This window comes from Nonomuraea sp. NPDC050540, from assembly GCF_044457485.1.
Lineage (GTDB): Bacteria > Actinomycetota > Actinomycetes > Streptosporangiales > Streptosporangiaceae > Nonomuraea.
This window is the reverse complement of record NZ_JBITHA010000012.1, coordinates 1-56,543: the sequence shown is the minus strand read 5'-3', so window position 1 is coordinate 56,543 and position 56,543 is coordinate 1. Positions and strand designations below refer to the sequence as shown.

Below are 56,543 nucleotides of genomic sequence, written 5' to 3'. Positions count from 1 at the left end.
CCGGGTTGGCGGCCACTTTCGCCAGCACCCGCGTGCCGTGGCGCGTGAGCATCGCGCGCAACTGCGCCTCGGACAGGCCCGGGTGCGGCGCGATGGATGAGACCACCTTCTCATCCAGATCGTCGGCGAGCGCGTCTCGGATCTCAGGCGGCAGGTCGCGCCGCTGAGCGAGCAGCATGCGGACCGCCGGGTTCGCCGACGCGGCCAGCGCGGCGACTTCGGACCCAGAGGCCGATGCGATGCGCGGCAGCAGCACCGAGCCGATCCCGGCGGAGGCTGCGATGCCGGACAGAACGTCCAGCGGCAGGTCGGGATGATGGGCGAGTCGGCGCTGGACGTCGTGGCCGCGATCGGTGGCCAGGGTGCGGACCAGGTTCTCGCTGATCGAGGGGTTGTCCGCGAGTGTTGCGCGCACCCACGGGATGGGATCCTCGACGAGTTGCTCGTACACCTGTGCGGGCAGATCGGTGCGGGCCGCCAATGCGACGCGCATCAGAGTCGAGGGATGGCCGGCGAAGCCCACTGCGGCCTCGACCGGGGCAGCCGGGTTCTGAAGCGCCATCTGCTGAATGTCCCCAACGGTGGACTCGTGGGAACCGTCGCATGAAGCGCCCGGCGGCAGTGAGCAGTTAGACCGTTCGCAGTGGGGATCGTGAACGAACGGGACCGGTTCCCGATCGCATACCGTGCAGGACCGTGCCGGGGACAGCCCGTCACCGGTCAGCAACGACGCCAGCACCATCGCCGGCGTCGCTTCGTTGGCCGCCACCGAACGACGGACATCGGCATGGGGATGCGCCGCGAGCTCGCCGGCGATATCCGCGGGTGCCCACAGCGCGAGCTCTGCGACGACCCGGACATCGGGATCGGCGCTGAGCGTCTGCAGCACATCGTGGGGCAGGCCGGGGCAGGCCGCCAGCTTCTCCCTGGTCTCCGCCAGGGGATCGGCGGCAAGCTGCCTTCCCCACCCCGGCCTGCCGGAACGTTCGCCGAGGAGAGCGAGGGCGATCTGTGGCTGAGCGACCGGATCGACGTCGTCGGCCGTGAGCCGCCCTTCGTGGGCGAGCCGTATGGCGGCGCCCTCCAAGCGTGCCAGAGCGGCTACCTGCACACGGCTGAGATCCGCCCGGCAGGCCACGGCCTCGGCGACGTCCGCGTCCGTGGCCGCAGCCGTGATGAGCTGGTCGATCAGTTCGGACGTTAGTGCCGGGTTCTCGGCCAGCCCGAGGAGAGCATGGTGCACGGGAGAATCTTGCCCGAGCAGGGATCGAACGGCCATCCAATACGGCGATGGCGGCGGGAATTCCGCACCGCGAGCTCTCGTGTCCGAAGCCTGCGATGGCATCTAACGAACGTTAGATGCACGATTGGCCAGGCCCCACCGGATGCCCGATTCACCCTAGCCCGGCTGTGCATCAACACGTGCATCAAAGGTGATGCATGGGTTTGACGCACACTCAGACTACGGCGAAGCGCCCCGCGAAGTTCAACACCCGCCCGATCGACCATGGCCGCTTCGGGTACGCCCACGTCTCCACCCGGGGCCAGACCCTGGAGGTTCAACTGGCCGCGCTGGACGAGGCCGACGTCGCCGTCGTCAACGTCTTCGCCGAGAAGAAGTCCGGCAAGGCAGGCAGCCCCCGCCCGCAGTGGCAGGACGTGCGTTCCCGGCTGCGCCCCGGCGACACACTGGTGGTGAGCAAGTTGGATCGTATAGGCCGCGACATGCGGGAGATCATGGAGACCGCCTGGTCCCTGCAAGACCTCGGGGCCAAACTGGAGATCCTGTCCGGGCCACTCGCCGGCATCTACGACCCCCGCGGCATGGGACAGATCTTCTTCGCCGTGCTCGCCGGTTTCGCCCAGATCGAACGCGAGATGATGATCGAACGAACCCGCGACGGTCTCACCCTGGCCGCCGCTGAAGGTCGGCACGGTGGCCGCCCGGCGGTGATCTCCAAGGACATGATGCGCGTCGCGCTCGGTCGCCGAGCCGATGGCGAGTCCGTCACCAGCATCGCCAAAGGGCTGACGTATAAGACCGCGAGCGGCAAGGAACGGACGGTCTCCCGCCGCGCGCTCTACAACGCTTTCAAGGCTCACGACGCCGAACGGGCCTCGACCACGTAGGCCATCTGAGCAGCACGTTTATGCTATCAAGATCGCGTCATGGCCCCTTTCTCACGTATTCAGTTCCCAGCCCACCAGGGGGCTTTGAGCGTTGCGGCGCCTGCTATCGCTGGGCGCACAGGGCGGTGTCCAGGGCGGCGTTGACCTGGTCGGCGGCGGGTTTGGTGTAGGGCATCGCGGTGACGGCGATGGTGGCCGCGCGTCCGTCCTCGGTGGCGCCGTTGCGGACCTCGTAGCCGGAGATGTCGCCGCCGTGGGCCCAGGCGTGGCCGCCGCAGCTCAGTTCGATCTTCATCAGCCCGAGCCCGTAGCTCCAGCTTTTCGGGAATCCGGGCGCGGCGATGGTCTGCTTCATCTGCTGCAGCAGGTCGGGCTTGAGGAGCCGGCCGTCGAGCAGCGCGCCCAGGAAGCGGTTGACGTCGCGGGGGGTGCTGATCATCTGTCCGGCCGCCCATGCCCAGGACGGGTCCAGCTGTGTGACCTCGGCTAGTTCGGCGCCCGGCTCGTTGGTCTTGGCCCGGTAGCCCTTGGGGTGGGGGCCGCGGATGTTCTGCTCGCCGACGCCTGGCCAGTAGGTGTCGCGCAGCCGGACTGGGGTGATGATCCGGTTGGTGATCTCCTCGCCGAGGGGCCGGCCGGTGATCTTCTGCACCAGCAGGCCGAGCGCGATGTATCCGGTGTTGCTGTAGGCCCAGCCGGTGCCGGGGGCGAAGGCGGGTCGGCGGGTCAGGCCCACGTCGAGCACGTCGCGGGGTTCGAAGTAGCGGTGGCGGGCCTGGGTCCACGATGGCCAGGAGCCGAGCAGATCGTGTTCGTAGTCGGGCAGGCCGGCGGTGTGCTGGAGCGCTTGGCGGACGGTGAAGCGGCGGCCGTCGTTGCCGTTGGCGCGGATCAGGCCGGGCAGATAGGTCTCGACCCTGGCGTCGAGGTCGATCTTGCCCTCTCCGGCCAGTTGCAGGACGAGCGTGGCGAGGAAGGTCTTGGTGGTGCTGCCGATGCGTACCTTCCCGTTGCGGGGGACCTTCGCCCGGGTGGCCAGGTCCGCCACGCCTGCGGTGTAGTCGCGCACGCGCCCGCCGCGGTCCCGCGTCGAGGCGAGGGTGCCCGGGAAGCCGCCGGTGCCGACCAGGCCTTCCAGAGCCGTCTGTACGGCATCGGCCGGGCGGGCCCGCGCGCCGGCCTCGGCGGCGGCCGGGGCGGCGGCCAGGCCCAGGACGCTGAGGGCGACGGCGGCCGCGGTGGCCGGGGCCAGGGCGCGGCGCCACCGGAGAGCGGCCGGCGGGGGCGCGAGGGCGGCTCTGGTGGGGTGGGACGGCGACATCGGTTCTCCTTGGTGACGGGAGGGGCGAGGAACCTGCGATCGGGATGTGCGGGGCTGGTGGGAAGAGATGGCGGCTGCGCCTGCTCTTAGGGAACGCCTCCCGGGCACGGACTGACGGCCGGAGGCGGGACGTGGCGATGAGCCTGTGTCGCCGAAAGATCCTCCTCGTGCCGACGGCTGCCCGCAGGTTCCTCCGCCCTGGATGCCGTCAGACGCGCGCCCTGCCCCGAGGCCGAACCCTCGGGGCAGGGCCGGTCTCAGGCGCAGAAGGCGGCGTCGATCGCCTTCTCGAAGGGAGCCTGGTCGGTCTGCGGCTGCTTCTCGCTGACCGACAGGGCCAGCGTGGTGCGGCCGTCGGGGGTGGCGTAGGCGGCGGTGAGGTAGCCGGGGATGCCTCCGGTGTGGCCGATGATCTGCTTGCCGCAGCTGGTGGACTGCACCCTCAGGCCCAGGCCGTACGCGCCGATCTGGGGGTTGACGAACAGGCCCTTCTTCATCTCGGCGAGCTGGGCGGGCTTGAGGACCTTGCCGGTGGCCAGGCTGTGGAGGAAGGTCGTCAGGTCCTTGGTGGTGGTGATCATCGCGCCGCCGGAGCTGGCGATGCTCGGGTTGAGCCGGCTGATGTCGACGTATTGGCCGGTGGCCTTCTTGATGTAGCCGTGGGCGTGCGGCCCGGGGATCGAGGTGGAGTAGGTGGGAGCGGAGGTGTCGCGCAGGCCCAGCGGCTTGATGATGCGCTTGGTGACCTCGCTCTGCCAGCTGTTGCCGGTCACCGCCTTGATCAGCATCCCGGCCACCAGATAGCCGGTGTTGGAGTAGGAAAAGCGCGAGCCGGGCTCGAAGTTCAGCGGCTTGGCCAGCGAGGCCGCCACCAGCTGCTCGTCGGTGAACCGGGTGAAGCGCAGCTTCAGGTACGGCTCGCCGACAGTGGGAAACTCCGGCAGGTCGGTGTAGCTGGGGATCCCGGCGGTGTGCTGCAGGATCATCCGCACCGTGATGTCGTTCTCGCGTGGCAGCAGCCCGGGCAGGTAGGTGGCGATGGGCTCGCCCAACTTGATGCGTCCCTCGCCGACCAGGTGCAGCACGGTGGCCGCGGTGAAGACCTTGGTGGCGCTGCCCATGCGGAACAGCCCGTCAGCCGGGACGGGGCGGCCGCCGCCGATCCGGGCGGTCCCGGCGCGCAGCACGCGCTGGTTGCCGGCCTCGGTGAGCCTGGCCTGCACTCCTGCCACGTTGCCGGTATCCACCAGTGCGTCCATCGCCTTCTGCAGCGAGGCGGTTGTGCTCGGCGTCGTGGCCTGGGCGGCGTGCGCCGGGACGGTGGCAAGGACTGTGCCGGCGGTGGCGGCGGCGAGAGCGAGGGCGAGGATCTTGGACGTGATGCGCATGAAGTGACTTCTCCCGAATGGTGATGCAGCGCCGTATCGGCGCTGGTCATCACGTTATGGGCGGCGATCACAGCAAACGATCCCGCCAGCTGCCCGATGCTCAGTGGCGTGGACGGGTACATCCTGGTAGGGCCTGCCCCACCAGCACGCGCCGCGCGCCAGGGCGGGCAGCGCCGGGTGCCCCAGACGCCGGCGATGCCCACGCCCTGATCCCGGCGAGCACCGGATCCCGTCCGAAATCGGGTCGGCACAAGCCCGCCACGCAGGCCCGCGACGGTGCCAGGGCAGGCCGCTGTTCGCCGGCGAGATCAGCGCAGGCGGACTTCACCGTGGAGGCTGCCCTACTGCACGGTTACTCGCCGTCGTGGAAGGCGCGCAGGCCGCCGGAGACCTCGGCGCGGGTGAAGGCGTAGAGGCCCAGGAAGTTGATGTGGTCATAGGCGATCGGCGACAACCGGGCGCACATCTCGTCGGCGACCGGGAAGCCCTGCTCGCGCAGTCGGTCGACGGCGGCGTCGATGTAGAGGCTGTTCCACCAGATGACCGCGTTCAGCGCCAGCCCGAGCGCGCCGAGCTGGTTCTCCGGGCCTTTCCCCTTGAACGTAGACACCTTGGAGACTGGATCTTGAGGTCCGGGGGAAGAGATGTCCCTGATGGTGATGAAGAACGATCCGCCTGAGTTCAAGGCCGACGCGGTGGCGTTGGTGCTGTCGAGGGCGGCCCGGACGATCACGTCGATCGCGCGGGATCTGGGGGTCGGCCGCGAGACGCTGCGGGTGTGGGTACGCGCCGTGCAGGCTCGGGGTGAGAGCGGGCGGCGAGCGGCCGGCGGGGTGGGGACCGGCACGGGCACCTCGTCCGGGCCCGTACCCTCGGACGACGTGCTGGAAGAGGAGAACAAGCAGCTCAAGGCGCGGATCCGGGAGCTGGAGCAAGAGCGGGACATCCTGCGTAAGGCGGCCAAGCTTTTCGCGAACGGGACAAACTGGTGGACCGCTTGTCGTTTGTTGAGGATCACAAGGCGCTCTACGGGGTGAAGCGGGTTGTGCCGGGTGCTGCAGGTGTCGCGCTCGGGCTTCTGCCGGTGGCTGAAGGGGGCCGCGGCCAGGCCGACGAGCAATTGGCCGTTCCGGTGTGGCGCATCCGTGCCGGGTATGACGGCACCTACGGCTCGCCCCGGGTGACGGCCGAGTTGCGTGCGGCGGGAATCGCGGTCGACCACAAGCGGGTGGAGCGGGTGATGCGCGAGTACGGCATCGCGGGGCTGCGGCTGCGCGAGAAGGTCCGCACTACCGTCCTGGAGCCGGACGCGGCGCCGGTGCCGGACCTGATCCAGCGTGACTTCACCGCCGAGCGGCCGAACACCCGCTACGTCGGCGACATCACCTATCTGCCCGTGGGCGGTGGCCGGTTCCTCTACCTGGCCACGGTCGTGGACCTGTGTTCGCGCCGGTTGGCAGGCCGGTCGATCGCCGATCACATGCGCGCTGAGCTCGTCATCGACGCGCTGCATATCCGGGGCGGCCGTCTGGACGGCGCGGTGTTTCACAGCGGCAACGGGGCGCGGGAGTTCGCGCGGGCCTGCCACCGGCTCGGTGTCACCCGCTCACGCGGCGTTGCCGGCACCGGCGCCGACAACGCGGCAGCCGAGTCCTTCAACGCGACTCTCAAGCGGGAGACTCTGCAGGGCGTGCCCGGCTGGTCCGACGCCCACACCGCCCGCCTGCCGGGGTTCTGCTGGATCACCCGCTACAACACGGTCCGACGGCACTCCCGCATCGGCCAGCTCAGCCCGATCGACGACGAGAAGACGGCAGATATCCTGAAGCCCGCCGCCTGACATCGGTGTTCACGTTCATGGGGAAGCCCCAACCCCACGGGCCGGCAGCGAGTTGCTCAAACCACTGCGGCAGACCATCGAGTCGATCAACCAGGCCCTCAAAGGCCAGCTCAACCTGGAACGACACGGCGGACGAACCCCTGCGGGCGTCATCATCCGCGTCATCGCCCGAATCCTGGCGCTGACCGCAGTCATCTGGCACAACGACAAGACCGGCCAGCCCACCACCCGATCCCTCACCGCCTACGACTCTTAATCCGCTTGTCAAGCGGCGGCGAGGGTGAGGGGAGGCGCGGGTTGGTAGGTGCGGTTGTCACGCAGGAGTGCCCAGAGCACGTTGACGCGTCGGCGGGCGAGGGCGAGGACTGCTTGGGTGTGGCGTTTGCCTTCGGCGCGTTTGCGGTCGTAGAAGCGCCGCGAGTCGGGGCAGGACTGGATGCTGAGCAGCGCGGAGGTGTAGAAGACGCGTTGCAGGGGTCGGCTGTAGCGCTGAGTCCGATGCAGGTTGCCGCTGACTCGGCCGGAGTCACGGGGCTGCGGGGTGACGCCGGCGAAGCTGGCGAGCTGGTCGGCGCTGGTGAAGCGGCTCATTTTGCCGGTGGCTGCGATGAACTCGGCGCTGAGCATGACACCGATGCCGGGCATGCTGCAGATCACCTCGGCAGACGGATGGCAGCGAAACCGGTCTTCGATGAGCTCGTCGAGGTCCTTGAGCTGCTCGTTGAGGGTGATCACTCCCTGGACGAGCTGGGTGGTCAGCAGTGCGGCTGTCCGCTCGGCGGGCAGGGTGGTGTGCTGGGACTGCGCTGCGGTGACGACCTTAGCTGCCAGGGTGGCGGCGTTGCGGACCTTGCGATCCTTCAGCCAGGTGGTGAGGCCGTCGAGGCCGATCGCGCGCAGCTCGGCCGGGGTCTGGAAGCCGGTCAGCAGGGTCAGCGGGCCCTTGGTCGTCAGATCCAGGATGCGTTGCAGCGCGGGGCATATGGCCAGCAATTGGTCATGCAGTCGGTTGATCGCCCGGGTGCGGTCGGCGGCCAGATCCTTGCGGCGAGCCACCAGCATCCGCAGCTCGACGACCAGGTCGTCGTCACCGTCCACGACAGTCAGATCGCGGCGCATCCGCGCCTGGTCAGCGATGATCAGGGCGTCTTTGGCGTCGGTCTTCCCGGCGCCGCGGTAGCCCTCAGCCGCCCGGTTGACCACGATGCCGGGCACGTAGACGATCTTCTGGCCGTGGTCGAGCAGCAGCGTCAGCAGCAGCACCGACTCGCTGCTGTGCAGGTCGATGGCCCAGGTCATCTCCTCGGCCAGGCCACGGACTCCAATCGCCTCCAGCAGTGCGGTCTCGTCGTTGGCAATCCGACGGGAGAACACCCGTATGCCGTCACCATCGACCACTGCCACGTGATGATGTTCTCGGCCGATGTCCACCCCGGCCCACGCTCGCGTCAACTTAAGCCTCTCACCAGCAGGTTCTATGTTCAGCCCGCAGACGACCTCGCCGCCAGGTCCCTACTCAGCGATTGGATCGCAGCTCTTAATCAGAGGCCGAGTCCGTCATGAAGAAGCGAGCGGCGAGTCGAAGGGAGCCACATGAACGGCAGACCACTGAAAGCCACACTCGCCCCTTCCGGGGCATCCGAACCCTATGAGCCCAGATATCTCAACGGTAGGGACCACTGATCATAGCCAGCAGCCTTGGAATCAATCATCTAGCCGTCCAGCCCCTGACCATGCCGCTCGATCAGGCGACCACCAAGCGCGATGATTATCCGGTTTCGGCAAGCTGCAGTTGCCAGACATCGAGATATCCGGCCCGGAAGCCGGCCTCGGATTGCGCCAGGTAGAACTCCCAAAGCCGCAGGAAGATCTCGTCGAAGCCGAGATCGGCGACCTCGGCCTCACGGGCGATGAAGCGTTCCCGCCAGCACTGCAGAGTACGCGCGTAGTGTGAGCCCAGCCTGCGCCTTCCGGTGATCGTCAGTCCGGGCTCCACCAGGTCCTCGATGGCTGTGAGCGAAGGGACTTGGCCGCCCGGGAAGACGTACGTCGTGATCCATGTCCGCAGGTCCCTGGTGGCAAGCATGCGGTCATGCGGCATCGTGATCGTCTGGAGCGCGATACGGCCGCCGGGAGCCAGCACCCGCCGGAGCACCGCGAAGTATTCACCCCAGAACTCCGCGCCGACGGCCTCGAGCATCTCCACCGAGACGATGGCGTCATAGGTGCCCTCGGCCTCACGATAGTCGTGCCGCAGCACACGGACCCGGTCGCCCACTCCTGCGGCGGCGACGCGTTCTCCGGCAAGAGCGCACTGACTGGGCGAGATAGTCAGCGTGGTGACGTCGGCCCCGCGCCGGGCGGCGGCGATGGCGAGCTCGCCCCAGCCGGTTCCGATCTCGAGCACCCGGCTGCCGGGGCCGATGAGCGCGTAGTCGAGCATCCCCTCGATCTTGCGCGACTGAGCCCGGTGGAGGTCGTCGCCCGGGCCGAACCAGGCGCACGAGTACGTCATCGAGTCATCGAGGAACAGGGCGAACAGCTCGCTGGGCAGGTCGTAGTGGTAGCGGATGTTCGATTGCGCCCCCTCTACGGTGTTGCGTTCGCTCGCGGGCTTGTGTTCCGCGACCCACCGCCGCATCGTGGCGAACGGCCTGCTCACGGAGCGCGTCAGTCGCGCGGCGGGCGGGGTGAGCAGGCCCGCGAGGTCTGTGCTCGTCCAGTCTCCGGACATGTACGCCTCCCCCAGGCCGATGGGGCCACGAACGGCCAGGCGGGTGAAGAACTCCCTTGGTCTGACGATTCTCATCACCGGCGAGTCCGGGCCGCCGCCGCCCATGCGTGTGCCCCCCGGCAACGCCACCCGCACGGGGAGCGAGGCGACCGCTCGCCGGAATACCCGCGCCATCAGCCAGGCCCGTACGGGTGCCGGATCTGGCGGCGTCAGTGACGGCCACCGGGTCAGGCCGATCCCCGAAACTGTCGAAGTGGTCATGAGGACCTCCCACCGGGATCGAGCGTTCTTGGAAAGCGCGGCAAACCCCGCAGCCACAGAGCTATGCCATGGCTCCTGATCAAGAAGGTGACCCGGTACGGGGCCAGTGGCCGCAAGAGCAGGGCGCGCAGAATCCCTGATGTATCCGACTTGATCCGGTGACCGGTGAGTACCGCGGTGAGGACCGGTGACTCTTCTTGCACCAGGGAGATCCTGATCGAAAGGCGCTCTCCGGGGACTGGCAAGCGCATGCGATAGCGGCCGTTCATGGACAGGAAGGGCGACACGTAGAAGCGCTTGCGGGTGTCGGCGCACTGACCGGGTCCCGGGCGGAGAAGATAGCAGTGGCGCTGGCCGTACGTGTTGGAAACCTCGGCGACGACGCAGCGCAACTCGTCCCGTTCATCGTGGCACCAGTAGAGCGTGAGCGGGTTGAACGCGCGGCCCAGCGTGCGAGGTGTGGTCAGCATCAGGACTCGGCCGCTGCCCAGCCGTACGCCTTGGGCGGAGAGCCAGTCGCCGACGTTGCGGCGGATCGTGAGATGAGGAGCGCCCAAGTGATCAGCGGCCCGAAACTGTGCGAAGGGTCGTAGCCACCACGGGACATCGGGAAGTTCGTCCAGGTCGATCAGCCACACGTGGAGATGGTGGCGGAAGCAGCGAAACACCGGCTTGCGGCGTACATGGACCAGGCGGGCGGCGTACACGTTCACCAGCGCACCCCGAATGCGGCCGCGGCCCGGACTCCTGACATGCAGCCGTCCTCGTGGAAGCCCCACCCGTGGTAGGCCCCCGCGTAGGCGGTCGTGGCGCTGGTCAGCTCAGGCAGCAGGCGCTGGGCGGTGAATGACGACGCGTCGGGGATGGGATGCTCGTAGACGGCCGAGGCCAGGACCGCGTTCTGGTCGATCTCGTCGTTGTTGAGCGTCACCAGATAGTCCAGCGGCTCGCTCAGCATCATCAGCCGGTTCATGTGGTACGTCACCGTGATCGGGCCACTCCCCTGGCAGGAACGCTTGCGCAGGTTCCAGGAGGCCCGTGCCCGGCGGGCACGGGGCAGGACGGAGGTGTCGGTGTGAAGCAGGATCCGGTTGCGTGAGTAGCGGAACGCGCCGAGTACGCGCTTCTCCGCGAGTGTGGCGTCAGCGAGTAGTGCGAGAGCCTGGTCGGCGTGAGTGGCGATGACGACTTTGGACGCCTCGTGCCGGCCGCCGCTCGCATCGGCGATCTCCACCCCGTCGTCGTGCCGCCGCACCGCGCGAATCGGCGTCGAGGACCGTGCGGTCAGGTCGTGGGCCGCGGAGTCGCGCACGGTGATCCGGTCGACGTATTCGCGGGAGCCTCCGACGACCGTTCGCCACGGCACTCTACCGGTGACATTCAGCATCGCGTGATTGTCCAGGAACGACAGCAGGGACCAGGCGTGCTGCGTGAGAGCGTCGTCCTCCGCCATCGACCAGACGGCCGCGACAAGGGGTAATGCGACGTGGTCGACGAAGTAGCGGGAGTACCGGCGGGGGCTGAGGAATTCACCGAAGCTCACGCCGGGATCAGCACCGGCCTTCAGCAGCCGGCGTGCGTCGCGATTGAATCTCAGAACCTCGGCCGGCAGACGCGCGTAGGCAGCCCAGACTCGAGGTGGCCCACCCGGTGGCAGGCCTTTGCCGTTCCGCCCTCCCGCATACTCCAATCCGCACTCCCTACAGCTGACTCCCAGGGACATCTCGGCGGCGGACGTCCGCACGCCCAGTTCGGCGAAGAGTCTGCAGAGCGCGGGGTAGGTTCGCGTGTTGTGCACGATGAAGCCCGTGTCGATCGGCACGACGGCCCCGTCGGGGGTACGGACGTCGTGGGTGTGGGCATGCCCGCCGAACCTGTCGTCCGCCTCGAACAACGTGACGTCGTATCGTCGCCGCAGCAGGTAGGCGGCGGTGAGGCCGGCCACGCCCGACCCGATCACCGCGACGCTTTCCCTGTACGGATGGGCCGCGCTCATGTTGACCCCGCTGGCTGAGATGCGGGCGCTGCGCGGAGCGGGTGGTCGCGCACCAGGGCGCCCACGGCGGTCAGTGCCGTCAGGACCGCGCCCTCCGCCGAGTCCATCGGATAGGAGTTGCGGATATGTGACCCCGCGAAGTAAAGCCGGCGCGATGGCCGCCGCAGGATGTGCTCCGGGCGGGTGTAGTCGCCGGCCAGGATCGCTTCGCCGGGTCGCTGGTTCATCCGGACCGCGACGTCGCGTACGGGAAACCGCAGCCCCAGGTGGTCACGCAATCGGTCAAGAACGTACTGCTCGTCGGTGCGGGGATTGCGGACGCACAACGCGATGGCCCGCCCGGCCTCCGGCTGGATGAGGACGGCGACGCCTCCACACCCGTAGAAGCCCGGTTCCGGGTTGGACAGCACGTCTTCCCGGGGATCGAGATCGATCGTGTACGCCACGTTGTGCATGTGGTCGACTTCACGCACCCCGTGATCGATCTTCGAGGCGTTCAGCAAGGCCACCAGGTCCGGAACGAACGCGGTGACGACGACCGCGTCGAATCGCCGCCATCCCTCGCTCGTGCGCACGTCCACGGGATCGCCGTCGAGATTCAACCCCGTGACCCTGCGCCCGGCCGTCAGGGTGACCCCCTGTGCTCGCAGGTGCCGCACCCAGGGCTCGATGAGAAAGACGTCGGTGGAGCCGGGCAAGGCGAATCCGGTCTTCGACCGGAAGAGGTTGCCGGCCATGCGGAGAACTGAGCGCGGAGAGTAGTTGAGGACCGAGCCGTAGCGGTTGGCGCCACGTTCCCGGGGCGCGTGCTCCCCGATCAGGGGCGTCGGCCGCCAGTTCCAGGAGATCCGCAGCTTCTCCGCGAGTGAGAGCTCCTTCGCCATGATCCGGTAGAGGTGGGAGATCTCGACCCAGGCGCCGTCACCTGTGCGTGCGAACCGGTGCAGCCTCCGTAACTGGTCATACAGCGACCCGCCCCCGTCAGCCGGGATCTGCCGCATGATCTCAAAGAGCCGGACGTAATCCTCCAGGAAGACCCGCGGGCAGTGTTCACCGCCCCCCTCGACATTCGCGCGACCGCCGAAACCTACGCCCTGCTCGTACACCGTGATCTCTGCCTCCGGATATCGCGACAGGTAGAAGGCCGCGGCGAGACCGGCGAGACCGGAGCCGACGACGCAGATCTTCACGACCGAACCCCCGTTCGGCCGCAAGGCCGGACCGCGAGGACCTGGTGCACGCTCATGCGAGCGTCCTCGAAGGCCAGCGCACCGCCCGCCAGGTACAGCCGCCAGATCCGGGCGAGCCTTCCTCCGTACAGGTGCACCAGCTCGTCCCAGTTGGCCGCGAGCCGTCGCGACCAGGCGTCGATGGTGGTGACGTAGTGCTCCCGCAGAGAGGCGACGTCGCGGATCTCGAATCCGGCCTCCTCTAGGTGCCGTAATGTGTGGTGAATCGGCCGCATCGCCATGTCGGGTGCGATGTATCTCTCGATGAAGGGGCCCCCGCCCGGCGCGACGCCGCTACGTGACATCTGCTGGAGCAGCACCCGCCCGCCGGGCTTGAGCGCCCGGTACAGCGTCCCGCAGTAGAGCGGGTAGTTCCGCTCGCCGACGTGCTCTCCCATTTCGATCGAGGCGACGGCGTCGAACGGCTCGCCGACGGGGTCGCGGTAGTCCTGCAACACAACCTCGACCGGGGCGCCGAGTTCCTTGACGTACTCGTACTGACGCCTGGAGTTGGTCACGCCGGTGGCCCGCGCACCGAACCGTTCCGCCGCGTGAACGATCAGCGCTCCCCAGCCGCACCCGACGTCGAGCAACGAGTCGCCGGCGCGCAGCCCGAGCTTGCGGCAGATGAGATCGACCTTGTCGCACTGCGCGGCGGCGAGTCCGTAATTCGTCTCCCGCGAGGTCCAGTACGCGCAGGAGTAGCTCATCGTCGGGTCGAGGATCAGCGCGTAGAACTCGTTACCGAGGTCGTAGTGATGCGAGATCGCAGCGCGATCCCGTAGCGGGGAGTGCTTGCGTCCGGCCGGTCTGGCCTCTCCAGCGGGCGGCCGCGGTGGCACGCCTATCGCGCCCAGGCGCATGGCCAGCCTCAGCAGCAACATCCCGTGGCGGGGGGCGACCCCGGCCCCGGAGACGGTCCGTTCGCTCATGAACGCCCTTCCCCGGCGCAGTGCCTCCTTGAGATCGCCGTACACGTCGAGCTCGCCCGCGACATACGCACGTGCCAGGCCGAGTTCCCCGGGGCTGCGCAGCAGGTGCCGGATCGCACGTGGGGACCGCATCACGACGACCGGCCCCGTATCCGGTCCGCTGTGGCTGCCGTCCCAGGCCCGTAGCCCGAAAGGGATCTGCCTGCCGTAGACGGTCCGGACCGCGTGGGCGACCTGGTCGGCCAGTCCCGGTGTGATATCGGCACGAGCTCGCGTGGCTTTCATAGTGCCGACAGCCCGAACAACGATTTGATGACACTCCACAAGCAGCCTATGAGCTTCTGCGCGATGAATGTGAGCCCGACGTTTCCGAGCCACCTCATGAAGCCGGATTGGTTCTCTTCGGCAGCGGCTCGCCGATGGTAATCCTCCCTCTCCAAGTGGCGACGTACTCGAGCGACCTCTTCTTCGGTCAGTGTCATGTCATTGCTCCTTGGTGTGGGCCGGAATAAGGTGCGTCAGCTCGACCGGAACGAATTCCTCGTAGGAGAAGTCCTTGAGGAGATCGAAGACGAACTTTCGCGCTTCGGGCGCTGACCCGACAAGAGCGTGGAACAATGCCTCGAGGTTGTATCCGCGGGCGGCCGAGAAGGGAATGACAAGCGGTCTGCGGCCGATGACCTCACCGATCTTCTGCTCTCGGTCGCGCACGATGTCGAGGATGTTCTCCTCCATTTCCACGGACGGCAGGTTCGTGCTGCGGCGCCAGTCCATCGGATGCACGATGTCCACCTGGTTCACCGCGAAAACCATGCGGTCGTGAAAACGCCAGAACTGCCGCAGGTACTGCTGGTCGAGGCTGACCGCGCGGTTTCGGGCGGCCATGATCCAAAGGATGATGTCGCAACCAGGCAGGCGCTCCTGATACTGCTCGAGATAGGACGGGTCTCTGCTGACGTCCTCACCCAGGCCGGGAGCGTCGACCACGACCAGATTCACGGGCTCGTCCCTGGCCGGACCCTTGAGGACCTTCATCGCCAGGTCCGTGGCCATGAACTCCTTGGTGCACGCCCGGGTGTGGCCGACTTTGAGAGCCGTCTTGAACATGGCATTGATCGTTGAGGACTTTCCGGTCCCCGAGACGCCAATAACACCGATGGTGGGCGGACGCCGGCCGAAGTCACTGCGGAACGCACCCTGAACCAGCCGGATATCGTCTTCGGTCAGCCCTTCGATGGATTCCTTGTCGGCTGCGTCCCTCCTACGAAAGATGCGCATGGTTGCCTTTCCGGGAACTAGCGACGCCTCTCGCGGCGCCGGACGTGGTGTGAATGATTGTGACATAAGCTTTTGCGCGATTCGTGGTCAAAAACTGGACAGCATTGATGGCTTTCTGCCAAAATTCAGCCATCCTCTCCACCGGCGGAGGCGAAGTGATCATGAGTGTGGCCGATGAACTCGGACGCCTTCAGCGCGGGCGAGGGGTCATGGCGAGCGACCTGATGCAGCGACTGGGGCCGACGCTGCGCGAATTGACCGGAATCAGCGAATCGGATAGCCAGAACGAAGCCCGCGTACGACTCGTCAAATTCCTGACCGACCTGGCAAATGATCTTCCGCCGGACCTGTCAGAAGCCCTGTCGGCCGGACTGGCACTCCGGAATGACGTGCGGCACCGATTCCTCGAAGGCCGCATGAAATGGCTGGCGACACAGATCGACCGCGACGTCAGCACGGCGAGAAGGCGGGTGAAGGAGGCCAACCTGCGCGCCGAGGAAATCGTCGCCGCCATGAAGCTGCGCGATGACGTCTACGCTCCCAGCGGCTGGTACCTCACCCGGATAAAAACGGTGCTGCGCCTGGACATCCTCCGGCCGACCGCGGTGGAGGAGCGCACGGTGGTCTCCAGTTCCGATGATCTGGACGAAATCCTGATCTCGACGAATGTGCCCCGCCCCGGCAACAGCGTTGAACCCCATGGCGTGGATCTTGACGTGGCGTACGGCGGCCGGCTGGTCCGTCAGGAGCGTCTCACGGACACGTATTTCCGATACTTCATTCGACTCCCCCGCCCGCTACGACTGGGGGAAGCACATGATGTCTGCGTCACGTTCACCCTTCCGGAAGGGCAGCGGATGCGCCCCAGATACACCTTCCAGCCGTTGAGGCGTTGCGATGAGTTCTCCTTGCGCATCCGCTTCGATCCGAACAGTCCGCCGGACGATGTGTGGCGCATCGACGGACTCCCGCAGTCCATGGCCGATGACTTCGCCGGGCCGGAAGCCCGGCTCATTCCAGACAAGGCGGCAGAGATTCAGCTGGCCTTCCGTGATCTGAGGATAGGAATGGCTTACGGGGCGCGCTGGGCTGGCGCGTAACGGATTCTGGTGATCGTCCGAGGCCTCGGGGTTGCGTGTCAGTTATCCGGTCCCATGTGTTCTTCCCTCCCGTATGTCCCACGAAAGCCCCAGTAGAGCCCATGTCTTGAGAGACAAGAAACGGTCAGGCAATAGTCGGACAAAGTCGTACAGCCCCTTGGAAGTCCGCCCACCGCCATTCACACTTCCGACTGGGAGGGGTGCCATGCTGGAGGGGGCAGACAGCGTGACCACGCGGGGGGAATTCGCCCGTGAGCTCACCGCGCTGAGAGAGCGAGCCGGACTGACGGTCCGTGAAGTGGCCAGGGCGATCGGGAAGCCTGCCGCGACCGTAGGGGACTATTTCGCCGGGGCGCACCTGCCGCCGGTGAGCCCGCCGAAACTGCTGGCCGATCTGCTGGCCGCATGCGGCGTGAAGGACCTCGATGAGGTCGCGCGATGGCAGCGCGCGTTGCTGAGGGTCCGCCGCGCACCGGGCCGCAGGCCGACGGGCGCCAGATCGCCCTACCGAGGGCTGGCGAGCTTCCAGCCCGAGGATGCGGAGTGGTTCTACGGCAGGGAACGGCTCACTGATCTGGTCATCGAGCGGCTCGGCCGCCATCCCGGCTCGCTGCTGGTGGTGGGGCCGTCGGGCTCGGGCAAGTCGTCCCTGCTGCGCGCCGGGCTCGTCCCCGCGATCCACTCCGGCGCGCTCGACGGCGCGGCCAGGACCACGCTGCTGCTGACACCCGGCGCGCAGCCGCTGAGGGCGCTCGCCGAGCAACTGACCACGGTGGCCGGCGAGACTGTGGACGACGTCGCCGCCGCTCTGCGCTTCGATCCTCGTAAGGCCATCGCGCTCGCCGGTAGCGCGGTGCTGGTGGTGGACCAGTTGGAGGAGATGTTCACGCTGTGCGCGGATGCCGGCGAGCGACAGGCGTTCATGAGGGCGCTTTGTGCAGAGGTCACGTCGATTGTCGGGCTTCGAGCGGATTTCTACGGAGAGGCTTTGCGGCAGGCCGAGCTGGCCGAACTCATCCAGGATCGGCAGATCGTGGTCGGCCCGATGACCGAGACCGAGCTGCGCCGGGCCATCGTGGAGCCCGCGCGCAGAGCACGGCTGAACATCGAGGACGGGCTGGTGGAGTTGATCCTCACGGATCTGGCGGCGCCGTCGTCCACTGACGCGTACGAGGCGGGGGCGCTTCCCATGCTGTCCCACACGCTCCTGATGATCTGGGAACGGGCCCGCAGGGGGCGCCTCACCATCGCGGACTATCACGCCTGCGGCGGGATCGCCGGGGCCGTGAGACGCACGGCGGAGGAGATCTATCTGGACGAGCTCAACGAGTCCGAGCGCGCGCTGGCCCGCGCCCTGTTCCTCCGGCTGGTCCGGATAGGCGAGGCAGGCCAGGACACCCGACGCCGGGTGGCGTACGCGGAGCTTCTCGACGTCGCACCCGGCACCGAGGACGTGCTCGCCCGGTTCGTCGACCGGCGTCTGCTGACCATGCACGAGGAGACCGTCGAGATCAGCCACGAGGCGCTGATCACCGGCTGGCCCCGTCTTCAGGACTGGATCGACGCCGATCGGTCCGGGCTGCGCGTCGTCCAGTTGCTCGACGACGCCGCACGGGAGTGGGAGCGAGAGGCCCACGACCCGACACACCTGTACACGGGCACGCGCCTGCTGGCCGTGCGGGACCTGACCGCGGCGGGCCGGCAGCTGAGCCAGGTGTCGCGCAGTTTCCTGGATGCGAGCATCCGGCGTGACAAGCGCCGGGTCAGGAGGCTCTACCAGGCGGTCGCCGGATTCGCGGTCCTCACCCTGCTCGCCGCCACAGGCGGCATCGTCGCCGTCCGGGAGCGGGAACAGGCGGTGGAGCAGCGCACCACGGCAGTGTCGCGGCTCGTGGCGGGCCGGGCCGACTGGACACGCGGCACGGACGTGGCCCTGGCCGCGCAGCTCAGCCTCGTGGCGTATCGCATCGCGCCGACGGAGGAGGCCAGGTCGAGCCTGCTCAATTCGTCAGCCATGCCCGAGGTGACCCGGTTGTTCGCGGGATCGGGAGTGGCGCACTCCGTCGCATTCGCCTCGGACAGGAAGATCCTGGCCAGCGGGAACTCGGACGGCACCGTACGACTATGGGACTTCAGCGGGCCCAAAGGGCCGGTATCGTTCGGACCTCCTCTGACGGGATCCGGCGCTCCGGTCTACTCCGTCGCGTTCAGCCCCGACGGCCACGCGCTGGCCACGGCTGGTGCCGGCGGAGTCGTGCGCTTGTGGGATGTGACCGATCCACGGCGGCCCAGCCCCTTCCCGCCGGTTTCCGGCCTCGGTAAGGACGCTCAGGCTCTGGTGTTCAGCCCGGATGGCCGGACTCTGGCTGTCGGGGGCTCTGGCGTGCACCTGGTCGACCGTGACGATCTGGCGCATCCGCGCTCGTTGAGAGGGCCACGGGGCTTGGTTCAGGCGGTGGCCTTCAGCCCGGACGGCCTGAGCCTGGCCGCCGGTGGAAGCGATAGAGATGTCTGGTTGTGGCGGCTTGATCAGGACGCCGGAACGTCTCTGGGTGACGTCAAGGGCGTCGTCTACTCCGTGGCCTTCTCCCCTGACGGTCGGACGCTGGCCGCCGGGACCAGCGACAAGACGGTGCGCCTGTGGAACGTGACCGGCCCTGGCCGGGTGATCGCCCGGCCGACGGCCCTCACCGGGCCGCGAAGCTGGGTGTACTCAGTGGCGTTCAGCCCGGACGGGCGTACGATCGCCGCCGCCTGCGCCGATGACACCGTCTACCTGTGGGATCTGGCCACCGGGCGCGCGACGGGCCACATCCCGCACCCCGGACCGGTGACGTCTGTCGCCTATGGGCAGGACGGCCGGCTGCTGCTGACGGGCGCGCAGGACGGCTCGGTTCGCGCCTGGCGGCTTCCGGGCCCCGCGCGGACCGGTATCGGGTCCGCGATGTTCACGGTCGCCTTCAGCGCGGATGGTCGTACGCTCGCCGCGGCGGCCGGTGACCATACGGTCCGCCTCTGGGACGTTCGGCAGGCCGGCTTACTCGTCCCGGTGGGTGAGCCACTGCGAGCGGGCACTCACCTGGACGGGACGCTGGCGTACGGCCCCGGAGGAAGGCTCGCCGCGGGCCGCGACGACGGGTCGGTCGAACTGTGGGACGCCACCGACCCGGCGCAGCCCATCCCCGCCGGTACGGCAAGGGGTGGCCTGCGCACCCCCATCCAGTCCGTGGCCTTCAACGGCTCGGGACGATTGATGGCGGCCGGAGATTCCGACGGAGACGTCCAGCTGTGGGACTCCAGCGATCATCGTCGTCCCGTGGCGCTGGCCACGCTGGCCACGACCAAAGGTAAACAGGCGTTCATGGTCGCGTTCAGCCCCGACAGCCTGACCCTGGCGGTGGCCAGCGCCGACCTGACCGTGTGGTTGTGGGACGTCAGCACACCGTCCAGTCCACGTGCCCTCCCCACCCGGCTCAGAGGGCCGACCAGCTACGCCTACCATGTGGTGTTCAGCCCTGACGGGCGGGTTCTGGCAGTGGCCTCCGCCGATGGAACCGTCCGCAGATGGGACATGACCTCGCCCGGACGGCCACAGCCGATGGGAGTCCCGCTCACCGGACCTCGGGGAGTCGTCTACGCCGTCGCGTTCAGTCCCGACGGACGGACCCTCGCGACCGCCAACACCGACAAGAGCGTCTGGGTGTGGGATCTCCAGGATCAGCGGCACCCCCGCAGGCTGGCGCTCCTCACCGGGGCGGCCGGGACCGTGTTCTCGGTCGCCTACAGTCCTGACGGCCACACGCTCGCGGCGGGGAGTCAGGATGGATCCGTCCGGCTGTGGAACACGGCCCCCGACGCCGTCGCCCGCACGATCTGCGCCACGGCAGGCGATGCGATCACGACGGCGGAGTGGGCCCAGTACGTGCAGGAACCCGCGCACCCGTACACACCGCCGTGCCCGAACTAGTGCGGCGATCACGATTCGCCGCTGTGCGGAGCACTCCCCAGTCAGAGGAGGTGGACGAATCTTTCGGCGCACGCACAGTCCGCCCTTGCCGGCACCGCCATCCGGGTGGCCCGCCCGCGGGGAGGGGTCCTTCCGATGTCGGCCGGGCCGGGCTCAGACCACGATGTCGCCGGGCGCTCCGGTGGTCAGCCATCGCAGGGTCCCGGCCTGGGCGGAACTCCGGCCGCTGCCCGGCAGGGGCGTGCCGGGCAGGTCCGGCAGATCATCGCGGTTCGGGCCGCTGGGACGGTCTCCCAGGTCAGGAGGAAGAAGACGTCGGGGCCATGGACGCCACCCGCGGCCACGTTGGCCCATCGCGGGTTCAGCGGGTCCATCCCGGTGGTTCCGGAAGGGTGAAACCGGCCCGGCGGGACGTCCGTGCGGGACGCCCGCCGTACCGGCGGCTCAGCGGGCGTGCTTGAGAGCCCAGTCCAGGGCGAGGTCGGCGAGCTCCTCCCAGCCCCCATCCTGAGTGACGCGAAACAGCCCGGTGCGCCTTGGCCTTGCAGCGATGGTGGTCGGAGAGAATCCGGCCGCGGTGCCCACAACGGCGCTGCGCGGCCGGTAGCTCCGCAGCCGGCATGGTCGGGCAACTGGTTGTGAGGGTGGTCCTACGCTCCCGGCGCCGGCGGGAACCGGCATCTCTCCAAGCCGCAGCTCGCTGTCAGCTCAAATCCGCTAATCGGCAGCCAATGACCCATCAAAAACGCCATAAGCCTAAAGTCGGACATTATTGCGAGATGTTGACAAGCGCATAACGCTGGCCATGGATTGTGCCTGAAAGCCCTCGGGTAGCTCTCGAATGGCTATTTCGACCAAACGAGATTACCCAGGTAAACGAAGGGATGGCCTGTTTAATGGCGCATTTCTCCAGCGCGCTCAAGAAGAGCGCGCAAATTCTGGCCGCTTCCGCGGCAGCGGCGGCGGGTTGCATGGTGCCGGCGACCGGAGCGAACGCCGCCGAGGTCAGGACGCCGGTCGCGCCGCCGCAGGTGTCGAGCGACAAGCCGCACTTCAAGCGGTTCGGGCACGGCCATCGCCGGGGATGCAAGCACCACCACCGCAAATGCGACTGCCCGGCAGGCCCGGCAGGCCCCGCGGGTCCAGCGGGTCCGGCGGGCCCGGCGGGCCCCGCAGGCCCTCCCGGCCCGGCGGGTCCCGGTAAGGCCATCGACACCGCCTTCCAGGGCCGTAACAAGTTCATCGGCTACGCGCCCGGCGACGGCACCACCCACGTCCGCGACCCGCGGACCACGCCGAAGTGGCACGACATCTCCTCGATCCCGAACTACCCGGGCTCGGTCATCGACGTCTCGCTCACCGTCATGGGCAACCGGCTGCACGTGACCGTGCTGAGCAGCACGGGTCAGATCAAGCAGACGAGCTGCCGGGTCAACCCCAGGCCAGGACAGGGCGGCAACCCGGCCTGGCCCGGCAACTGCACGCCGTTCGTCAACCACACGCCGCCTGCCTGACCTCAGGCTCGGTACGGTGGAGCGAGCCGTCCAGGGGAACGTGCCATCCCCGGACGGCTCGCCGACGGATGAGAATCGGCCGCCTTCCCCATAAAGGGAAAACCCCCTTTCCTGAAACGAAGGAAATTCCGCTCAGCCCGCGGATTCGGATGCCGGAGAATCCCACGGAGGCGTGTGTGATTGACCCGCAGATTCTCCAGGCGGAAGAGCGCCTGGCCGAGCTTCACATCTCTCCAGGCCGCGTTGACGGCGTCTTCACCAAAGAGACCGCGGTCGCCCTCTGGGCTCTGCAGAAGCTCAACGGGATCCGGCCGGTCTCCAAACTCACCCCCGCGACCCTGCGGGCTCTCCAGCGACCCCGCAAGATCCACGCTCCGCTGCGGGACGGCGTCGTCGTCGATCTCAGCCGCCAGGTGCTGTTCCTGTACGAGCACGGCCGGATCCGGCTCATCTCGCACGTGTCCACCGGCGCGAACCGCTACTACTGCATGAAGGGACGCTGCGGCTACGCGGTCACCCCGCTCGGCGACTACCGGGTCTTCCGACGCGTCCACGGCTGGGACCGGGGCCCGCTCGGGTCGATGTACAAGACCATGTACTTCAACCACGGCATCGCCCTGCACGGCTCGAAGACCGTGCCCCGGTGGCCGGCATCGCACGGGTGTGTGCGCCTGCCGATGCACATCGCCGACCGGCTCTTCCGGCTGGTCGAGGTCGGGGCCACGGTCCGTGTCCGCCCGTGACGATGAGGCGCCACAGCCCCGGCCGCGGTGGTTCTACGCCGCCGTTCCGTCATGACGACCCATCGTTCCTGCGATCCCAGAAGCATCGCCCGGACCGCAGTTCCAGACGCCGCCCAGGTCGCGGAGCGGTTCCATCTCTGGCAGATCCAGACTCGTCTCCACCCGCCGAGAATCCGCCGAACGCGGCCGGCGGCGCACGCTCCGGTCCACGACTTGATCGCCGAAGGCCAGGGCATCGCCCGCAAGCTCGATCCCTTCTCCACCAGTGATGGGACGACGGGCTCCGGGGGCCGGGGCGCATCCTGGTCTGGTCGGGCTGTTGTCACTGGGCGGTCTCCCAGGCCGTCCACAACCCGGCGTACACGCCGCCGGCGGCGACCAGCTCTCCGTGGGTGCCGGTCTCGATGATGCGGCCGTGCTCCATCACCATGATCCGGTCGCAGGCCGCTGCTTGGGAGAGCCGGTGGGCGACGACGACCGCGGTGCGCCCGGCGAGGACGGCGTCAGCGGCGCGGTCGAGCTGTCCGGCGTAGGCGGAGCCGGCCTCGGCGGTCGCTTCGTCGAGGATCACCAGGTCAGCGTCGGTGAGCAGCAGGCGGGCGAGCGCGAGCTGCTGCGCCTGTGCGTCGGTGAGCGGGTGTCCGCCGGCACCCAGCAGGGTGTTCAGCCGGTCGGGGAGAACATCGAGGATCGATGCGGCGCCGGTGGCTTCCAGCGCTGCGTGGAGGTCGCGATCGGTGGCCCCGGGTGCGGCGAGGGTGAGGTTGTCGCGCAGGGTGCCCGCGAAGACGTGGACCTCCTGGGTGATCATCGCGGTACGGCTGGGTCGAGCCACCCTCCCGGCCGCAGGCAGGTGAGTGCCGGCGACCACGCCGGCGAACGTGGTCTTGCCCGCCCCGGACACGCCGACGACGGCCACGCACTGACCGGACGGGATGTCGAGGGTGATGTCGTCGAGCACCCGTGGCCCCTCGCCGTAACGGAAGGAGACCTCGTCGAGCTGTACGGCGGTGCCCGCGGCCCGCACAGGAACATCCGGTGAGCCGAACGGAATCGTGACGACGCCGATCATGCGGCTCAGCGATGCGAGGGCGGACTGGAGGGTGTCGATGACCAGCAGCAACTGGTTGACCGGTCCGAGCAGGCGCAGCACGAGCAACATGGCGGTGGTGGCGCCGCCGACGGTCGAGGCGTTGTGGTCGATGAGGACGAAGCCGACGACGAGTACGGCGGCCAGGCTCAGGCACTCCCCGAGATTGAGCCGGGCATTGAGCATGCTCAGCACGGTGCGTGCGCGTAGCGACTGCCGTACGACGCGCCAGGAGTCCGTCATCACGGCCCGGTGTCGTCGCTCGGCGAGCCCGAAGCCGAGCACGGTGGCGTAGCCGCGCTGGGACTCGAGGATCTGCTGGGCACGCGCGCTCATCGCTGTGCGCTCTGCGCGGTAGACCCCTGGTCCGGTGCGCACGTACCACCGCACGGCCAGCACGTAGACCGGCAGCACGACGGCGAAGGCGGCCGCGTAGGGCCATTCCAGTGCCGCGAGCCCGCCCAGCGACACGATGATGGTGAAGGCGGTGACGGTGAGCGCCGGGATCACGGCGGGGGCCGCGTCGGCGACCGCGGTGACGTCGTCGCTGGATCGCGAGATCAGGTCTCCGGTGCCGGCGCGCTCGACGAGGTGCTGTGGGAGCGTCATCGCGTGGCCCACGAGCTGCTCGCGCAGCGCGGCGAGGATGGAGTGGTAGACGCGGGTGGCGACCACGATCGTCAGCGCGGTGCCCGCGGCGCCGACGACTGCCGAGAGCGCCATGACGGCCGTGACCGTCAGCACGGTGGCGAGGTCCGCGATGCCGGCCTGCACGCGGTCGACGAGGAATCCGATCGCCACGGGAACGATCAGGTCGACGCCGGTACTGACGATCCCCAGGACCCCGGTCGCGGCGAGCCGGAGCCGGTATCCGTGGCTGAGCCGCCACACCTCTCTGATCGTCTCACGGCCGCTCGCGACCGGCAGCCCGGGATCGGAAGCCGCGGTCTCGGGGACGGCGGTGGCGCCGCTCACCGCGCCGTCCTTGCGGGCGCGGGTACGTCGTCAGGCACCTCGACGACGCGGTCACAGGCGGCGAGCAGCGCCGGGGCCGAGGCGATCAGCAGTGTCGAACGGCCGGCCCGGACACCGCGCAGCCGGCCCGCGATCGTGTGCTCGGTGACCGAGTCGACCGCGGTGGTCGGGTCGTGCAGCACGAGCACCGGCGCGTCGCTCGCCAGGGCGCGGGCGAGGGCGACCCGCTGGCGCTGCCCGCCCGAGAGCCGGTTGCCGCCCTCGCCGACCGGGAGGTCGAGATCGGCCGCGAAGTCGTCGCAAGCGGCGGCTCGCACCGCGGCGTCCACCCGCTCGGGCGCGCCCGCGATCACGGCGACGTTGTCGCGGAGGGTGCCGCTGAACAGGGTGGCACGGTGCGGCGCGACGGTGACCCGGGAGCGGTACCCGGCCGGGGACAGCTCCCGCGCCGCGATCCCGTCGAGCCGCGCCTCGACCCCGCCTTCGGCCCGCGGGTCCAGCAGCGCCTCGACGACACGGGCGGCGGTCCGGTCGCCGGCGCGCACGCCCACGAGCTCGCCGGGCTCGACCCGGATCGTCACACCGGGCCCGGAGACGCTCGGCACGATCACGTCCAGCTCCGGCACCGCGGCGACCTTCCCACGGGTCACGTCATCGGGCCCAGCCGTCGTGGCGTTGTCCCGCAGCACGTCGAGGACACGCGCGGACGAGGCGCGGGCGCCGGCCAGGTTGGGGATGGAGATGTTCGCGATCGCCTGGATCTGCGGCAGCAGCGCCTGGGTGAGGCCGACGGCGGTGATCAGCCCGCCGGTGCTGAGCTGTCCGTCCACGGCGAACCAGCCCGCCAGCCCCATCACCGCGGCGACGAACGTGCCGCTGACCACGCCCGAGCCCACGAGGAACCGTCCCAGCAGGCCCGCGTTGCGCCTGGCTCCGGCAAGGGTCTCCTGGCTCGCCTGCCGGTAACGGCTGGTCGCCTCGGCCTCGGCACGCACCCCCTTGATCACCCGGTAGCCGGCGACGAGGTCCGTGGCCTGTCCGACCGTGGAGGCCAGCAGCTCCTGGTACTCGCGGGTGTCCCGGGAGAGTCGTTCGCTGAGCACGCCCATCGACCAGACCGCGACCGGCGCCCCGAACAGCACCACGAGTCCGAGCAGCCAGTGCGTCGCCAGCAGCGACGCCGCGATGAATCCGATGGCCGTGATCCTCGAGACCGGGATGATCGTCAGGATCACCGCGTTGGACAGGCGCGCGACGTCGTTCGTCATCACCGAGACCACTCTGCCGTCCGGCGCACGGGCGGTGCCGCCGACCGGGTGCAGGACGCCCGTGGAGAGGGTGCCGCGGAGCCGGTGTTGCAGTACCTGCACCGCGTAGGCGGTCAGCCGCAGCGAGAACCTCGCCGCCGACGTCAGCGCGACGTAAAGGGCCACCAGCACGCCGAGCCACAGGACCAGCTGTCCCGCGTCGCCGGTCGCCAGGGCCCGGTCGATCGCGAGTCCCATCACCACCGGGACCGCGGACTCGCCCACCTGCCACACGATCGCCAGCAGCATCGCGGGAACGCTGACCCGCTTCACCGAGAAGATCACTCGCAGCAGGAACCGGCCCGGGGTGATCCCCGGGCCGGACTCGAACGGCCGGGAGCCGAGCGGCTCGGCGGGAGCGAGCAGGAGCACGGGCAGCCAGCGGGTCAGGGGCCCTCGCCCCAGTCCCGCGGTGTCGGAGAAACGCGAGGAACTCCTCACATCTGACCCCGGTCCCGGCTCCCAAGTGGGAAGAACCAGAGCAAAGCGTCGGCGAAGATCCCTCGCCACCATGCGTAGTCGTGTCCGCCGGCGAACTCTCGGTAGAGGGTGTCGTAGCCCTTCCCGGTGAGCACGTGGTCAAGCCAGCGACTGTGGGTGTTTGAGCTCTCCAGCTCACCGACGTCGTGGAAGATGCGGATGGGTGCCGTTTCCGCGGCCAGGTAGTCGGCGATCAGCGTCGGTATGGGGGTGCGGCGCAGCAGCTCACCCGCCCCGGTGCCCCACGTGAGGTCGGGGTGGTACCCGCACGACGGCGACTGGAGGATGGCGTTGCCGAACGTCGCCGGGTGGTGGAGCGCTGTCCAGCCGGCGCACAGACCGCCGTAGCTCTCGCCGGCCAGCGCGACGTCACCGGGGTCCCGCGAGAGCGGATACCGCTGGTGGAGCCACGGCAGCAGTTCACGGACCAGCATCTGGGAGAACGCCGGGTCGCAGAGCAGTTCCCTGTCGCGCCGCGGTGCGGGCTGATCGACGAGGACCACCGCGCAGGGCCGGATCAGTTCCGCCCTGACCAGGGCGTCACGAACGCTCGGCGCGCTGTGGTCCGGCGTCCCGTCCAGGTGGATCACGAAGGGTAGCGCGCTCTCGTCCGAGAACTCTCCGGGGGGCATCGAGACCCAGATGCGGCGCTCGTCTCCCAGGAGCTCGCTCGCCAGCACGGCGGTTTCCGCTGCCGGGGCCGGACGCGCTTCGGCCTGATCGAGCCAGGGCAACGGCACGGCGTCGGGCAGCACTGCAACCGAGGCGCCGGAGAACCGCTCCACCGAGCACTCCGAGAACCTCGGTGGCGGGTTGAACGGGTCCGGTACCCGTTCGCCCTCCCCCGTCGGCCCACGCCGGGTGAACACGTACGAGAAGCGCAGGTCGGAACGCATCCGCAGAGTGAGAACGCGGAACGGCGTCCCCGCCACCGAGGCGAACTCCGTGCCGATCGGGTTGAAGCCGATTCTGGGGCCGATCACCACCGAGAGGGTGACCGTCGTGTCGTCTCCGGGCTCGTCGACGAACGTCACCTCCACCTCGTCCGCGGAGACCCGCTCGACAAGCGGTGCACCCTTCTCCGCGAGATGTCGTCTGAACCTTTCCGGGCTCCACTCACCGGTCGACAGCTTCTCGACCATCGGATCAGCCATGTCTCGCGCTCTCCACGGCGGTGCCGTCAGCGGACCTCCGCCGGGTTCGTTCGCGGCCGAGCGGCACCACCTGGGGGCTGCCGGCCACCGGATCTGGCACCACCAGGCAGCGCAGACCGAACACCTCCTCGACCAGTTCGGCCGTGACCACCTCGTCCGGAGTGCCCTCGGCGACCACGGCGCCGTCCTTCATGGCGATCAGGTGGGTGCCGTAGCGGGCGGCGTGGTTCAGGTCGTGCAGAACGGCGACCAGGGTGTGGCCGACCTGGTGCAGGTCGGTGAACAGTTCCATCATCTCGATCTGGTGGGTGATGTCGAGGAAGGTGGTCGGTTCGTCGAGCAGCATGATGGCGGTGTGCTGCGCGAGCGCCATGGCCACCCACACGCGCTGGCGCTGCCCGCCCGACAGCTCGTCCACCAGGCGCCCGGACAGGTCGGTGACCGAGGTCTGGCGCATCGCCCTGAGCACGGCCCGCTCGTCGTCCTCGGTCCACTGCCGGATGAACCCCTGGTGGGGGTACCGTCCCCGGGCCACCAGGTCGGCGACGGTGATCCCGTCCGGGGCGATCGAGGTCTGCGGCAGCAGTCCGACCCGCCGCGCCACCTCTTTGGTCTTGTAGATGTTGATGTCGGCACCGTCGAGGACGACCTGCCCGGCCGACGGCTTGAGCAGTCGGGACAGGCCGCGCAGCAGGGTGGACTTGCCGCACGCGTTCGGGCCGACGATGACCGTGAACGACTCGTCGGGGATCGCCACCGAGAGGTGCTCGGAGATGGTCCGCTTGTCGTAGCCGATCGTCGCCGACTCGACGCGGAGGCGCGCGGTGCCGGGCGGGGTGGCGCTCATAGGCGTCTCCTGGCTTCGGTGAACAGCAGGTATCCGAGGTAGCCGCCGCCGAGCACGACGGTGATGATGCCGACCGGCAGCGGGGTGGGGGCGACGTGCTGGGCGAGGTAGTCCGCCGCCAGGCACAGCAGCGCGCCGACGAAGGCGGCGGGGGCGAGGGTGATCCCGGCGGTGCGGGCGAGCCGGCGTCCGATCTGCGGGGCGACCAGGGAGATGAAGGCGATCGGCCCCGACGCGGCCGTGACCGTCGCCGTCAGCGCCACTCCCACCAGGATCAGGCCGAGGCGGGCGGGCGAGACCCGTACCCCTTGCGAGGCGGCCGCGTCGTCACCCAGCTCCATCTGCCGCATCGGCCGGCTCAGCATTCCGGCCGCCAGCAGGAGTACGGCGATGCAGGCGCCACCGATGACGGCCTGGTCCCAGGACACGCCGTTGAGTGAACCGGCACCCCATGCGGCCGCGGACATCGCCTGGTCCAGGTCGGCCTTGAGGATCAGCCAGGTGTTGAGCGACCCGAGCATGGCCGTGACGCCGATGCCGACGACGATCAGCCGGAACCCCTGCACCCCTCGTCGGTAGGCGAGCACGTACACGGCCACGGCGGTGGTCATCCCGCCCAGCAACGCCCCGCCGACCAGCTGCACGTAGGTGCCGTTGACGGCCAGGATCACGATCAGCGCGCCGGTGTAGGAGCCCTGGGCGAACCCGATGATGCCGGGTTCGGCGAGAGGGTTGCGCAACAGCGACTGGAAGACCGCCCCGCTCACCCCCAGAGCCGCGCCGAACACCAGCGCCGCCACCACCCGGGGCAGCCGCCACTCGACCACGATGTCGAGGACGATGCCCGTCCCCCGGCCGGCCAGCGCGGAGAGCACCTGCCCGGGACTCAACTGGTACGAGCCGGTCATCAGCGCGAGCACCGCCGTACCGGCGACCGCGACCGCGAGCACCGCGCAGACGGCGACCGAGCGCCACTGGAGCCGTACCGCGATCCGCCCGCGCCGCAGCACCAGCACCCGCCGCCCGAAGTCCACCCGCGGAAGATGCGCGCTCATAGCCCGCTCGCCTTCCTCCGCCGCGCCAGTGCGACGAGAACGGGAGCGCCGACGAAGGCGGTGACGACTCCCACGGGGATCTCGCTGGGTCTCATCACGACGCGGCCGAGGATGTCGGAGACCAGCAGCAGGCTCGGGGCGAGAAGAATGCTGTAGGCGAAGATCCAGCGTTGGTGCGGGCCGACGATCCAGCGGGCCACGTGCGGCACCATGAGCCCGACGAATGCGATGGGTCCGGCGATCGCGGTGGCGCCACCGGCGAGGAGGGTGAGTGCGATCACCGCGAGCACACGGGTGCGTACCAACCGGACCCCTTGGGCGACCGCCATCTCGTCACCCAGAGCCAGAGCGTTGAGCGGGCCCGACACCGCGAAGGCCAGGATGAGCGCCAGCGCGAAGAACGGCAGGATCGGCCACACGACCTCGAGCGGGCGACCCACGATCGACCCGGCGTTCCAGTACCGCATCGCGTCGAAGGCATCCGGGTTGGTCAGCTGGAGCGCCTCCCTGGCGCCGCCGAGCACAGCGCCGACGCAGACCCCGGCGAGCACCATGACCACCGGCGAGGAGCCCTGCCGAGTCGACCCGAGGGCGAGCACCAGAAGCGTGACGATCAGTGCCCCCGCGAACGCGAACCACATGTAGCCCTGGGCGTCGCGGACGCCGAGCAGGCCCACGGCGACCGTCACCGCGAAGGACGCACCCGCATGGACGCCGAGGATGCCCGGATCCGCCAGGGGATTGCGGGTGAGCGCCTGGAGCAGCGCGCCCGACAGACCGAGTGCGACGCCGACGCCCAGACCCACGATCGTGCGCGGCAGCCGGAAGTCGCGGATCGCGAACTGGTCGATGCCGGCCGAGGAGTGGAACAGCGCGTCCCATACCACCGACGGCGCGATCGCCGTCGAGCCGATCATGACGCTCAGCACCAGCAGGGCTACCAGCACCACCATTGCGACGACCAGGCCGAGCAGACGACGACGCGGTCCGGGCACCGTCCCGGTGCCCGGACCGTTGTGCCGCGGGGCGAGGGCTGTCACTTCTCGGCTGGGAGGGTCGCCAGCGCGTTGTCGAGCGAGTCCAGGTACCGGATGACGGGCCCGTAGGAGTTGTTGCCGGGGCAGAAGACTCCCAGCGCACGACCGGAGCTCACGGCGGGCAGCGCCTTCCAGGTGTTGGTCTCGACGACCGGCACGAAGGACTTGGCCGGCTTGCCCTCGGCGTCGACCGGGTAGGTGATCACGTCGTACTTGGACAGTTCACCGATCTGCTCGAAGGGCAAGGACTCGTAGGCCAAGGGGTCCTTGCCCTTGGCCGCCTCGGGGAGGTCGAGGCCGATGTCGTCCCGGGCGATCTCGGAGCAGCCGATGTCCGCGATGTAGAACGTCCCGGGGTCGTTCCAGTCTCCGCGGGAGACGTCGACGAACGCGGTGCCGTCGATGACCTTGCCGTACGTCTGCTGGATCTTGGTGACCTTCTCCTTGAACGCCGCCTTCTGCCGGCCGAGCGCGTCCGCGACGTTGCCGGCTTCCGCGATGGCGTCGGCGAAGGCCTTCCACTCGGTGTCGAGCCCCCAGAGCACGGTCGGGGCGATCGCCTCGAGCCGCTTGCCGACCTTGTCCCAGTCCTTCGAGTGGAACTGGACCAGGATGAGGTCCGGCTTGAGGCCGGCGAGCTTCTCGAGGTCCACCTCACCGCCGTTGCTGCCGACGATCTCGGCCGCCTCGTACGCGGTCCTCTGTTCCGCCGGCAACACCTCGAGGTCGGAGTCGGACACCGCGGTGACGCCCACCGGCTTGCCACCCAGATCGATGAAGGGGAGGTTCGTGTTGCCGATCGTGACGATCCGCTGGGGGGCGACGGGAACCTCGACGGTGCCGTTCTCGGCCTTGACGCTGCGGGTCTCGGCAGCTTTGACGGTGCGGGTCTCGGCGGCCTTGTCGCCGGCGGCGCCGCAGGCGGTGAGGACGAGCGACGCGCTCATCAGCCCGGCGGCAAGGGCCGCGCCACGCCTCATCAGGGGGATGTTGCTCATGGGTGTTCTCTTCTTTTCTTCCCGGGTGGAGGGGTTCAGTCAGCGGTGGAGCTCGTGGACGGTGGCGCCCAGGCCGATGGTGTACGCCGACCTGCGCTTGAGGCCGGCCCGGGCGATGACGACGTCCAGCTCCGCCGCGGTGCGAAGGCCGGAGCCGTGGCAGACCAGGCCGATCAGGTCGGCCTCGCCGTCGTGCTCGTCGAGGTCGTCGGTGTCGAAGACCTCCTCGATCAGCAGCACCCGTCCGCCGGGGACGAGGTTCTCGGCCGCCCGGCGGAGTGCGTGAGCGGCATCGGCATCGGGCAGGGTCTTGAAGGCGCGGCTGATGAGCACGGCATCGGCCGCCGGGCTGGGCTCGAAGACGGACTGCTCCAGTACGCTGACCCGCGCGCGTTGCCGCTCGTCGGGAATCGTGGCGGGCAGGTCGCGGCGCAGCCAGTCGGCCTGGGCGGGCAGGGCGCAGATCGTCACGCGCAGGCTCTCGTGGGCTGCGACGTACTCACGGGCGTGGGCGCCGGCTCCACCGGAGTGGATCACCAGGTGCCGGACTCCGGCGAGCAGATCGGACGTGGCGATCGGTTCGGCCAGTGCGGGCTGGAACTTGGCCAGGCGCTCCAGATGACGGTCCTCGTAGTTCTGCTCGGCTCGCACGTCGGCGAAGGTCTGGCCGGTGACCGAGGCGTAGGCGGGCCGGCCGGTGCGGACCGACTCCGTGAGGCCGTGGATCCCGAGCATCTCGCGACCGACCACCCCGGCGGAGTGGAGCCGGTCGGCGATGAACTCGAGAGTGAGGACGTCACCGACCGGCGTCAGCGCGTAGTGACCTGGTTCTGTCTCGGTCACCACGTCCAGGGTGCGAAGGTAACGCAGCAGCTTGCCCAGAGCGCGCTCGTCGGCGCCGGCCTTGGCGGCCAGCTCGCTCACGCTGGTCACGCCGCGGGAGACCAGGTCGGGAACGCCCAGCTCGACGGCGGTGCGGATCGCGATCGGCGCGACGAGTTCGGTCAGGTCGTTGAGCTTCTGGAACGGGGTGACCGTCCTCTCCGGGTCGGGTACCGCTCCGTCGCTCTCCAGGGCGACGACCGCGGAGCGACGCCAATAGCCGGCGAAGTCGATGTCCTCCTTGGGCACGCCACGGTCCTCGATCAGATGCCGGCGGATGTCCCGGACGGCCGTGTGCTCGCCGGCCAGCCACGCGAACATCTGGCCCGACCACCACTCCGCGCTGCGGACGGCCTCGATGAGCGGCGACACGGTGCCGGCCGTCACACCGGGGCGGACCAGCCACGTCACGTCCACTCCGGGCAGCTCGCGCAGCTCCTGGCGGTGGGCGTCCTCGGCGATCTCGATGAACACCTGCGCCCGGGAGCCGGGCGGGAGCTCGTCGAGCAGGCGGCCGATCGCGGGGAGTGCGGTGTCGTCGCCCGCCACGAGCCACCAGTCGGCGCCGGCCGGGAACGCCTTGGACGTGCTCGGGCCGCTGAGGTGGATCCGGTCACCCGGCCGGGCGCGATAGGCCCACGTCGTTCCCGCCCCCACCCCGTGCTTGACGAAGTCCACGTCCAGCTCGCCGGCCTCGGGGTCCCACCGGCGAACCGTGTAGGCCCTCGACAGCGGCCGAGGATTCCTGGGCACGATCAACCTGGACTCGCCCTGGACCGGGAGCACCGGATCGCGCTGACCTGGGTACGGGAAGTAGAGCCCGAGGTCGTCGTCGAAACCCGGGGACTCGAACGCCGGCCGCACGAAGCCGTCCGCGGTGGTGAACGCACGCAGCTGCTCGCCGCTCAGCGTGACCCGCCGCATCCCCGAGGTGATGTCGGCCGTCCGGACCACCTCGACCTCACGCAGGGTCGGCGGGTGCACGGTGAGCCGGCGCGAGGTCTTGGGCATGCGGGAAACCGAACTTTCCGGTCGTTTCGAGGGCAAAGCCGTGCACCATCATCGGGAAGGCGCGCTGGTAAGGTTAGGCAAACCTCACCTGCATTGGTGTGCGCAGGCTGCCGTATGGTTAGGACGTGGTGGTGTCGTCGTCGTTCGCCGCGGGCGCAGGCGACCCGCCGCCGATTCCGGCCGCGCGGATGGGTTCGGCGGATGCGTCCGTTCGACCGCTACTGCTCTGGGTTCGCACCGGCGTGGCGCACGTACGCCTCGACGGCGGGCGGGTGCTCCACCTCAGAGCCGGCGAAGGCGCCTGGATTCCGGCAGATGGCTGGGCGGAGAGGGCGATCACCACCGAGCCGGGCACTGTCGCCTTCCCGCTGTGGCCTCATGCCGGCGTCGGGGCTTGGGGGCTGTCGGAACTGACGTGGTTCGCCGTTCCCAAGGGCTGGCAGGACTGGTTGATCCAGCTCTTCAACCTGCAGGTCACTCCGTTCAGCGGCCGGGGGTACTCCCCCGAGGCGATCGAGGAACTCCTCCGGCGTCCTGGCTCGCGTTCGCCGGCGCCCATCAGGGTCGGGCGAAGTCCGAGCTCAGCGGGATTCGCCTCGCCGGCGATGCCGCGAGCCCATGGCGCCAGGACAGTCGCCGAGGAACTGATTCGCGACCCCGCGCTTGACCTCACGGTCGAGCAATGGGCGTCGCGGGTGCCCTCCAGCGCGCGCACCCTTCGCCGGGACTTCCTCGCCGACACCGGCCTCACGTTCGAGCAGTGGCGGCTGCTCTGCCGGCTCGGCGCCGCCGTGGAGTTCCTCGCCGCCGGTTACGACGTGGACCAGGTGGCCGCTCGTGTGGGCTTCGCCAGCCGTAACGGCCTCACGCGGGCCTTCAAGGGACGGTTCGGGCTGACCCCCCACGAGTTCGGACGGGAGCTCTCCGCCCGACCTGACGCCGGTGGGCTGACGCAACGGGCAGCGGCGGCACGGCAGACCGACGACCTGATCCGGATGACGCGCAAGACGGACACTCCCGCCGCGCCTGAGATGCTGCCCGCGGCCAGCACGCCGTCGCACACCAATGACATCCACGTCCTCAGCTGGATGTATCGAGGCAGCGGGTACCTGGACATCGGCGGCCAACGCTACGAGAGGGAGCGAGGGGTGGCGACCTGGATCCCTGCGGACATCGAGCATGTCACCGGCCTCCGCGAGAACTCCGTCTCCCTGCCGCTGGGCAACGCGAGCACCGGCGACCTCCAACTGGCAGCGCCGCTGCAGGTGCGGTTCTCGCCCGCGTGGGACGACTACTTGATGTTCTGCTCGATCAGCGCCAGGTCGGGACTGCGTCCCGACGACCACAACCCCCGCCACATCCTCGACCTGTTCGCGGAGCAGGTCGCCGCGCAGCGGGCGCTGTCGGTGCCGATGCCCGCCGATCCGCGCGCGCGAGCTGTCGCGATGGAGTGCTTGCGCCGTATCGGCGAGCCTGGCGGGACGCATGATCTTGACGTCCGCGCTGAGATCCACCGTGCCTTCCGCGACGAGACAGGTATGACACTGGGCCGCTGGCGCTATGCCGCCCGCATGCGCATCGCTCGCGACCTGCTCGCCGGGGGCGCCCCGCCCAGCGCCGTCGCGCGCCGGATCGGGTACGCCCACCTGCCCACGTTCAGCGCCGCCTTCTCCCGATTCCACGGACTGTCTCCGCGTGACTACCAGCAGCGCGAGTCCGAGCGAAACCGGTAGCACCGGTGCCGACCCTGCCCAGGGCGACCATCCATGGGCGGAACGCGTTGTTTCTGGATGCTGCCTTCTCATAGGTGCGCGCCTCGCCCGTTGGCGCCTGACCCATCCGGGGCAGCGCGCGGCTGATAGCAGAAGCCCTCGATGACGGCACGTACCAGCCTGCCCGCATTGCCCCGGAACGACAGCTCCGCCGCAAGGGCATACCTCGGATATACCGGATCCCTTTAGCGTTGCCCCTCCAGTCCGACAATCGCGAAGGGACCTGAAGTGCGCAAGATCTGGACCTTGGCCGGAACGGCGGCCACCGCCGCGATCGTCGCCTCCACCGGAGCGGCCCCGGCAACGGCGGCTCCGGCCACAGCCGCGGCGCTGAGCACCTCGTCGGATGCGCCGAGGTACGCCAGCGACGTCAAGACCAGGGTCCACAGCAACAGGACCGGTCTCGGCACGCTGCAGATGCGCTACGGCAAGTACAAGAGCAAGACCTGGATCTGGGCCCGTATCGAGAAGCCGACGAAGCTGGCCAACGACAAGTACGAAATCACGATCGTGGCCCAGGGCACGTATCTCCACAAGAACATCAGCGGCACCAGCTACACCAAGGCGTTCGAGGCCAAGGACGGCGTGAAGTACTACGTGTGCATAGCCAAGATCGACGCCGCCACGTGCACGGGCAACTCGCTCTCGTGGATCTACTGACGCGTCAGGCGGCGGCTGGGATCACACTCCTTCGCCTGCCCAGCCATGGCGCCGTGCACCGCGCTCGTCGGGTGCGCCACCAGCTCACGACGGCCCGAGCAGCGCGGGACAGGTGAGCGGCCTGGTGCCGCGCAGACCGTTGTGGCGAGCGTAGAAGGCCGCCGTCAACGCCTCCGGGCCCGGAAGGCCGACGGTCAACACTGTCCAGTCGTCGGCGAGGCGGCCCGTCAAGTATGCGGTCGTGTGCCCGCGCAGACCCCGGTCCCGGGTGGGAGTCGGGGTCTGCTCGTGAGGGTGCCGCAGGAGCTATCCGGCAGACATCGGCCCCCGCCTGAGGTCTGCGGTCTGTGCTACTGGCCCGGCTTCGCGGTCAGGTCGCCGACGTAGCCCATGGCCTCGTAGGTCTGCTGGAGCAACGGCGTCGCCTTCCCCGTTTCGATGACGGCGAGCTCCAGGAGCTTGGCGGTCTTGTCGTCGAAGATCAACCGGTAGGTGATCCGGCCGGCCGCGCCGGTCTCATCGGGTCCGGTCGTCTCCAGCGCGACCCCGGTACGCCCCTTGCCGTCGGCCACGCCCGTCTGCGACGTCAGTTGGGAAGTGGAGTCGGCCAGCACCTGGTAGAGGGCTGCCCTGGTACCCGAGGTGATCGGGGCGGACAGCAGGTCGGCGCCGGTCTGCCACATGTACAGGGCGAGCGGGATCCGCTTGTCGCCCTGCTCGTACATGCTGTGCAGTTTCGCCTTCAGCGCTGCCTTGCCGGTCGGCAACTCGGCGATGCTGGACCAGGTGAGGCTGTCGTTGCCGATCGAGACGATGCCCTCGGGGGCGCCTTCCTTCGTCTTCGGCCGGTCATCTTCGGACAACCTGGGCGAGCCCGCCTGCTGCCACTTGGCGCGGTCCTCGGGAGTCGCGAACTCGATCTTCACATCCTGGTTCTTCACCGAGCGGCCGGTGGCGTTCCTGAGCGATAGCCAGCTTTCGGCGGTGTCGCCGCGGGTCGCGGTGTAGGGCAGTTCAGCCGTCTTCAGGGCGTCGACCTTGTCCTTGAACTCCTTGCGGGCGGCCTCCAACTCGGCGGGCTTGTCCTTGAACCGCGCCTCCTCGGCCTTCAGTTCGGCGTCCAGTTTCTTGAGCTCGGCCTTGTACTCCAGCGGGGCGACATGAACCATCTGCACCGTGCGCACCCGCGAGTACCAGAACGTGCCCGAGGAGATCGGCTCCTCGGCGGCCACCTTGGCCGCGGCGAGCAGGATCGTGCGGGTGTTCGCGGGGGCGCCTGTCGTGACCTGCGCCGGGACCTCGTGCACGCCGGACGGCTGCGCGGCGATCGGAGCGCCGGTCGTGGGGTCCGCGGAGACGAACTGCGGAACGGCGATCGCCGCGGCGGCGATTCCCGCCGCGGCGACGGCGAACAGCGTCAGGGGGCGGCGCTTGGCCATGGAAAATCTCCGAAGGTGGTGAGGGGTCCGAGGGGTCTGGAACGCGCGGGCGAGATCGGCCGAACGGCGCCGCCGGTAGGCGTCCTCGGTGAGCGTGTCCGGGCGTAGCGTGGTGATCAGTTCATTGATGGGGTCGTTGTCGTTCATGGCTGTCCCTGAAAGGCGAAGTGAGGCGGGAGTTTGAGCGCGTCGGCCAAGCGACGGCGCGCGCGATGCAGCCGGACGTTGTACGTGCGCGGCGAGCAGCCCGCCGCCTGGGCCGCCTGGGCGGGCGTGAGGCCGTACCAGTTGGCCAGCACCACCGCCTCGACGTCCTGTTCACTCAGGCTCGCCAGTACGGCCAAGGCCTCCTGCCGGCCGGTTACCCGCTCGGCCACGTCGCCTTCGACGAAGGAACTCAGCCCGGTCAACCGCGCGATCAACTCGTCGCTGCGCAGCCGGCGGACACGCTGGTTGCGCAGCAGGTTGCGCATCACGCCGAGCAGCCACGGCAGCGGTTGATCGGGCAGGTCGTCCAGACGCCGCCATGCGATCAGGAACGTCTCGCTGGTCAGGTCCTCCGCCATGGCCGGCTCGGCACGCAGCAGGGCATAGCCCAGCACGTTCCGGTAGTGCCGGTCATAGAGGTTGGTGAATCGTTCTTCTGGATCGTCCACATCTAGAACTGTCTTGAAGGGGCCTCCGGATTACCGGCCAGCGAAAAATTTACGTTATGTCCGTACTCCGGCTGCCCCGGCGAAGCCGCGTCCACGCGGCGATCTGCCTGGCCAGCCGTACACGGCGGCACAAAAGTGGCCAGAAGCTCTTCTCAGGAGAGATCGCCCCAATGCATCTCGATGGCCCGTCGCGGCGCTACGTGAGGTCGACGTAGAACAGCGGATGATCGGTCCACACCGTGTCGGGCTCGGAGGTGTCAGGCCACGGCTCGGTCTGTGGTTCTCCGAAGGTTTTGCCGCTGATGACGTGCTGGCGGTTTCCGTCGCCCTTGCGGATGAGGCCCTTGCCGCAGAGGTTGAGCGCGTTCTGCTCGTGGGGTTTGTTCCATCGCAGGTTCAGATCGCCGGCGATGATCAAGGGTCCGTCTCCGGCGAACCGTCTGGCCTCCCTCGAAAGCTGGAAGCATTGGTCAGCGGTCACCTGCACGGAGCGGAGATAGTCCTCGTCGCTCTCTTGTGAAGGGACGGCGTGGAGTTGAGCGGTGCACACCGTGGCCCACGGCATCTTCCGGCAGCCCATGACGCGTACTTCCCGGTCGTTTCGCTGGGTGTCGAAAGCCTTCTCCAGACGGAACTCGCTGTAGGGCTCCCTCAACGGTTCCTTGGTGAGAATCGCCGACCCGTAGTCACCGCCCTTGCTGGGTTTTCCTGGCTGGCCGCATTTCTTCGGCGTCCTGGATCCGGGCGCGCCTTCCAGCACGGTGAAGAACGAATCACCTTTGAATCCGATCTTCTGCTTGAACCCCTCCAGATCGCCCGAACAGATCTCGTTGATCGTCACCGCGGTGGGCTTGATTCGAGCGATCTCCGCAGCGGCTACCTGCATGGTCGCTCCTGCCCGATTCTGGGGGGCGCCAGGCTTCTTGTCCCAGCAATGACGGGCGAGCCCGCTGTTGCAAAGGTTCATCTGCAGGACGCGGATCGGGCGCGGAGGTGCGGATTCGACGTTTCGGATGCTCCGCTTCCCGCTGGTCTCCGCCTCAGTGGTGGTAGACGTCGGTTCTGGGGTGGGTGCGAGAGATGGCGCCATGAGAAGTATCGCCGCAACCGCGGCGGCGCCGGCATGAGTGAACATGAGTGGCTCCTTCAGAGTGTGTGGTCTCCGACGATGAGGGCTTCCGCCATGGATCCTCAGGACGTCAATACCGAGCCGGTGCGCAGACCGACGCCGTCAAGTCCTATCTGGACGAAGACGTTGAGGCCTTCTCCCAGAACCTTTCGACTAGACGAAATACTGCGAGGATCGACGCGAGCGGGGTACCTCGCACATCAGAGGGCCGTCATCGGCAGCGGGTGAGCCGCTGTGCCCGCGAATCGGCCGTCAATGTCGTGTCAACGGCCTGTCAACCGGTGCGGACTTGCATGCACGGCATGAAGAAGATGACCTTGGTCTCCATGGTGGGCGCCCTCGCGACCACCGCCCTGCTGGCCGTCAGTACGCCGGCGCACGCCGACGGCCCCAGCCCCCAAGCGGTGGCGGAACAGCTCAGGAACACCCCGCGATCCAGCGCCCAGGACGTCAACGTCGCGGCGGTGGGTGTCTCCCTGGAGAAGTACAAGTGGGGGCTCAACGACAACTGGATCCGCCTCAGGTGGAGCAAGCCCACGTCCGTCGGCTACCACGACTACGTCGCCCTCTACGACCACAACCCGCAGGACGGCGCCGACGCCCAGAACAACTACCTGACCTACCAGTGGGCCAAGAACGGCTCGGCCTACGAGACGAACTGGCGTACCTCCCACAGGACGGAGTTCTACGCCGCCTACGTCTCCTGGGACTACGACCGGCAGAAGTACGTCGTTCTCGCGCGCAGCGGCCCCTGGTCGGGCTGAGCCGGCACGTTGGCACCCCGGTCCGCTCCATGGCGCGGACCGGGGTGAGCTGACGTCGGCGGTCAGGCCAGCGCTGCGGCTCCGAACGAGACGCTGAACCGCTTGCACCAGATCGTGACGCTCCTGAAGACATCGAGATCGGTGTCCGCGGGAATGGCGTAGTTCGCGTTGCCCTTGTTGCCCTTGAGGTTGCCGAGTTCCACGGACCGCCCCTTGCCGACGCTGTACCAGTCATCGGTCACCGGCCGGTCGGTGAGCCACACGCGCAGGTCGGGTCCGTCGGAGGTGTCGAGCTTCTCGATCCTCAGAACCCGGCTGCCATCGGCGAGGCGCAGGACCTTCACCGTGCCTGTGGTCCGGTGCTCGTGGCTGCGGAACTCACCGCCGGCCAGTTCCCTGACGGCCGGAGACGGACGGGTAGCGGAAGGCGTAGCGGAGACGGACGGCAGTGCCTCGTCGACCGTCACGGTGGTGAACAGCCGCCAGGGCTGGAAGAGGTACAGGCCGACCGACGCGACCCCGACGGCCAGACCGGCGGCCAGCCAGGTCACCGGCCTCCTGAAGATGCTCATGTCCCCAGCTAACCGCACCGGCCTGGGTCAGGGTCTTACCGTGCGCTTACGCCGCACGGGTGCGCTTCGCCGCGGTCAGCGTGCCACGCGACGAACGACGCCGGCAGCCCGGTCGCCGCGAGCGAGCCGAGCTCGGTGCCGGCCGCCGCCAGGTTGAGGCGGCCACGCTGGTCCTTGAGCCCGTGGCAGGAGTAGGACGTCGTCGGGCTGCCGGTCGGCGAAGAGCGCCGCGACCCGGCGGCGCAGCACGGATTCGCCGGCATCGGTGAGCGTTCCGACGTCGAAGGCGACGATGGCCGGCTCGCCCAGGACCTCGGCGAGCGCCCGGATGTCGGAGACGGGCGAGCGCAGCCGGCTCAGCCCGGGATCCTCGTAGGCCGCGTTGGCCACGAGGAGGGCGGTGCGCCGGCCGGCCGTACCGGAAAGACCCGCGGCACGAGACGTGGCACCGGCCTCGGTGGAGACCACGACCCGGATGTGCCTGCCGCCACCCCGCGATCTGCGCCACGGACGCCGCCGTGGACAGTCCTGTCACCAGGAAACCGATCCCGCCGGCGATCAACTCGGCCGACCGGGTCCCATCAGGAGCCGGCCCCTCCACCACGCGCGTGACCCCGCAGATTCCTTCCCGGCCGACCTCTGCCTGATCCACGCCGGGGTGATCCGCAGTGAGAATCGTGCCCGCGGACATCGCGGCTCCGGATCAGGGGGTCAAGAGGGCAGACATCTTGATGCTGCACGAGGGGCCGCGCCGTGGCAGCTGTGCGCTCGGCCGGCGGCGAGCTCTACGTCGTCGACGTCCAGTTCTCGCCGGCGGGCCGGCCGGCGACCGGCTTGCCGATGACGGTGAGGGGGATGAAGAAGCAGCTCCGGCCGATCGCCATGCAGAGCGTCACGAGGGCCCGTTCGTCGTAGTGGGCGGATGCCCTGGCGAACAACTCGTCGGACACACGCTCCCCGCCCGGATTCGGGGTGAAGGTGGCGTCCACGAGCTCAAGGACGACCTGTTCGGCCTCGGTGAAGTAGTGAGGCGTGTCCCTCCAGGTCGCCACGGCGGTGATGCGCTCCTCCGATTCGCCGAGCTTGCGGAGGATGCCGGTCTGCCCGATGGTGTGGTACGTACTGTCGAATTGCTGCCCGAGACGGAGCTGCGCCAGGGCGATGAGGGTCGGCGAAATCGACCCGTTCTCCTGGGCCTTGGTCATACCCCCGCCGATCTCCCACAGCTCGGGGATGAACTGGCTGGGGTCGGGCAGCCTCGACTTGAGGTGGTCACGCTTGGTGGTGGACATGGTGATCTCTCCTTGCCGTAGGGACACCTGCATCTCCACGACGAACAACCCCGGTGACCGCGGGACCACCAGAGTTGTGAGGTACGACACTCATCGCGTGGCGGGCTCTCCCGAGACGTCCTGGGTGAAGAAGGTGTCGACCGCCTCCACGAATGAGCGGGGTTTGAACATGTGGATCACGTGATTGGCATGAACCTTCCTGTACCGGCTGTGCGGCACGAGCTGCTTGATCCGGGCCGCGTCCTCGTCGTCCATGGCGCCGATCAGGCCATGGCCGGGCAGCCGCCGCCAGTCGCCGTGCAGTACCAGCAGCGGGCACGACACGCGGGAGAGCGCGTCGGCGTGATCGAGACCGTCGTAGAACCGGCCGTCGACGAAGGCGCGCGCGAAGTCCGGGTCGTACATGGACAGCGACTTGAGCAGCAGGCGGAGTTTGAGGGGGAAGTAGCCGATGTCCACGGGCCGGCCGGGGTGGCGTGTCTGGAACGCCTGGATCCGGTGGGACAGGAAGGTGATGAACCAGTCCGGGACCCGCTTCTCGCGGACTTCGGAGATCGGGAGGGTCAGACCGCGGAAGTAGTCGGCCAGGTCACGATTCTGAGGGTCGCCGAGGGCTTCGGCCAGATGCTTCAGCCCGCCGTACACGAAACGATCGTGATCGCGGAAGCGGGGCAGCTGCGCGGAGAACACCGGGGCGTCCTCGAGGATCACCGCGGCGACCCGCGGGGGCAGGTTGGCCGCACACCACAGCGCGAGGAGGCCGCCGGAGGAGTTGCCGGAGATGACGGCGGGAGTCCGGACGACCTCGGACAGGAACGTGCTCATGTCCGCGCCCAGGTGCCGCCAGGAGTATGCGCCCGGGGTCCAGCTCGACTTGCCGTGTCCGCGTACGTCGAGCGCGTAGACCAGAAACCGCCGCGACAGCGGCACCAGCACCCGCTGGTAGCTCTCCCAGGTGGCGGTCTGCGCCGGCAGCAGGACCAGCGGAGGTCCGTTGTCCGGGCCCACCACGTAGTTGATCCGCAGGGTCCCGGCGTCGAGCTGGACCTCCCGGAAACCGGCGGACCGCACGGCTCTGATGTCGATCGTTCCGGACAGGCCCTCGTACGGGTTGCGGTTCATGGGAGTCCTTTCTGCGCGCGGTGGGCCTGCCCGTCGGCGAGGTCGGACGACACGAGCTCGATGAGCTCCGTCAGCGCGTCGGCCAGCGCGGCGCGGCCCGGTTCGCTCATGCGGCCCAGGATGGCCGCGAACCTGTCCGCCGACCGCTGATCCACGGTGCTCAGCAACCGTTCGGCCTCGTCGGTGAGCTGCAGCCGGATCCGCCGGCGGTCGTCCTGATCGCTCGTCCGGTGCAGCAGCCCGGCACGGACCAGCCGGTTCACCAGCGCGGACGTGGCCGCGAGCCGTCGTCCGAGCGTCTCGGCCAGTTCCGACACCGTGCAGCCGCTTCGCCGCCGGACGGTGAACAACATGCGCAGTTGCGGCATGGTGAGATCCAGGTCCAGCCATGCCTCCGGCCGCTGCAGCGCCAGCATGCGCAGCCGGGAGGCCAGCCGCTCGATGTCCCCAGAGGTACTTGCCATGATGTGAATAGTCTACGCCTTGTTGACTATTTTCGATCAGAATTGGGCGTGGGTCATCGTGTACCATGTCGGAGCGAACACCAGCAGGGCCATCACGGCGAGAACCGCGAGCGACTTGAGCAGGCGTGGGGTGGTCAGGGTCGCCGCCGCGGTGGGCCTGAGGTTCCATCGGCCGAGCGCGATGAACGCCGAGACGCCGCCGAGGACGAGGTTCGCGGGGACCAGGGCGTACTCGCCGCGCACGATGTGGAAGGCCGTCGCGAGGATCATCGTCAGGGCCAGACCGGCCGCGGCGAGCGGGGTGAGCCTCGGCTTGACGCCCGTCATCGCGGGCAGGATGAGGCCGATACCGCCGAGCACCTCGACGACTCCGATGAAGACGATCAGGGTCTGGGGTACGGCCGCGTACCAGGCGACGGCCCGGGGAGCGGTCTCGTAGAGGGCGGCGTCGTACAGCAGGACCTTGCCGAAGCCGCTGCCGGCGAAGAAGAGGCCCCAGAGCGCCTGCAGGAACCACAGGATGCCGTTCAGGGTCAAGATCCTGTTCTTGGCCTTGGCCGGGAGGCTGGAGAGGGTGTTGGTGGCGGTCATCGCTTTGCTCCTTCGGAGTGCCGTTGTGCTGACAACCCCGAGGATCTCCGGCAAGGTTGATACATCCGCGATGCGCCGGCGATTCATCGGCGCTCACGCTCTGGCGCTAGAAAGGCGGCTCCGTTCACCTGGGTGCCCAGGCGCGCCAGGCGGGTGAGCTCCCGGTTCCCGCGGGCCTCGAGGATCGGAACTCGAACGACAAGCCCAAGGGGTGGGCGGCAGGTGCGTTGTCACTGCTCGGGGACGGGTTCCAGCACGATGACGGGGACCTGCCTGCCTGCGGCGGCCTCGAACTCGGCGAACTTCGGGACGAGTGCCACCTCTTTCGCCCAGAGTCGGTCGCGCTCAGCGCCTTCCGCGAGCCGAGCCACGACCGGCACGCGATGCGTGCCCACCTCGACTACGGCCTGCGGATTCGCCATGAGGTTGTGGTACCAGACCGGATGATGCGGACTGCCGCCGTGGGTTCCGAAGATGGCCCAGCCATCGCCCACCGGCTGGTAGAACAACGGGCTGATCCTTTCGCGTCCGGTCTTGGCCCCGGTGTGGTGCACCAGGATGAGCGGCATGCCCTGCTCGTCGAACCCGGGGAACCGGGGCGGGATGGGCCGGCCTGCGGCGAATTCCTCTTCGCTGCTCCAGGGCACGTACCCGCCATTCGCTCGGAACTCGGCAATGATCCGATCGTTCCAGTCGCCGATGGCAGGGGCTTCGGCTGCGGTGGTCGTGGACGGGTCGGTCATGACATCCCCTTCATTATCCGGAGCACTTGCTCCTCAAAATAGCACAGAGCGGAGCACGTGCTCCGTATAAGGAGGTATGCTCGGCTACATGGCAGTGGCCGAACCGGAAGACACCACCCGGCGCCGGGCGCCGCGTGTGGACGCGATCCGCAACCGGGAAGCGATCATCGAGGCCGCCGCCGACGTGCTGGCCGAGCAGGGCGCCGCGGTGGACGTACGCGAGATCGCGCGCCGCAGCGGGGTGGGTATGGGCACCCTCTACCGGCATTTCCCGAAGAAGGAAGATCTCGTGCACACGGTCCTGCGCAGGGACTTCCTGAACTGGGCGGACTCGGCGCGCCAGGCGGCGATCGAGGCCGAGGACCCCTGGGCGGCACTGACCGATTTCTACCGGCAGGCCCTGACCGGCTACGCCCGCCACCGCGCGATCATGGAGAATTTTGCGCTGACCTGGGCGGACCCCGATCTGGAGGGCATCCATCAGCTTCGCCTCGTCATCGAGCAGTTGTGCGCCCGCGCCGTCGCCACGGGCCTGCTGCGCCCCGGCGTGACCACCGATGACCTGCTGCTTCTTCTGGTCTCGCTGGGCCACGCCGTCCAGGTCACCGACGACTGCCGGCCGCAGATGTGGAACAGGCTGTTGCGCATCTCCCTCGACGGCCTGCGGGCCGACCACCACGATCCACTTCCCGCGGACGTCATCGAGTGACGGACCGGCGGCCGTGGTGTGGCCTCCGTGAATTGGTCCTCGATCAGCCTGCGGGATCGGACTTTATCGCCTGTACCAATTCTTGTCAGGCTGAGTGGCATGACAACGACAGCGACGCGCTTCGACGGCCGGCTTCTCACCCCTGGCGACGCCGGCTACGACACCGCCCGTACCGTCTGGAACGCCATGGTCGACCGGCGTCCACGCATGATCGTCCGCGCGGCGGGCGTCGCCGATGTGGTCGCCGCCGTGCGGATGGCCCGGGAACTGGACCTGGAGATCGGCGTGCGCTGCGGCGGGCACAACGTCGCCGGCTTCGCCGTGCCCGAGGGCGGCCTCATGATCGACCTGACGCCCATGGGCGGCGTGCGCGTCGATCCTGCCCGCCGGCGGGCCCGGGTGCAGGGCGGCGCGCTGCTCGGCGCGCTGGATCGGGCGTCCCAGGCGTACGGCCTGGCCACCACCGCCGGCAACGTCTCGCACACCGGCGTCGGCGGGCTCACGCTCGGCGGCGGCATGGGCTGGCTGGCCCGCCAGTACGGCCTGGCCTGCGACAACGTCGTCTCCTACACAATGGTCACCGCCGAAGGCGACGTGGTGACCGCGAACCGTACGGAGAACCCGGATCTGTTCTGGGGCCTGCGCGGTGGTGGCGGTAACTTCGGGATCGTCACCGAGTTCGAGTTCGAGTTGCATCGCATCGGCACGCGGACGCTGGTCGCCGAGTTCGACTTCCGTGCCGAGGACGCCGTCCCGGTCATCGAGGGCTGGCGTGATCTGAACGCCGTGGCGCCCCGGCAGGCGACGTTCACCGCCGGTGTCGGCGGCGGCCCCGCGGGCCCGATCGCCACGCTGGGGTTCGTGTGGGTCGGTGACCCGGACGAGGGCCGCCGGCTGCTGCCCGCGATGCGGGCGCTCGGGCGTCCCGTCGCGTCGCGCGTCACGACCCCGTCGTACCTCGAACTGCAGCGACGGGACGACTCCACCGGCGGCCACGCGTACCGTCGCTACTCCAAGGGGCACTATCTGCGGGAGTTTCCCACCGCGGCGATCGAGGCGTTCCTGCTGCGCGGCGGCACCGACCTGAGCGCGAGCCCGTACCTGCCGGGCGTCGGCCTGCAGGCGCACGGCGGCGCGATCGCCGACGTCCCGGACGCGGACGCGGCGTTCAGCCATCGCGGCACGATGTTCGAGTTCGGCGCCGGCACCCGCTGGACCGACCCGGCCGAGGACGACGCCAGGATGGGCGCCGCGCGTGCCGCCGGCGCCTCGCTCGAACCGTACGCGAGCGGGGTGTACGTCAACTCGTTGACGGCCGACGAACTGGCCGACGGGCAGCGTGGGGTACGGCGGGCGTACTCGGCCGCGAAGCTGGCCCGGCTGACCGCGGTCAAGACCGCCTACGACCCGGCCAACGTGTTCCACCTGAACCAGAACATCCGCCCGGCACCCTGAGAGAGTGTTTGAGAAGAGTATTTGTGTTTGGCGTGACGCCGTGACGAGAGGCGTTTGTGCGTTGAGCAGGAGGTTGCATCCGTAGCTCTTCCGGAACAAGGATCCCGGCCGCTACAGTGACGCCGTCCCGTGATCACGATCATGGGACAGAACGCCTGGAAGGACGAGGAGATGGCGCGACGTGCAGTAAGGACGGGTGCCGGAACGCTGGCGGTCGCGCTGGGTCTCCTGGTAGCAGGCACGTGCTGGCACACGCCCGTGGTGATGGCGACGCCGGTCGCTCTCGCTGGCCATCCTGCCAGGCCTGCACTCCCTGCAGAGGCTCCGCCCTTCGGAAGTGAGCTGCGCGGACCGTTGAAGGGCCACACACGCGGCATCAGCGCGCTCGCGATCGGCGAGCGCAGCGACGGCACCCGAGTCATCGTCTCTGCCAGCTTCGACAAGACGCTGCGGGTGTGGAGCCTCGACACGGGCAAGCCGCTCGGCAGGCCCATCACCGGCCATCACCGGCCTGCGTACGACGTAGCGATCGGTAAGCGCAGCAACGGCACCCCTGTCATCGTCTCCGGCGGTGAGGACGGCACCGTACGGATGTGGAACCTCGACACCGGCAAACCCTTGGGCAAACCGCTCAGAACCGGGCACGCGCTCGTCCACGCGGTCGCCGTCGGGAAGCGCAGTGACGGCACGCCGGTCATCATCTCCAGCGGCGAGGGCCGCAAAACGGTGGCGCTCCACATGTGGAACCTGAACACCGGCAAGCTCATCGGCAAGCCGTGGTGGGGTCACTATTCCGGCGTCATGGACATCGAGGTCACCAAGCGCGCCGATGGGAAGCCCGTCTTTGTGACCGGCAGCACCGACTCAAGGATGCGGATCTGGAACCTCGACACGCGTAAACCCATCGGCAAGCCTCTCAACACCTGCTTCACCTGCATGGTGTACGGGGTGGCGATCGCGGAGCGCAGCGATGGACAGCGCGTCATGATCTCGGCAGAAGTCCCGAACTTCCCTCTGGACGAGGGAAGCCCACCAGCGACGCTGCGCATCTGGAGCCTGGAGTCGGGCCGGCCCCTCGGGGAGCCCCTGACGCATGAAGGAAACGCCCACCACCCCTTCGTCGTGACAACCAAAGACGGTGACGGCACCCCGGTCATCGTCTCAGGTGGCAACGACCGCAACGTGGTGGTGCGCAACCTCGATACCGGCCGACCCCTTAGCGGCCCCTTCGCCGGCCACACCGACAACATCAGCGCTCTGGCTGTGGGCACACGCGAGGATGGCACCCCCGTCGTCGTCTCCGGCAGCCTCGACACCACGATCCGGGTGTGGAGTCTCGCCTGAGCACCCATCACTGACGCCTACTTCCTGGGAAGAGCCATTTCTGAGTGCGTGCTTGAGATGGACGAGCAGCCTCAGTCGCAGACGTAGCGGCGCTGACGTCGAGTGGGTCCCCCTCGGGAGATGCGGCGGGTCATGCCAGCGATGGCAGCCCAGCGGATGATCGCCTCGGAGACGGCAGGGTCGCGTTCGTAGTCACGAGCCAATCGTCGGCAGGCGGTCAGCCAGGCCAGCGTCCTCTCCACCACCCAACGGCGGGAGATGACGCTGAAGCCGCGCTGGTCAGCAGGCTTGCGTACGATCTCCAGAGTGGTGTGCAGAGTGTCGCGGGCCCAGTCCACCAGCCGTCCCGCGAAGCCCTGGTCGGCGAAGACGTGCCGGATCGGGGTGGTCAGGTAGGCCGACAGCAGAGCGGTCTTGGTGCCGTCGCGGTCTTGCCAGCTCGCGGCCATGACGGCGACCGTGACGAGCAGACCGGTGGTGTCGGTGATGATGAACCGCTTGCGGCCGTTGACCTTCTTGCCCGCGTCGTAGCCGCGGCTGTCGCGGCTGACGGCGTCGGCGCCCTTGACGCTTTGGGAGTCGATGATGCCCGCCGACGGCTCGTCGGCGCGGTCGGCCTGGCGGCGGGCTTTGATGCGCAACTCGGTCAGCAGCGCTTCGGTGACGCCGGCCTGTTCCCACTGCTGGAAGTACCAGTACACGGTCTGCCAGGGCGGTAGGTCGGTGGGTAAGTACCGCCAAGGGCAGCCCGAGCGGACCACGTACAGGATGGCATTGACGATCTCCCTGCGCGGATGCTTCTCGGGACGTCCGCCGGTGTTCGGCTCGGGCAGTAAGGGCTCGATCAGCTCCCACTGCGCGTCGGTCAGATCTGAAGGGTAGCGCTCAGGGGGCATCCGGCCACCCTGACGACACCGGCGCTCGTCGTCACACTGCCACGCCGAACATGAACGATCTTCTCAAACACGCACTGAGATCAGGCTCCCCGTACCTCCCGGATGGCCGTCGCCAGCAGCGCGACCCCCTCGGCGATGGCGCTCTCGCCGAGGATGGCGTACCCGAAGATGAGGCCGCCCGGTCCGCTCCCGGCGATCCGGTACGGGCCGACGCCGTGGATGCCCAGTCCGTGCCTGGCGGCGGCCGTCACCACCTCCGCCTCGTCGAGGTCGGGCGGGAGCCAGGCCACCACGTGCTGCCCGGCGGCGATCCCGGCCGGTTCCAGTTCGGGCAGGTGAGTGCGCAGGGCGTCCAGGAGCGCGTCGCGGCGGCGGCGGTACACCGGACGCATCCGGCGCAGGTGGCGGTCGAACTCGCCGCGTGCCAGGAAGTCGGCGAACGTCAACTGGTCGATGACCGGCGAACCGCGGTCGGCGAGCACTTTCGCCGCGGCGACGTCGGTGACCAGGTGCGGGGGCAGGACCATCCAGCCGAGCCGGAGTCCCGGGGCGAGCGTCTTGCTGGCCGTACCGCAGTAGACGACGTGATCGGGCGCCAGTCCCTGCATGGCGCCCACGGGCGAGCGATCGTAGCGGTACTCGGCGTCGTAGTCGTCCTCGATCACGATCGCGCCGCGGCGCTGGGCCCAGCCGATCACCTCGGCCCTCGCCGAAGCCGACAGCACTCCCCCGGTGGGCCACTGGTGCGACGGCGTGAGCACGACCGCGTCGGCGTCGGCCCGCTGGAGCGCGTCGACCTGAACGCCGCCCGGACCCACCGGGATGCCGACGACGTCCAGACCGGCGGCGCCGGCCAGCACCCGGGCGTCGTCGTCGGACGACGGGTCCTCCAGGGCGATCCGCCGGGCGCCGCGCTGGACCAGCACCTGGATCAGCAGCGAGATGCCCTGCCCGAAGCCATTGCAGATCACCACATTGCCCGGGACGGCCGAGGTGCCGCGCACCCGGTTGAGGTAGTCGCACAGAGCCTCGTGCAGTTCCGGAACGCCGCGCCCGTCGAGGTAGGCGAACCGGTCATTGGGCGTGGTGGTGAGCACGGTGCGTACCGAACGCAGCCAGGTCGAGCGCGGGAACTGGGACACGTCGGTGCGACCGTACCCGAAGTCGACTGTGAAGCCGGCGCTGCGCGCGGGCGTCGGCGGCGCGGAGCCCGCCGTGGCGGCCGGCGGTATCGACGCGGCGACCTGGGTGTATCCGCCGGAACGGCTGGCGAGGTAGCCCTCGGCCACGAGCTGCTGGTAGGCCTCGACGACCACCCCGCGCGAGACCCCGAGGCCGGTCGCGAGGGTGCGGGTGGGTGGCAGCGACGCGCCCGTCCGCAGCCGGCCGGCCCGGATGCTCGCGCGGATGGACGCGCCGATCTGCCGGTGCAGCGGCACGCCGGCGTCGCGGTCCAACTCGATGAACAGGTCCTCGGCCGGCCCGGAATTGGTCCTCATAAGCCCCACAGGATCGGACCTTATCGGCGTGTACCGATTTCTGCCAGGCTGAGTCACCAGCTCACAGGAGGCGACAATGAACGACACCAAGCCGCAGACCGCCAGTGGGAAAGTGCTTTTCCACTTCGCGATGTCACTGGACGGATTCGTGGCCGGGGTCAACCACGACATGGGCTGGATGGCCGGAACGGACAGGCCGGGCCTGCAGGACGAATACGTGCGGACAACAGGAGCCGTTCTCGGCGGCCGGGACGGATATGACGCCTTGCCCGGCGCCCGCCCCTACTCCAGCGACTGGGACGGACCGGTCTTCGTGCTCACCCACCATCCCGAAGACGCCACGCCCGCGGACGGGATCACGTTCCTGAACTGCGACGTCGCCGAGGCCGTGCGGATCGGGCTGGAGGCGGCCGGGGGCAAGAACCTCGAGGTGTTCTCGCCTACCATCGGGCGTCAGCTTCTCGACCTGGGGCTGATCGACGAGATCGACCTCCACATCATGCCGGTCATGCTCGGGCAGGGCATCCGCCTCTACGACAACCCCGGCAGTGAGCCGATCTACCTTCACCATGTCGGCCAGAGCGACCCCACGGCGACCGTCAACGTACGCTACCGACCCATCTGAGCTTGAGATCGCGCCGTAAGCAGCGCTACAGGCGGCAGCTGATCTCCAGCCCGTCCTCGACCGGGAACGTCACGCACGCGTACCCGTTGTCCGGTTCCCGCACGTACGCGAGGTAGGGCTGCACGTTCGCCAGTTCCACATCGTCGGCGACCACCAGCGTGCCCGGGGCGAGACGGGGCTCCAGCAGTCGCAGCACCGGAAGGTAGAGGTCCTTCCATCCGTCCAGCAGGACGAGGCCGGGCGCATGCGGCAGATCGGCGAGCGTCTGCAGGGCGTCTCCCTCCAGTACGGTGATCACCTCCTCCAACCCTGTTTCCGCGAAGGTACGGCGGGCCGTGGCGATCTTGTGCGCACTCAGTTCGGTGGTGATCACGCGACCGGTGCCGTTGTCGCGCACGGCCGCCGCCAGATGCAGCGTGGAGATGCCGAACGACATCCCGAACTCCACGACCGTCGCCGGCCGTATGGCCCGCACCAGGCTGTAAAGCAACCGCCCTGCTTCGGGTGAGATCGGCATGTAGATCTCTTCCGCCGCGTCCGCGTGCTCCTGGGGCGTGTTCCCGAAGCTGTCCACTCGCGCGGCGATCGCGTCGTCCCGGTCCGCCGCGGCGAACATCCGGTCGAGCGCTTCCGCCACGCGAGGTTCCGCCAGTGTGTTTCTCATGAGCGCTAGAGTAGACTAACCGTTGCGTCTAGTCTAGGAGTGGTCATGTCCCGTCCGCATCACGGCAACCGCCATGGGCGTAGTGAGGCAGCGCGCCAGGCCGTCCTGGAGGCGGCCGACGACCTGCTGGCCGAGAAGGGATTCGCCGGGGTCACGATCGAGGGCCTCGCCGCGCGGGCCGGCGTCGCCAAGCAGACCGTCTACCGCTGGTGGAAGAGCAAGACCGAGGTCCTCGTGGAAGCGTTCCTGCAGGACCTGGCCGAGGCGCTGACCCCGCCCGACCACGGAGACCTCGCCCTCGACCTGCGCGCCTACCTCCGCCTGCTCGCGCGGTTCCTCAGCGAGACCGACTCCGGCGCCGTCTTCCGCGCACTGATCGCGCACGCCCAGCTCGATCCCGTCTTCGCCGCCGACTTCCGCGACCGCTACCTGGCCGAGCAGCGCCGCCGCGACCGCCTTCCCCTGGAGCGTGCCGTACGGCGAGGCGAACTGCCCGTGACCTTCGACCTCGACGAGGCGACAGACCGGCTCGTCGGCCCCCTTTACTACCGGACGCTGGTCACCGATCAACCCGTCGACGGCGACTTCACCGACCGCCTGGCGGAAGCGTTTCTCACCTCCCTCCAGCAGTGATGGCCGGGTCAGCAGGGGTCGATGTACCAGATCGGCCGCCAGTCCACGCCGACCACCCTCTCCGGCTCGTTGGCCGCGATGCTCCTCCTGACCCTGCCTTGCTGGTCCTTCAGGCGGGTCACCGCGTTGCCGGCCTGGTTGTTGTTGAGGGCGCCGGCGTCGATGAAGTTGGATAGCGAACGCTCGGTGCAGTAGTAGAGCTCGTAGACGGTGTGCTGGCCATCGCCTTCACCGGCGGCGACGCACAGGTACCCGGGCCAGCAGTCGTTGAGGAGCGCACTTCGATCCGCACCGCTCAGATTGCGCTTCACCGTCTCGCGGCGGGGGTCGAGCGGGGTGAGCACCGGGGTCCAGGCCGCCGTTTCCGCGGGGGGCGTCCGCGTCGCCTGTGCCGTGGGCGCGGCGATCGAGGACGCCGACAACAGGATGGTGAACGCGGCGATGACGGCCGGCCCACCCTTCCGCACGACACGTTTCGCCGATACGACCATGCTCGTCAGCCTTTCTGACTCATGTTGTCATGTCCTTCACGAGCCAAGCAGGCAACGGCGTCGCGACGGCTTCAGATCGGCTTCACCCCTGACCCAGGAAAGACGTAGGACGGCCCGCTCTTGTGTCGGCGTACCCGCTCAGATCGGTCAACGGCGCACCCGATAGCGCAGGTGAAGCACCCGGTTGCCCTGAATCACCACGTCAGGATCCTCCAACAGGTGCTGCGCGTCGACCGACCCGAAGTAGCGCTTGCCGGACCCGAACACGACGGGTACGACGTCCATGCGCACCTCGTCGACCAGGCCCGCGGCGAGCACCTGGCCGCCGACGTCACCGGCGGCGACCTCGACCATGCGGTCACCCGCAAGCTTCTGCGCCTTGGCCACGGCCGCCTCGACGCCGTCGACGAAGTGAAACGGCGCTTCGGGGTCCCAGCCCTCCGGCTCCGGCCGGTGCGTCACGACGACCACGTGGTCGATCCCGCCCGGAGGCTTTCCGTCCCACCCGTCCGTCATGTCGAAGACGTGGCGGCCGGCGATGGTCACCCCGATCTGGTCCCAGTACGGGCGGGTGTAGTCGTAGGACGTCTGCGACACCTTCAGCTCGCCGCTCTCGTCCAACGGAACGTCACCGCTGGACAACCAGTCGAACAGCGGTCCGGGCTGGTCATTCTCGTCCGCGATGAAGCCGTCCACCGACACCGAGCTGTACATGACCACCTTGCCCACGGGGCTCTCCTCTGCTTTGGGGTGCCCCAAACTAGCGCGTCGTGAGCTGCGGCTCTTGTAAGAAATCAATCGGCCGGCAGCGGCCAGCCGTCCAGCACGTGGCCGGGATGTTCGCGCAGGAACCGCCGCCGGACCTCGACGTACCGCGTCGGCGTGAGCCCGGTGAACGCACGGAACTCGTGGCCGAAGTGGGCCTGGTCGAAGTAGCCCGCGCCACCGGCGAGGTCGCCCCAGTCGATTGGTCCGGCGGGGTCGATCGCGAACACGGTGGCCGTGAAGCGGTAGGTGCGGGCCAGCCGCTTCGGCGTGACGCCGATGAGCTCCTTGAACCGCTGCGCCAGATGAGTGCTGCTGACACCGGCCGCCGCGCTCAGGTCGCCGATCGCCAGCGCCCCGCCGGCCGCCGCGATGACGCTGCTCGTGTGGCGGACCAGCCCCAGACCCGCGGTCTCGCGCAGCCGTCGCATCAGCTCCTCTTCGAGCAGCGTCAGCATCTCGTACGGCCCGGCCGCCGCGGCCAGCCGCTCCCGCAGCTCGGCGACGGCGGGCCGGCCCCACACCTGCTCCAGCGTCACCGGCCGGTCACACAGCTCGGCCGCGGGCATCGGCAGGAACGACGCCGGTCCCCACGGCTTGAAGTGCACGCCGACGGACCGGGTCCCCGGCGGATAGCCGAATTCGAAGGCGCGGGTGGGCATGGTGACCACGCAGCCGTCGGCGTACTCGGCCGTCTCGATGTCGGCGCCGGCGCGGATGCGGAACGGCTCCCCGAGGTTGACGATGAGCAACGCCGACGGGCTCGGCGGCAGCATCAGCCGGGCGTACGGCGGCGCGCCCCCCAGGTAGTAAAGGTCGTCGATCAGCCCGTCCAGCGGCGGCCGCGGCACTCTGGACACGTACTCCACGCCCACAGTATCGCCGACCTTGGCCGCGCCAGGCGGCGCGAAGAAGGCCCCTTCTCGTGCGCCGAGGACGAGTCAGATCGTGCGGGTGAAGTACTTGCAGACCGGGTCGGTGGCGTACTTCGTGTCGAAGACGGTTCCGCCGTGCACGAAGATCGCGTCTCCCTTCGGCCTGCGAAACGAGATGTTCATGGAGCCGGACTTCGAGACGTCGTTCATCTTGAAGACCTTGAGCAGGCTGTCCGGGCTGCCCTTCTTCCAGAACTCGAAGTAGACGTCGTTGTCGCCGCCCACGTTGCCGGCGATGTTCCAGGTGAGCTTCGTGAAGATGTGCTGGCCTCCGGGGTTGCCGTACGTGATCGCCGCCGCGAGCTTGAAGTCGCCCTTGCTGCAGCGTCCGCTGAGGACGGAGGAAGCCGAGGCGGGAGTGGCCGCGAGCGAGAGGGCCAGGCCCAGGGCGCCGACGATGGCCGCGGATCGCAAGGTTCTCATGTCGCCAGACCCTAAAGATCGGCGGTATATCGGAAGTATGCCGCGCGAAAGCGAGCCGCCCAGGTCCGGCATCGACCATCGACGACAACCCCAGAGGACAGTGATCAGGTGGCCTTGCCGCGGGCGAGGTAGAGGTTCATGTCGGTGAAGTCGAGAGTGATGTTGTAGGGCTTGAAGAAGCAGTGGAAGAAGGCGACCCGCACGTCGAACCCGAAGGGAGCGAGCGCGGCCTTGGGGTGCGTCTCGCAGTAGATCTCCCTGGCGGTGGCGGCGCCGAGCCGGATCTCCTTCGGGTAGCACGGATAGGTGACGGCCGGATGGCTGTGGGCGAAGGTTCCGAGCGGACGGTCGTAGTCGCTGCGGATCCCCAGCCGCTCGGCCGTGTCCCCGAACACGACCGCGGCGCTCTCCCCGCCGCTTCCGCCGAAGTTCACGCCCACCACCCCGGTGCCGGAGCCGGCGACGCTGCCCCTGGTGTGCAGATACTGCTCAGCCAGCCACAGCGGCAGGGGCTCGGCGCCCGCCCGTACCTTTCTGGCCGTTTCGGGGGTGCGGCGGCGCAGGATCAGCTGCCGGCCCGCGTAGTCGAAGGTGGTCAGCAGGTGGGAGAAGACCCACGTGCCGATCATGCCGTCGCTGTCGGCGCCGACGTCTTCGCCCGACTCGGTCGCCGACCAGCCCACGGGGACGTTGCGCAGCTCGATGCCGCCCAGCCTGAAGGAGTCCAGAATCCCGTAGTGCGCCCATATGCTGCCGCCCTCAAAATCGATCTTCTGACTGGCGACGGGACTCAGCCCGGCCTCCTTGGCCAGCGTCGCGGTCAAGCTCAGGTTCGAGGCGCCGGTGTAGAAGGTGAAGCTTTTCGCCGGCCCGCCGTTGACCGAGCCCTCGACCAGCGGCATCGGGTCCGTCTGCTTCCACGGCACCCGCGCGATGTCGCCGTGGACCTGATACGCCTCGCCGCGGACCGCCGCGAACCAGGTGGCGTAGCCGTCCTCGCCGGCCGCTTTCCAGTGGGGTGCGGACAGGCCGAACTTGTCCTGCCGGAGGTAGCAGTCGGCCAGGAAGTAGTTGGCGTCCTTGTCGCCGGGCGCCAGTTGCACGGCCATCTTCAGGTACTTTTCGGCCTCGGGGAACCGGTTGCCCAGCAGCCCCACATAGCCGCGCCGGCGGGCCGCGTGCAGGTTCCCGGGGTCCTTCCTGAGGATCTCCTCGTACGCGCGGCCGGCCTGCTCGAACTTCCCGGCCTTGAACAGCGCGTCCGCGTCACCGCTGCCGGCCAGCGCCGTGGCCGCCCCGCCCAGCAGCGGAGCGGTCGCGGCGGCGCCGGCCACCACAGCGGCGCCCCGCAACAGCGAACGCCGGTCCCATTTCCCGTCAATAGCCACGCCTTCTCCTGTCCGTGTGATCGATGCGGCCGGTCGGCCTCGTCCACTGTCGACCGGCCGTGACCCCGGCTCGTTCGCGCCTTGTCATCGTTGTGTGACAGTCGCGCCGGCCGTACGAGGGCTGGTAAGGAGGCGCCAAAGCCATGCTCTAGTGCTGTGACCGGAAATGATCGCCGGGTTGAGGGACGGTTTCAGGCTGCCCATGCGAGGGGCCGGCCTCCCCAGCGGAGGCCTTTCTCGCTG

General features: G+C 68.7%; 54 protein-coding genes (1 of these 54 running past the window's edge). 16 read left to right on the top strand and 38 right to left on the bottom strand.

Annotated elements, in window-relative coordinates; genetic code table 11:
• Nucleotides 1–1,243: the 5' portion of a hypothetical protein gene (locus tag ACIBI5_RS34405; RefSeq protein WP_397252884.1), read on the bottom strand. Its footprint begins 272 nt before the window's first position; the window shows 1,243 of its 1,515 coding nt (coding positions 1–1,243); the start codon lies at nt 1,241–1,243; the stop codon falls past the left edge of the window.
• A 203-nt stretch (nt 1,244–1,446) separates the two neighbouring features.
• On the opposite strand from ACIBI5_RS34405, the gene ACIBI5_RS34400 reads away from it, so the two are divergent.
• Nucleotides 1,447–2,130: a recombinase family protein gene (locus tag ACIBI5_RS34400; RefSeq protein WP_397252883.1), complete on the top strand. Its 684-nt coding sequence runs from the start codon at nt 1,447–1,449 to the stop codon at nt 2,128–2,130.
• A 103-nt stretch (nt 2,131–2,233) separates the two neighbouring features.
• Here ACIBI5_RS34400 and ACIBI5_RS34395 read toward each other — a convergent pair whose 3' ends face one another.
• From ACIBI5_RS34395 to ACIBI5_RS34385, 3 genes are all read right to left on the bottom strand, one after another.
• Entirely contained in the window at nt 2,234–3,451 is a 1,218-nt protein-coding gene (locus ACIBI5_RS34395; RefSeq protein WP_397252882.1) for a serine hydrolase domain-containing protein, read from the bottom strand.
• 257 nt (nt 3,452–3,708) lie between these two features.
• Nucleotides 3,709–4,839, bottom strand: a complete 1,131-nt coding sequence (locus ACIBI5_RS34390; RefSeq protein ID WP_397252881.1) for a serine hydrolase domain-containing protein — start codon at nt 4,837–4,839, stop codon at nt 3,709–3,711.
• Between the two features lie 352 nt (nt 4,840–5,191).
• On the bottom strand, nt 5,192–5,449 hold the full coding sequence (locus tag ACIBI5_RS34385) for a Tn3 family transposase (protein WP_397252880.1): 258 nt from the start codon (nt 5,447–5,449) through the stop codon (nt 5,192–5,194).
• A gap of 34 nt (nt 5,450–5,483) precedes the next feature.
• Here ACIBI5_RS34385 and ACIBI5_RS34380 point away from each other — a divergent pair, with 34 nt between their 5' ends.
• From ACIBI5_RS34380 to ACIBI5_RS34370, 3 genes are read left to right on the top strand one after another with little or no spacing between them, the layout of a single operon-like run.
• Nucleotides 5,484–5,876 (top strand): transposase, encoded by a 393-nt coding sequence (locus tag ACIBI5_RS34380; RefSeq protein WP_397252879.1) that lies wholly within the window; start codon nt 5,484–5,486, stop codon nt 5,874–5,876.
• On the top strand, nt 5,837–6,679 hold the full coding sequence (locus ACIBI5_RS34375) for an IS3 family transposase (RefSeq protein WP_397252878.1): 843 nt from the start codon (nt 5,837–5,839) through the stop codon (nt 6,677–6,679). The genes ACIBI5_RS34380 and ACIBI5_RS34375 overlap by 40 nt, the downstream gene beginning before the upstream one ends.
• Before the next feature lie 52 nt (nt 6,680–6,731).
• Nucleotides 6,732–6,935 (top strand): hypothetical protein, encoded by a 204-nt coding sequence (locus tag ACIBI5_RS34370; RefSeq protein WP_397252877.1) that lies wholly within the window; start codon nt 6,732–6,734, stop codon nt 6,933–6,935.
• Between the two features lie 8 nt (nt 6,936–6,943).
• Here ACIBI5_RS34370 and ACIBI5_RS34365 read toward each other — a convergent pair whose 3' ends face one another.
• From ACIBI5_RS34365 to ACIBI5_RS34330, 8 genes are all read right to left on the bottom strand, one after another.
• Nucleotides 6,944–8,131, bottom strand: coding sequence for an IS110 family transposase (locus ACIBI5_RS34365; protein WP_397252876.1), 1,188 nt, complete (start codon nt 8,129–8,131; stop codon nt 6,944–6,946).
• A 316-nt stretch (nt 8,132–8,447) separates the two neighbouring features.
• Nucleotides 8,448–9,674 (bottom strand): class I SAM-dependent methyltransferase, encoded by a 1,227-nt coding sequence (locus ACIBI5_RS34360; protein WP_397252875.1) that lies wholly within the window; start codon nt 9,672–9,674, stop codon nt 8,448–8,450.
• Complete coding sequence (locus ACIBI5_RS34355; RefSeq protein ID WP_397252874.1) at nt 9,671–10,387, bottom strand: DUF1365 domain-containing protein; 717 nt, start codon at nt 10,385–10,387, stop codon at nt 9,671–9,673. Before ACIBI5_RS34355 ends, ACIBI5_RS34360 begins: the two co-directional genes overlap by 4 nt.
• Nucleotides 10,384–11,670 (bottom strand): NAD(P)/FAD-dependent oxidoreductase, encoded by a 1,287-nt coding sequence (locus tag ACIBI5_RS34350; RefSeq protein WP_397252873.1) that lies wholly within the window; start codon nt 11,668–11,670, stop codon nt 10,384–10,386. The genes ACIBI5_RS34355 and ACIBI5_RS34350 overlap by 4 nt, the downstream gene beginning before the upstream one ends.
• Nucleotides 11,667–12,860: an FAD-dependent oxidoreductase gene (locus ACIBI5_RS34345; RefSeq protein WP_397252872.1), complete on the bottom strand. Its 1,194-nt coding sequence runs from the start codon at nt 12,858–12,860 to the stop codon at nt 11,667–11,669. Before ACIBI5_RS34345 ends, ACIBI5_RS34350 begins: the two co-directional genes overlap by 4 nt.
• Nucleotides 12,857–13,963 (bottom strand): class I SAM-dependent methyltransferase, encoded by a 1,107-nt coding sequence (locus tag ACIBI5_RS34340; protein WP_397252871.1) that lies wholly within the window; start codon nt 13,961–13,963, stop codon nt 12,857–12,859. The genes ACIBI5_RS34345 and ACIBI5_RS34340 overlap by 4 nt, the downstream gene beginning before the upstream one ends.
• 149 nt (nt 13,964–14,112) lie before the next feature.
• Entirely contained in the window at nt 14,113–14,313 is a 201-nt protein-coding gene (locus ACIBI5_RS34335) for a hypothetical protein (RefSeq protein ID WP_397252870.1), read from the bottom strand.
• Nucleotide 14,314: 1 nt separating this feature from the next.
• Nucleotides 14,315–15,109, bottom strand: coding sequence for a GTPase family protein (locus ACIBI5_RS34330; protein ID WP_397252869.1), 795 nt, complete (start codon nt 15,107–15,109; stop codon nt 14,315–14,317).
• Nucleotides 15,110–15,192: 83 nt separating this feature from the next.
• Here ACIBI5_RS34330 and ACIBI5_RS34325 point away from each other — a divergent pair, with 83 nt between their 5' ends.
• The 4 genes from ACIBI5_RS34325 (at nt 15,193) to ACIBI5_RS34310 (ending at nt 22,433) form a co-directional block, all read left to right on the top strand.
• Nucleotides 15,193–16,209 (top strand): hypothetical protein, encoded by a 1,017-nt coding sequence (locus tag ACIBI5_RS34325; RefSeq protein ID WP_397252868.1) that lies wholly within the window; start codon nt 15,193–15,195, stop codon nt 16,207–16,209.
• A 205-nt stretch (nt 16,210–16,414) separates the two neighbouring features.
• Nucleotides 16,415–20,176 carry a helix-turn-helix domain-containing protein gene (locus ACIBI5_RS34320; protein ID WP_397252867.1) on the top strand — a complete coding sequence of 1,254 codons (3,762 nt, stop codon included), beginning with the start codon at nt 16,415–16,417 and terminating at the stop codon, nt 20,174–20,176.
• Nucleotides 20,177–21,072: 896 nt separating this feature from the next.
• Nucleotides 21,073–21,690: a hypothetical protein gene (locus ACIBI5_RS34315; protein ID WP_397252866.1), complete on the top strand. Its 618-nt coding sequence runs from the start codon at nt 21,073–21,075 to the stop codon at nt 21,688–21,690.
• A gap of 176 nt (nt 21,691–21,866) precedes the next feature.
• The gene (locus ACIBI5_RS34310; RefSeq protein WP_397252865.1) at nt 21,867–22,433 is read left to right on the top strand and encodes a L,D-transpeptidase family protein; all 567 of its coding nucleotides are present in this window, start codon (nt 21,867–21,869) and stop codon (nt 22,431–22,433) included.
• A 322-nt stretch (nt 22,434–22,755) separates the two neighbouring features.
• On the opposite strand, the gene ACIBI5_RS34305 is transcribed toward ACIBI5_RS34310, so the two are convergent.
• From ACIBI5_RS34305 to ACIBI5_RS34270, 8 genes are all read right to left on the bottom strand, one after another.
• Nucleotides 22,756–24,498 carry an ABC transporter ATP-binding protein gene (locus ACIBI5_RS34305; protein ID WP_397252864.1) on the bottom strand — a complete coding sequence of 581 codons (1,743 nt, stop codon included), beginning with the start codon at nt 24,496–24,498 and terminating at the stop codon, nt 22,756–22,758.
• Nucleotides 24,495–26,246: an ABC transporter transmembrane domain-containing protein gene (locus ACIBI5_RS34300; protein WP_397252863.1), complete on the bottom strand. Its 1,752-nt coding sequence runs from the start codon at nt 26,244–26,246 to the stop codon at nt 24,495–24,497. Before ACIBI5_RS34300 ends, ACIBI5_RS34305 begins: the two co-directional genes overlap by 4 nt.
• Nucleotides 26,243–27,439, bottom strand: a complete 1,197-nt coding sequence (locus ACIBI5_RS34295) for an alpha/beta hydrolase (protein ID WP_397252862.1) — start codon at nt 27,437–27,439, stop codon at nt 26,243–26,245. Before ACIBI5_RS34295 ends, ACIBI5_RS34300 begins: the two co-directional genes overlap by 4 nt.
• On the bottom strand, nt 27,432–28,286 hold the full coding sequence (locus ACIBI5_RS34290) for an ABC transporter ATP-binding protein (protein WP_397252861.1): 855 nt from the start codon (nt 28,284–28,286) through the stop codon (nt 27,432–27,434). The genes ACIBI5_RS34295 and ACIBI5_RS34290 overlap by 8 nt, the downstream gene beginning before the upstream one ends.
• Complete coding sequence (locus ACIBI5_RS34285) at nt 28,283–29,341, bottom strand: FecCD family ABC transporter permease (protein ID WP_397252860.1); 1,059 nt, start codon at nt 29,339–29,341, stop codon at nt 28,283–28,285. The genes ACIBI5_RS34290 and ACIBI5_RS34285 overlap by 4 nt, the downstream gene beginning before the upstream one ends.
• Nucleotides 29,338–30,294, bottom strand: a complete 957-nt coding sequence (locus ACIBI5_RS34280; RefSeq protein ID WP_397252859.1) for a FecCD family ABC transporter permease — start codon at nt 30,292–30,294, stop codon at nt 29,338–29,340. Before ACIBI5_RS34280 ends, ACIBI5_RS34285 begins: the two co-directional genes overlap by 4 nt.
• 83 nt (nt 30,295–30,377) lie before the next feature.
• Nucleotides 30,378–31,376: an ABC transporter substrate-binding protein gene (locus ACIBI5_RS34275; protein WP_397252858.1), complete on the bottom strand. Its 999-nt coding sequence runs from the start codon at nt 31,374–31,376 to the stop codon at nt 30,378–30,380.
• A gap of 39 nt (nt 31,377–31,415) precedes the next feature.
• The gene (locus tag ACIBI5_RS34270; protein WP_397252857.1) at nt 31,416–33,269 is read right to left on the bottom strand and encodes an SIP domain-containing protein; all 1,854 of its coding nucleotides are present in this window, start codon (nt 33,267–33,269) and stop codon (nt 31,416–31,418) included.
• A 242-nt stretch (nt 33,270–33,511) separates the two neighbouring features.
• On the opposite strand from ACIBI5_RS34270, the gene ACIBI5_RS34265 reads away from it, so the two are divergent.
• Complete coding sequence (locus tag ACIBI5_RS34265) at nt 33,512–35,002, top strand: helix-turn-helix domain-containing protein (RefSeq protein WP_397252856.1); 1,491 nt, start codon at nt 33,512–33,514, stop codon at nt 35,000–35,002.
• 267 nt (nt 35,003–35,269) lie between these two features.
• Entirely contained in the window at nt 35,270–35,701 is a 432-nt protein-coding gene (locus ACIBI5_RS34260) for a hypothetical protein (protein ID WP_397252855.1), read from the top strand.
• Nucleotides 35,702–36,051: 350 nt separating this feature from the next.
• On the opposite strand, the gene ACIBI5_RS34255 is transcribed toward ACIBI5_RS34260, so the two are convergent.
• The 3 genes from ACIBI5_RS34255 to ACIBI5_RS34245 form a co-directional block, all read right to left on the bottom strand.
• Complete coding sequence (locus ACIBI5_RS34255; protein WP_397252854.1) at nt 36,052–37,287, bottom strand: hypothetical protein; 1,236 nt, start codon at nt 37,285–37,287, stop codon at nt 36,052–36,054.
• The gene (locus ACIBI5_RS34250; protein ID WP_397252853.1) at nt 37,284–37,796 is read right to left on the bottom strand and encodes an RNA polymerase sigma factor; all 513 of its coding nucleotides are present in this window, start codon (nt 37,794–37,796) and stop codon (nt 37,284–37,286) included. Before ACIBI5_RS34250 ends, ACIBI5_RS34255 begins: the two co-directional genes overlap by 4 nt.
• A gap of 196 nt (nt 37,797–37,992) precedes the next feature.
• A complete protein-coding gene (locus ACIBI5_RS34245; protein WP_397252852.1) occupies nt 37,993–38,931 on the bottom strand; it encodes an endonuclease/exonuclease/phosphatase family protein in 939 nt (312 codons plus the stop codon).
• A gap of 296 nt (nt 38,932–39,227) precedes the next feature.
• Between ACIBI5_RS34245 and ACIBI5_RS34240 the strand changes: the two genes are divergently transcribed.
• The gene (locus ACIBI5_RS34240) at nt 39,228–39,689 is read left to right on the top strand and encodes a hypothetical protein (protein WP_397252851.1); all 462 of its coding nucleotides are present in this window, start codon (nt 39,228–39,230) and stop codon (nt 39,687–39,689) included.
• A gap of 62 nt (nt 39,690–39,751) precedes the next feature.
• Here the strand turns inward: ACIBI5_RS34240 and ACIBI5_RS34235 are convergent, their stop codons facing one another.
• From ACIBI5_RS34235 to ACIBI5_RS34205, 7 genes are all read right to left on the bottom strand, one after another.
• Nucleotides 39,752–40,240, bottom strand: coding sequence for a DM13 domain-containing protein (locus tag ACIBI5_RS34235; protein WP_397252850.1), 489 nt, complete (start codon nt 40,238–40,240; stop codon nt 39,752–39,754).
• A 96-nt stretch (nt 40,241–40,336) separates the two neighbouring features.
• Entirely contained in the window at nt 40,337–40,729 is a 393-nt protein-coding gene (locus ACIBI5_RS34230) for a hypothetical protein (protein WP_397252849.1), read from the bottom strand.
• A gap of 317 nt (nt 40,730–41,046) precedes the next feature.
• Complete coding sequence (locus ACIBI5_RS34225; protein WP_397252848.1) at nt 41,047–41,553, bottom strand: carboxymuconolactone decarboxylase family protein; 507 nt, start codon at nt 41,551–41,553, stop codon at nt 41,047–41,049.
• A 90-nt stretch (nt 41,554–41,643) separates the two neighbouring features.
• Complete coding sequence (locus tag ACIBI5_RS34220; protein WP_397252847.1) at nt 41,644–42,675, bottom strand: alpha/beta fold hydrolase; 1,032 nt, start codon at nt 42,673–42,675, stop codon at nt 41,644–41,646.
• Complete coding sequence (locus tag ACIBI5_RS34215) at nt 42,672–43,139, bottom strand: MarR family winged helix-turn-helix transcriptional regulator (RefSeq protein ID WP_397252846.1); 468 nt, start codon at nt 43,137–43,139, stop codon at nt 42,672–42,674. The genes ACIBI5_RS34220 and ACIBI5_RS34215 overlap by 4 nt, the downstream gene beginning before the upstream one ends.
• A gap of 36 nt (nt 43,140–43,175) precedes the next feature.
• Nucleotides 43,176–43,730 carry a DoxX family protein gene (locus tag ACIBI5_RS34210; RefSeq protein ID WP_397252845.1) on the bottom strand — a complete coding sequence of 185 codons (555 nt, stop codon included), beginning with the start codon at nt 43,728–43,730 and terminating at the stop codon, nt 43,176–43,178.
• Nucleotides 43,731–43,960: 230 nt separating this feature from the next.
• The gene (locus ACIBI5_RS34205) at nt 43,961–44,473 is read right to left on the bottom strand and encodes a nitroreductase/quinone reductase family protein (RefSeq protein ID WP_397252844.1); all 513 of its coding nucleotides are present in this window, start codon (nt 44,471–44,473) and stop codon (nt 43,961–43,963) included.
• An 88-nt stretch (nt 44,474–44,561) separates the two neighbouring features.
• On the opposite strand from ACIBI5_RS34205, the gene ACIBI5_RS34200 reads away from it, so the two are divergent.
• From ACIBI5_RS34200 to ACIBI5_RS34190, 3 genes are all read left to right on the top strand, one after another.
• Entirely contained in the window at nt 44,562–45,182 is a 621-nt protein-coding gene (locus tag ACIBI5_RS34200; RefSeq protein WP_397252843.1) for a TetR/AcrR family transcriptional regulator, read from the top strand.
• A 99-nt stretch (nt 45,183–45,281) separates the two neighbouring features.
• Nucleotides 45,282–46,637, top strand: a complete 1,356-nt coding sequence (locus ACIBI5_RS34195; protein ID WP_397252842.1) for an FAD-binding oxidoreductase — start codon at nt 45,282–45,284, stop codon at nt 46,635–46,637.
• A 129-nt stretch (nt 46,638–46,766) separates the two neighbouring features.
• A complete protein-coding gene (locus ACIBI5_RS34190) occupies nt 46,767–47,981 on the top strand; it encodes a WD40 repeat domain-containing protein (protein WP_397252841.1) in 1,215 nt (404 codons plus the stop codon).
• A gap of 71 nt (nt 47,982–48,052) precedes the next feature.
• Here the strand turns inward: ACIBI5_RS34190 and ACIBI5_RS34185 are convergent, their stop codons facing one another.
• Both ACIBI5_RS34185 and ACIBI5_RS34180 read right to left on the bottom strand, forming a co-directional pair.
• Complete coding sequence (locus ACIBI5_RS34185; protein WP_397252840.1) at nt 48,053–48,877, bottom strand: IS5 family transposase; 825 nt, start codon at nt 48,875–48,877, stop codon at nt 48,053–48,055.
• Nucleotides 48,878–48,957: 80 nt separating this feature from the next.
• Nucleotides 48,958–50,376, bottom strand: coding sequence for a PLP-dependent aminotransferase family protein (locus ACIBI5_RS34180; RefSeq protein WP_397252839.1), 1,419 nt, complete (start codon nt 50,374–50,376; stop codon nt 48,958–48,960).
• Nucleotides 50,377–50,452: 76 nt separating this feature from the next.
• Here ACIBI5_RS34180 and ACIBI5_RS34175 point away from each other — a divergent pair, with 76 nt between their 5' ends.
• Nucleotides 50,453–51,001 (top strand): dihydrofolate reductase family protein, encoded by a 549-nt coding sequence (locus ACIBI5_RS34175; protein ID WP_397252838.1) that lies wholly within the window; start codon nt 50,453–50,455, stop codon nt 50,999–51,001.
• Between the two features lie 25 nt (nt 51,002–51,026).
• On the opposite strand, the gene ACIBI5_RS34170 is transcribed toward ACIBI5_RS34175, so the two are convergent.
• On the bottom strand, nt 51,027–51,665 hold the full coding sequence (locus tag ACIBI5_RS34170; RefSeq protein ID WP_397252837.1) for an O-methyltransferase: 639 nt from the start codon (nt 51,663–51,665) through the stop codon (nt 51,027–51,029).
• Between the two features lie 45 nt (nt 51,666–51,710).
• Here ACIBI5_RS34170 and ACIBI5_RS34165 point away from each other — a divergent pair, with 45 nt between their 5' ends.
• Nucleotides 51,711–52,298: a TetR/AcrR family transcriptional regulator gene (locus ACIBI5_RS34165; protein ID WP_397252836.1), complete on the top strand. Its 588-nt coding sequence runs from the start codon at nt 51,711–51,713 to the stop codon at nt 52,296–52,298.
• An 8-nt stretch (nt 52,299–52,306) separates the two neighbouring features.
• Here ACIBI5_RS34165 and ACIBI5_RS34160 read toward each other — a convergent pair whose 3' ends face one another.
• The 5 genes from ACIBI5_RS34160 to ACIBI5_RS34140 form a co-directional block, all read right to left on the bottom strand.
• Entirely contained in the window at nt 52,307–52,765 is a 459-nt protein-coding gene (locus ACIBI5_RS34160) for a hypothetical protein (protein WP_397252835.1), read from the bottom strand.
• 171 nt (nt 52,766–52,936) lie between these two features.
• The gene (locus ACIBI5_RS34155) at nt 52,937–53,518 is read right to left on the bottom strand and encodes a dihydrofolate reductase family protein (RefSeq protein ID WP_397252834.1); all 582 of its coding nucleotides are present in this window, start codon (nt 53,516–53,518) and stop codon (nt 52,937–52,939) included.
• A gap of 65 nt (nt 53,519–53,583) precedes the next feature.
• Nucleotides 53,584–54,423 carry a helix-turn-helix domain-containing protein gene (locus tag ACIBI5_RS34150; protein WP_397252833.1) on the bottom strand — a complete coding sequence of 280 codons (840 nt, stop codon included), beginning with the start codon at nt 54,421–54,423 and terminating at the stop codon, nt 53,584–53,586.
• A gap of 72 nt (nt 54,424–54,495) precedes the next feature.
• Nucleotides 54,496–54,912, bottom strand: a complete 417-nt coding sequence (locus tag ACIBI5_RS34145) for a hypothetical protein (protein ID WP_397252832.1) — start codon at nt 54,910–54,912, stop codon at nt 54,496–54,498.
• Between the two features lie 104 nt (nt 54,913–55,016).
• Nucleotides 55,017–56,300 (bottom strand): tetratricopeptide repeat protein, encoded by a 1,284-nt coding sequence (locus ACIBI5_RS34140; RefSeq protein ID WP_397252831.1) that lies wholly within the window; start codon nt 56,298–56,300, stop codon nt 55,017–55,019.
• Nucleotides 56,301–56,543 lie beyond the last annotated feature (243 nt).

What these genes read in the sequence shown, in the direction of transcription:
- ACIBI5_RS34395 (WP_397252882.1), bottom strand. Translation starts at nt 3,451, where the DNA reads ATGTCGCCGTCCCACCCCACCAGAGCCGCCCTCGCGCCCCCGCCGGCC.
- ACIBI5_RS34390 (WP_397252881.1), bottom strand. Translation starts at nt 4,839, where the DNA reads ATGCGCATCACGTCCAAGATCCTCGCCCTCGCTCTCGCCGCCGCCACC.
- ACIBI5_RS34380 (WP_397252879.1), top strand. Translation starts at nt 5,484, where the DNA reads ATGTCCCTGATGGTGATGAAGAACGATCCGCCTGAGTTCAAGGCCGAC.
- ACIBI5_RS34360 (WP_397252875.1), bottom strand. Translation starts at nt 9,674, where the DNA reads ATGACCACTTCGACAGTTTCGGGGATCGGCCTGACCCGGTGGCCGTCA.
- ACIBI5_RS34350 (WP_397252873.1), bottom strand. Translation starts at nt 11,670, where the DNA reads ATGAGCGCGGCCCATCCGTACAGGGAAAGCGTCGCGGTGATCGGGTCG.
- ACIBI5_RS34340 (WP_397252871.1), bottom strand. Translation starts at nt 13,963, where the DNA reads ATGCGGTCCCCACGTGCGATCCGGCACCTGCTGCGCAGCCCCGGGGAA.
- ACIBI5_RS34335 (WP_397252870.1), bottom strand. Translation starts at nt 14,313, where the DNA reads ATGACACTGACCGAAGAAGAGGTCGCTCGAGTACGTCGCCACTTGGAG.
- ACIBI5_RS34330 (WP_397252869.1), bottom strand. Translation starts at nt 15,109, where the DNA reads ATGCGCATCTTTCGTAGGAGGGACGCAGCCGACAAGGAATCCATCGAA.
- ACIBI5_RS34320 (WP_397252867.1), top strand. Translation starts at nt 16,415, where the DNA reads ATGCTGGAGGGGGCAGACAGCGTGACCACGCGGGGGGAATTCGCCCGT.
- ACIBI5_RS34315 (WP_397252866.1), top strand. Translation starts at nt 21,073, where the DNA reads ATGGCGCATTTCTCCAGCGCGCTCAAGAAGAGCGCGCAAATTCTGGCC.
- ACIBI5_RS34295 (WP_397252862.1), bottom strand. Translation starts at nt 27,439, where the DNA reads ATGGCTGATCCGATGGTCGAGAAGCTGTCGACCGGTGAGTGGAGCCCG.
- ACIBI5_RS34290 (WP_397252861.1), bottom strand. Translation starts at nt 28,286, where the DNA reads ATGAGCGCCACCCCGCCCGGCACCGCGCGCCTCCGCGTCGAGTCGGCG.
- ACIBI5_RS34285 (WP_397252860.1), bottom strand. Translation starts at nt 29,341, where the DNA reads ATGAGCGCGCATCTTCCGCGGGTGGACTTCGGGCGGCGGGTGCTGGTG.
- ACIBI5_RS34280 (WP_397252859.1), bottom strand. Translation starts at nt 30,294, where the DNA reads ATGGTGGTGCTGGTAGCCCTGCTGGTGCTGAGCGTCATGATCGGCTCG.
- ACIBI5_RS34275 (WP_397252858.1), bottom strand. Translation starts at nt 31,376, where the DNA reads ATGAGCAACATCCCCCTGATGAGGCGTGGCGCGGCCCTTGCCGCCGGG.
- ACIBI5_RS34270 (WP_397252857.1), bottom strand. Translation starts at nt 33,269, where the DNA reads ATGCCCAAGACCTCGCGCCGGCTCACCGTGCACCCGCCGACCCTGCGT.
- ACIBI5_RS34255 (WP_397252854.1), bottom strand. Translation starts at nt 37,287, where the DNA reads ATGAACGACAACGACCCCATCAATGAACTGATCACCACGCTACGCCCG.
- ACIBI5_RS34245 (WP_397252852.1), bottom strand. Translation starts at nt 38,931, where the DNA reads ATGTTCACTCATGCCGGCGCCGCCGCGGTTGCGGCGATACTTCTCATG.
- ACIBI5_RS34240 (WP_397252851.1), top strand. Translation starts at nt 39,228, where the DNA reads ATGAAGAAGATGACCTTGGTCTCCATGGTGGGCGCCCTCGCGACCACC.
- ACIBI5_RS34225 (WP_397252848.1), bottom strand. Translation starts at nt 41,553, where the DNA reads ATGTCCACCACCAAGCGTGACCACCTCAAGTCGAGGCTGCCCGACCCC.
- ACIBI5_RS34220 (WP_397252847.1), bottom strand. Translation starts at nt 42,675, where the DNA reads ATGAACCGCAACCCGTACGAGGGCCTGTCCGGAACGATCGACATCAGA.
- ACIBI5_RS34215 (WP_397252846.1), bottom strand. Translation starts at nt 43,139, where the DNA reads ATGGCAAGTACCTCTGGGGACATCGAGCGGCTGGCCTCCCGGCTGCGC.
- ACIBI5_RS34210 (WP_397252845.1), bottom strand. Translation starts at nt 43,730, where the DNA reads ATGACCGCCACCAACACCCTCTCCAGCCTCCCGGCCAAGGCCAAGAAC.
- ACIBI5_RS34205 (WP_397252844.1), bottom strand. Translation starts at nt 44,473, where the DNA reads ATGACCGACCCGTCCACGACCACCGCAGCCGAAGCCCCTGCCATCGGC.
- ACIBI5_RS34200 (WP_397252843.1), top strand. Translation starts at nt 44,562, where the DNA reads ATGGCAGTGGCCGAACCGGAAGACACCACCCGGCGCCGGGCGCCGCGT.
- ACIBI5_RS34195 (WP_397252842.1), top strand. Translation starts at nt 45,282, where the DNA reads ATGACAACGACAGCGACGCGCTTCGACGGCCGGCTTCTCACCCCTGGC.
- ACIBI5_RS34185 (WP_397252840.1), bottom strand. Translation starts at nt 48,877, where the DNA reads ATGCCCCCTGAGCGCTACCCTTCAGATCTGACCGACGCGCAGTGGGAG.
- ACIBI5_RS34180 (WP_397252839.1), bottom strand. Translation starts at nt 50,376, where the DNA reads ATGAGGACCAATTCCGGGCCGGCCGAGGACCTGTTCATCGAGTTGGAC.
- ACIBI5_RS34175 (WP_397252838.1), top strand. Translation starts at nt 50,453, where the DNA reads ATGAACGACACCAAGCCGCAGACCGCCAGTGGGAAAGTGCTTTTCCAC.
- ACIBI5_RS34170 (WP_397252837.1), bottom strand. Translation starts at nt 51,665, where the DNA reads ATGAGAAACACACTGGCGGAACCTCGCGTGGCGGAAGCGCTCGACCGG.
- ACIBI5_RS34165 (WP_397252836.1), top strand. Translation starts at nt 51,711, where the DNA reads ATGTCCCGTCCGCATCACGGCAACCGCCATGGGCGTAGTGAGGCAGCG.
- ACIBI5_RS34145 (WP_397252832.1), bottom strand. Translation starts at nt 54,912, where the DNA reads ATGAGAACCTTGCGATCCGCGGCCATCGTCGGCGCCCTGGGCCTGGCC.